A 56,664-nucleotide genomic window follows, 5' to 3' on the forward strand; every position below is an offset into this window, starting at 1 on the left:
GCACGAGTCAGACAGGCGGTGGCAGCCTTGCCGAGCGGCGCATCGTATGACGACGCCGAAATCAAAAAAGAACTGGAAGCCGTCAAGAAGCAACTTTCTGACCTGCCTAAGGGCGGGGGTGCAACATACGACGACAGCGACTTGCGAAAACAGCTTGCCGCCGCTGTGGCGCGTATCGATGAAATTGCCGACACCCGCAAAGAGTATCAGGCGGCGTATGTCGCGCGGGCGGACTTCCTGACAAATCCCGCAAACAATGAATTTATGACGGTCAAGTTCAAAAAACCGTTCAGCAAAAAGCCGTTTGTTAAAGTGACTTTGGATTTAGTGACTGCACAAGCGAGAATTTCGTATCAGGGCAATGCAACAGAAACAGGCTTTGATATTGCAACCAACTACGCAGGCTCTTTGCTTGGCTTGTGGTACGAGGCGCATTTAGTAGATTGATATTTAGAGGTTTTCTATGGGCGGTAAATCATCAACCATTACATCGGCAGAAGAACGGATTTTATCGTTACAGGTACAACAGTCGTCGCAAGGGCTTACCCTGCCTGTCATCTACGGCAGAACCCGTGTAGCCGGAAACCTGATTTGGTACGGCGACTTTGTTACCATAGAAAACAAAACCACAACACAGCAAGGCGGCAAAGGCGGCGGCGGTGTGAAGCAAGTCGATATTGCTTACACCTACGAAGCCGCCGTCATGCTTGCTCTATGTGAGGGCGAAATTCAAGGCGTCGGTCGTATTTGGCGCGATAAGGAAAAGTTCGACTCGCTGGCACAGTTGCGTCTGACGCTTATGCGCGGCGGCGACGAGCAGCCATTATGGACGCATTTGGCGCAGGCGAAGCACCAAAACCAAGCCTTGAACTATTCCGGCACCGCCTACCTATGCAGCCCAAACTACGAACTGACGAAATCCGCGCAGATTTATCAGCATAATTTCGAGGTCATCGGCAAGCTGGGCTACTCAGGCAACATCCCTGACGCAAACCCGCGCGATATTATCCGAGACCTGCTGACGAACCAACGCTATGGCTGCGGATTCCCCGTTGACAGCATTGGCGACACCGACCGATACAGCAATTATTGCCGCGCGGTCGGTATTTTTCTAAGCCCCGCCTACACGGAACAGGGCGAGGCGCAACGGAACATTTCCGAACTGCTGGAACAGACCAACAGCGCAGCGGTGTTTTCGCAAGGTCGTCTGAAAATCGTCCCTTACGGCGACGGCAATTATTCAGGTAACGGCGCGGCATATGTTGCCGATAACAAGGCATTATACGACCTGACAGATGACGATTTTATCGTTTCAGGCGCGGAAGACCCTGTAAGCGTCGAGCGCAAAACCAATGCCGATGCGTTTAACCAAGTCCAAGTCGAGTATCTCGACCGCGATAATGACTACAACGTCGCCATCGCCGAAGTGAAAGACCAGGCAAATATCGAGCAGTACGGATTGCGCCCAAAAGAAGCCGTCAAAATGCACGGCATTTGCGACGGCAAGGTAGCGCAAAAGGTAGCCCAACAACTGCTGCAACGCGCCCTGTACGTCCGCAACGAATATGAGTTTAAGCTGGGTTGGAAATATTGCCTGCTTGAGCCGATGGATATCGTAACGCTGACTGACGCAGGGCTTGGCTTGAATAAAACGCCCGTCCGAATCACGGAAATTGAAGAGGATGAAGAGGGTGTCCTCTCTATCAAGGCAGAAGACTACCCTGTCGGCGTTCACACTGTATCTGAATACCCGACGCAGCCGTCTTTGGGTTATTCGGCTGACTACAATGTTTCGCCGGGTAACGCCCATGCGCCCGTTATTTTTGAAGCACCGTTGCAACTGACAGGCGGCGAGCCGCAAATTTGGATGGCGACGGCGGGCGGCGATATGTGGGGCGGTGCTGAAGTGTGGGTGTCAACCGACGGCGACAGCTACACGCGCGTCGGCGCAGTCAATCACAAAGCGCGTTTCGGCTCTTTGACTGCTGCTTTGCCGAATGGTGCGGTTTTCGACCGTACCAACACTCTGAACGTGGAAATATCCGCAGGTCAAATGACAGGCGGTACGGAGCAGGACAGCCGCGATTTGCTGACATTGTGCTACGTTGACGGCGAATTTCTGGCATACGCCAATGCCGAACTGAAAGGCGTGGGTCGTTACACACTGGGCAACCTGACACGCGGCGCGTATGGCTCTGCTATTGACAGCCATGCGGCGGGTAGTAGGTTCGCGCGTATTGACGAAGCATTGTTCAAGTATGCCGTTCCGCGTAACTGGATTGGTCGCACGGTTTGGGTCAAACTGGTTTCGTACAACGTTTTCAGCGGCGGCATACAGGATTTGTCATCTGTTCCTGCGTATTCCTACACCATCAAGGGCGCACCGCTGGGGCAGATTCAAAACCTACGCCTGACATCATCTTGGGCATACGGCAAAGAAGCCGTTATCGCTTGGGATAAGTTGGATGGGGCAGACACCTACGACGTGGAAATCTACGCAGGCAACAGCCAACGCCGTTTGCGCCAAGTCAGCGGTATTGTGGACAACAGCTACACCTACACTCAGGCGGATATGAGAGCCGACGGCGGGCAGGTGCGTGATGTTGTTTTCAAGGTTCGAGGACGTGCCGTTACCGGCAAAACAGGCAACTGGGCGCAAATCGCGGCGCAAAATCCGCAACTGCAAGAATTGCAAGGCATTTCCGTTGACAGCGGTTTGAAGCAGGCGTTTTTTACCTGTCAAAAACCTGCCGAAGAGGATTTCGCAGGCATTATCGTTTGGGTGTCTGAAAACGCAGCCGTACCGACCATAGAAGCAAACAAAGTCTATGACGGCGCGGAAACGTTTGTAACCATCGCCAAATGCAACGGTAATCCGCTTGAGAAAGGGAAGACCTATCATCTACGCGCGGCAGGCTATGACAGCTTCGGCAAAGACGCCTTGAAAATCAGCAACAGCGTGTCTTTTACCGTCTATGACGTAAATACGACCGACCTGTCAGAAAGCAATCTGAACAAGGCTTTGCGCGACAAAATCGCCCTGATAGACGGCAACGGCGCGGGAAGTGTAAACGCACGAATCGCAGCCGAAGCACAGGCACGGGCAGCGGTCGCCCGCACGGCAGAAGACGCAAAAGCCGCAGCGAAAAAAGCTGCAGACGACCTGACTGCAAAAGCCGCTGAACTTGGAAACAAGGTAGCAGCAGTCGAGCGAGTGAATAACGAACAGGCGCAGCAAATCAGGACGGTTACAGCAGCGCAAGGCACGACCGCCGCAGGCTTGGAGGCTGAAAAGAAAGCACGGGCAGACGGCGACAGGGCAGAAGCTGCGGCGCGTGAAACGTTGGCGGGTCGTGTATCTACGGCTGAGGGCAACATCACACGCGAGACACAGGCGCGGGTTACAGCAATTAACGCCCAAACCGCCGCAACGGAAGCCCTGAAAACACGGGTCGGCAATACTGAAAGCAGTATCACAGCATTGCGCGAAACCGTTAATCAGAAAGACAGTGCGAGGTCGTCTGAAATCCAAACGCTGACCGCGAAGATTGACGGCGTTTCGGTTGGTGGACGCAACTACGCCCTATCAACAGGAACGCCCGGCAAAGTGCTGACAGTGAGCGGGAATAATCAGACCAAGAACGTCACCATCGACGTTTCGTCTGCTTTGGAACTGAAGCAAGGCGACAATCTGATTATCTCGTGTGACATCGAACTAACAAACGCTACATCGCCATACGGCAAACCATATCCACGAATCGGCGCGGAATTTTCCGTGACCTATGCCGACAACTCAATCGGTTATTTTGCTGCATGGTACGAAGAGGCGATAAACGGCACGACCAAAACACTGAAGCAGCGGCTTGTTGCCAAGCACACGGTCGCTAAAGAGGTTAAGGCACTGCGCAACATCATCGTTCAAGCACGATACCAAACATCGGAATCCATCAAGGTTTCCAATGTGAAGCTGGAGCGCGGAACGGTGGCAACCGATTGGACGCCCGCCCCTGAAGACAACGACGGTTTACAGGAAATCCGCAGCACGGTTCAGGTAGTTCAGACGACCTTAACCAAAGCGACAGGCGACATCAAATCGCTTGGCGAACGTATCACGACGGTACAGTCAACCGCTGACGGTAATAAGGCGACGGTACAAGCCCACGCGAAAAGCATCAACGGCTTGGAAGCGCAGTACACGGTCAAGGTTGACGTTAACGGTAAGGTGGCGGGCTACGGCTTGGCAACCACGCCGAAAAACGGCACGCCTGAAAGTAAGTTTATTGTGAATGCCGACCGTTTCGGTATCGGCGCACCGGGCAAAGCCGACGTTTTCCCGTTTACGGTTGATACGCGTCAAAACCGCGTCGGCGTGAACGGCGAGCTGGTGGTAAACGGCAAGGCGATTGTCGATAAGCTGAACGCCGGGGATATTCACGGCGACAAAATCACGGCAAACACGTTGAACGCAAACCGCCTGAAAGCTGGAAGCATCACGGCGCGGGAAATCGGCGTTGATAAGTTGTCGGCAATATCCGCCAATATGGGTGATATTCGTGGTGGGCGGATGGATTTGGGCAATGGTCGTTTTGTCGTGGAAAATAACGGCGATGTCTCCTTGTCATCATCTAGCGGGCAGGTTGGGATGAAGCTGAAAAACGAACGGCTTACCGTATATGATACAAGGGGTTATTTACGGGTGATTGTGGGATATAAAGGAAATTCCTGATGGATTATGGCTTGTTTTGCTTTGACAAAGATGGCAACCCCATTGATGTAAACTTGGACGCCAGCTTGATTGTGGAGGGGGTTTTGTTTTTGGGAAACGCCCCATCGGGGTTAATTGCTTTGGATATGTTGTTTCCACGCCGCAATTTTTTCAAAGGGATTTTCCTGATGCCCCAATCTCACGCGATCGGTAACTGGGAAACCGAATATTTGAGTATATCAAAGTTGCAAAACGGCACATTGCAATGGGTACATTCTTTTTATCATAAACGCCTTTTCGGCGATAGGTTTATTACCCATTGCGGTGCTTTTGCGGGTAGGAGTTTGTTATATGGTTACTTCAACTGACGACAAAGATTGGGGATTTGCAATTTATAACGAAGCCGGCGTGGATTTGGTTAATTTTGGCTTATTCACGCCAAAATATATCGGTAAATTGCATTTATCCCTGCCAGAAGGGGGCAGCGGGTTGAATAATCTCCGAGTAGTTTCAAATAGTGGGCGCGAAGTGTCTATAACTGACGGTAGTCTTAATGTGCCTTTTGAAACGCTGATTGCAAAAGGAAATTACCCCGAGCGAAGCAGTGGCGCATTATCTTCAGGCTATCTGTTTGCCGCCCCAAATAACGGCATACGCATGATTCTGCCTTTATATGGGTCATCGGGGATTGGTTTACGGACAAGGGGTTTAATTCCTGCTGTTATACATGGCTGGGGCAGCGGTTACGACCAAGAAAAATTCGAGATGGCGACCTTGATGTGCAACTCCTTGAAATCAGGGTCAGATATTATGCACGCATCGCTTGAGATGAAGCATATAGACGGCCAACTATCTGCTGATGATAAGTCAAATTATGCAACAGGGTTGCCATACGCAGGCAATAGGGCTGAAAACTACAATCCTACCGGGCTGCCCATTACCGCATCGTTTCGAAGCACGAGCATCGGGACAAGCGAAGTGGCAGGGTTTTCGGCGGTAAGTCTCGGATGTGGCTATATGGTTGTCGATATGGCAGGCGGTACGGACTTGGAAATTTACTTTTACGAAACGGCAGGCTTGCCATACGAGTATCTTAATAAATGCTCCACTGCTATTGACTACAACCCTTACGGACTTGCAAGTTATGACTATTCCCCTCAGCAAATCAATTATGTGATGCCTAAAAAAGGGAGTATTGCCGAAGTAAATGACGGCTTTAATAGGTCGGTTACGTTTTCGGATTTGGTTGCGGGGAAGATGGATCGGTCAAGATGGTTTTTTACCCACGAATCGCCAAACAGAAGATTCTACCCTGAAACAGTCCCCGCAATAATTGATGCCCTGCGAAATGGGGAAAATAAGGAAAAACGCAAAAAGCTAACCCGCTTTTTAGAGGGAGATGAAAATGCTCCTTTGAAATACGAGCAGTATGACAGTTCGTCTTTGCCGCTTAAACTCATGGGGGCAGTAACTCAAAACGGTGGGACGGTAAAGCGGAGGGTGTCGGGTGTTGGATTGTTTTACGAGGTGTCGGGAATAGACCTTTCCAAAGCCGCCCAGCCTGTCGGGATGCTTGGATGGGACAATGCTGCACTTTACAAGGCGGGGCTGCCTGATGGTTTTGGGGCTGGCGTTCACAGCCTTTTCCAAAGTAAATCGGCTGGCTCTCCTTATTTTCCGATGCTGCCAAATCCACGAGACACGTTTAAATGGGAATTGGATAAAATTAATCCATATCAACCGATTTTAAACTATCGGTACTCAAATGTGATTGCAGATAAAAGCATCAATGACAGTCAATTTGACTTGACCGGATGGCAAAAGGTAAAGGTTGGATTTGCAAACGCATTTAATAGCCGTATGGCGGCAAACCTGACTAACAGCTATCGTCAATTTAATAAGGCTCAAGCCGTTGCCCACGTCCCACGCAATAAAGATATTGTGGTGGCAAGTTATAAAAACCCGCTATCGGAATCGGCTTATTATGAAAAAGAGATTCGTGATGCTGAGTACCGTGCGGCGCAGCTAACCGCGCAAACGGAGGCGCGCTTGGAAGAAGTGGGAAGAGCGTGGGAAGAGAAAATAGATGCTGAGTTACTAGATTCGGAAATCAACGCCTTTAAATCCAAAATGGGACTGTTAGAGCAGTTGTCAAAAATCGCAAACGAGAACTCTTCAAAAAGTTGGCAAGACCCATTTTGGGGAGCGTGGGCTTATCGGCATAGTGATAAATTGGAGTTGTACTGTGCCGCGCGGGAGGCGTTGCCCGAAACGACAACCCCGCTCCCTGAAAATTGGCTTTGCTGCATGAAGCCTAATGTTTAAACTCTTATTAATGATTGGAAAGTTATGACAAAGCAAATTATCGCAATTTCGCATGAAATCGAAGATGAAAGCACCGGCGCAGTGGCGAACTATCATGTAATCGAATATGTGAATATCGATTATAAGTACAACACGGTTACGGCAACAATGAACGGCTATGTGTCTAAAAATGCGCATGAAGCGGGTCGAAACCCGCTCTGTTCGCATACTGTTTCCGTCAACGGATTACCGGAGGGCGAGGAAGTTTCCCGCGCTTGGCTGTACGGTAAGGCGGTTGAGCAGGATAACGAACAAAGCGTCTTTTCAGGCGCGGAACTGGTCGAAGCCTAATCTAAATTTGAAACCATGCCCGTGATGATTCACGGGCTTTTTTATGGGCGGTCGCATGAACGATTTAGAAACAAAAATCAAGATAACCGTCGAGAACGGCACGGCTGCGGGTTTTAATCAGGCAGCAAACTCTGCGGCGAATGCTTCCAAGCAGATTGAAAACGCTATCGGGCAGGTGCGATCAGAATTGACGCGCAGCTTTTCCGAAATGCAGAAATCGATGGAAAAGGCGTTCGATATTGATATGTCCGATTTTGTCGGGGGCGTCAGCGACGGCAAGGAAAAGGTCAGTGAACTGAACGCCGAACTTGCCAAGACAGGCGATAAGGCAGAAGAGGCGGCAGGCGGGCTGGGTAAAATTGGCACGCTTTTAGCCGGATTTGCATCGGTGTCATTTGCGAAATCCCTGCTTGATACTGCCGATGCCATGCAGTCGATAAACAGCCAAGTAAGGCAGGTGGTGTCGTCTGAAAGCGAGTATCTGGCAGTACAGCGTCAGCTTTTGGATGTAGCGAACAATACCCGCGCATCGCTTGAATCAACGTCGAGCCTGTATGTGTCCACAAGCCGCGCACTGAAAGACTACGGCTACACGCAACAGGAAATCTTGCAATTTACCGAAGCAACAAACAACGCCATGACAATCGGCGGTGTGGCAGCGCAACAGCAAGCCGCCGCGCTGATGCAGTTGTCGCAGGCTTTGGGCAGCGGTGTATTGCAGGGCGACGAATTTAAATCTATCGCCGAAGCAGCCCCTATCCTGCTTGATACTATTGCGGAATATATGGGTAAATCCCGCGCTGAAATTAAAAAGCTGGGCAGCGAGGGCGAACTGACGGCGAATGTGCTGTTTAAAGCTATATCAGGCGCGTCGGAAAAATTCGGCGAGCAGGCAGCAAAAATGCCCATGACGATGGGTCAGGCATTGACGGTTTTCCAAAACAACTGGCAAAGCATGATTTCTAGGCTGCTGAACGACAGCGGCGCGATGTCCGGCATCGCCTCCATTATCAAACTGATTGCGGATAACCTTAACTTGGTTGTCCCTATCATGGCGGGATTCGCGGTTGCTGTTACCGCTGCGACGGCACAGGTCATCGGCTTAAATGTTGCCATGCTTGCAAACCCATTCGGATTGATTGCAGTCGCCATCGGTGCGGTTATCGGCTTGATTGCCCAATTCGGCGACCAAATCGACATTTTCGGCGGTGGCTGGTCAAACCTGCTTGATGTGATTCAGGCGGTTTGGCAGACAATCACGGAAACCATCGGCGCGGCGATTGAAGAGATAAAGGCTTGGTTTGGCGGCGTAACAGACTGGCTAAATGAAAATGTCGGCGGCTGGTCGGCATTGTTTAGCCGTGTTATGTCGACGATTGCAACGGTTGTCGGCGCATATGTCAACGCCTATATCAACACGTTTGCGACCGGCTGGATGCTGATTAAAGAAGCCGCCAACAATATGCCGCAATTCTTTGCCAATCTTGGCAAGGCTATCGGCAACGTGTTTATCTCCGCGATTGAGTGGATGGTTAACCGAGCGGTCGGCATGATTAACAGCATGATTGACTATGCCAACAAAGCCGCGTCGATGGTCGGTGTGTCGGGCATTGATAAACTAAACAATGTTCAAATCGGGCGCATGGACGACGGCGGGCTTGGCGGCCGAATCTCTGACAGCATGTCGAAAGACCGCGTCGGAAATGCAGTTGACAACATCAAAGCCCGCGCTGCTCTGATTCACGAACAAAAAGCCATGCGCGGCGGTGGTGGCGGAGGTGGGAGCATACCGAAATCCCGCGTCCCGTCAGGTGGTGGTGGTAGTGGAGGTGGTGGAAGTGGTCGCAAAGGCGGCGGGCGTAAGGGCAGAAGCGGCGGCGGTCATGCCGGCGCAGCCAAAGACCCGATGCAGGCATGGGAAGAAGAAATCAAAGCCCAAAAGCTGGCACACCGTGAAATGCAGCGAGACACGCTGAATCATCAAGAATGGGATTTGGCGCGGGAAGCCGCTTACTGGCGCGCGAAACTGGCAACGGTTGACGCGGGCAGTAAAACAGGTTTGAAACTGCGTGAAAAAATCCTGACCCTTGAAGACCAGTTATCCAAGCAATCAACAGAAGCCAAAATCAATCAGGTGGCGGCATGGGAGAAGCTGGATAAGCACAAGCTAGATATGGAAAAGGACGCGGCAGACCAAGCCCTAGCCGCTGGACGCATTTCTCAACTCGAGCGCCTAGACTTGGAAATCGAGTTTGAAAATCGCCGGTACCAAATCGCCTATGACGCCTTGCAAGAACGGATCGCACTTGCCGAACAAGACCCGACATACAGCCAATCAGCCATAGACAAGCTGAAACAGCAAATGGCGGAACTTGGGCAAGGTCACGAACGCGAGCAAACCAAGAATCAGGGCAAGCGCGAAAACCAACGCCGGAAAGACACGCCCAACGTTATGGAAATGTTGCAAGACGGCGGCAAGAACGTTTGGCAAGAAGCGCAGCAACAGATGGGGCAGGCTTTCTCCGCCATGTTGTCACGAACGCAGAATTTCCGAACGGCGATGAATAACTTTTTCAAAAGTATGGGGCAAACCTTTATCCAAGAAATGGTTACCAAACCGCTTGCAGGCATGATGCAGCGCATGGTTCAGGAATCAGCGATTTACAAGATGATTTTCGGGACTAAAGAGACGTTGGAAACGGCGGCTGCGGCTAAGACTGCGGCGACCAAAGCGACGGAAACGACGGCGGTCGTCGGTAGTAATGCCGTTCAAGCGGCGTCAGGTGCGGCGGCTTCTCAAGCGTCTATTCCGTATGTCGGTCCTATTCTTGCCGTTGCAGCGATGGCGGCAATGATGGCGGCTGTAATGGGTTTGATGGGCGGTGGCGGCTCTTCAACAACCACGACCACTACGCGGATTCCATCGGCGGCTGGCGGCTGGGATATCCCAGCAGGCATCAACCCACTGACGCAACTGCACGAAAACGAGATGGTCTTGCCTGCGGAGCACGCGCAGACAATCCGTGAAATGGCAGGTCAGTCAGGTGGCGACAACAGCACGATTATCATCAACACAACGGGCGGCGACTTTGTTCACAAAAAGGACATTGCGAAGCTGTTGAAACAGATGAATCGTGATTTTAAATTGGTGTAAGTGGTTAGGTCGTCTGAAAGGGCGACCTTTTTTCTATGGAGGTTTTTAAATGAGCAAGTCTATTCAATGGCTTAAATATGCCTTTGAACTTCGGTTTCTCCCTGTGCGGTTCCAACGTTGGTTATTCAGCACGGGGACGCGGGCGGTTGAGTTTGTCAGCGGGTGTTCGATGATTGGTTACGCGCTGGTCTTCGCGTTCTCGCCGAACGATATCTACAACTGGCCCATCTACTACAAGTTCAAAGACATTTCGGAACTGACGCTGATACTGGTATTTGGCGGCGTCGGTGTATTGCAGCTGGCGGCGATGTACTGGCAGACATTCAAAGGGGAGGTTCTGTCAGGCTATATGTTGTTGATATCAGCTTTTATTTGGTATTTGACGGCATATGCTTTCTGGGCTGCCTATCCGCCTGCTCATACAGGCATGGTTATTCCGCCCGTCTTGGCTTTTCTGTGTTTACTCGCTGGAAATAACTCACTTAAATTCTTGTTTTCGGAGAATAAATTTAAACGAAAACAAAAGGGGGAATGATGCACGATTTTTTTCAATTCGGCTATCTGTTCGCCATAGGGGGCGGCATCGTCGGTAGCGTGTGGTCGAGCATGAAAGACCATGACAAACCAGTATCAAGCCTGTTCGAAGCCTTGATTTCGGCGGTTGCAGCGGCGGCAGTAGCAGAGCGGTTTTTGATGGTAAATCAAGTGTGGACTTGCGCGGTAGCCGGTGCTTTTGTCGGCATCCTGACAGGGCATGCGATGGATACCGTCAAAAGCCTAGCCCCAAGCATTATGACTAAATGGGTCAAAAAAACGGCGGGTAAATTCGTCGATAAAGATTAATTCAACAACAGGTCGTCTGAATTTCAGACGACCTTTTTATTTGGAGATAAGAAATGCAAATCACTGAACACTTTAGCTTAAAAGAACTGACACGAAGCGAAACAGCGCGTCGTTTAGGTCTTCAAAATACGCCCTCCTCTGCTGAAATGGCAAACATCCAATACACGGCGGAGCAGCTTGAAAAAATTCGCGCCTATGTTGGGCGCGGAATCGTCGTAACTTCATGCTTTCGCAGCGAGCGTGTGAACAAGGCGGTCGGCGGATCGCCAACATCTGCCCACCGTTTCGGCTTGGCTGCTGACTGCGATGCCATCGGTTTGACTTCTTTGGCGTTTGCGAAAGAAATCATCAAAATGCGTGACGAAGGGAAAATCACGTTCGACCAGTTGATTCTCGAATTTCCCGAACGTGGCGATGGTGCATGGGTTCATGTCGGTTTCCGCCGCAACAGCCCTATGCGTAACCAAATCATGACCGCAACCAAAAAAGGCGGGAAAACCGTGTATTTACCGGGTCTGCACGTTTAAAGGGCGTATATGAATCCCGTTGATTTTGCAAAACAGAAAATCACGGAATGGCAAGAAAAAAGCCGTGTGGCGAGCGAAAACGCAGACCTAGCGGCTTTTGAGTTTGCCGAACGTGAGATTAAAACCTATAAGGATATGCTGGAATTATGGTTGAAACGCTGCTCAAAAATTGGAAATTGATTGCGGTTTTAGTTGTGATCGCAATCTGCATCGGTGCCTGGCAAGCCGACCGCAAAGCGGAATATCGGCGCGGGCGTGATGAAATGGCCGCTGAAATTTCAGGTCGTCTGAAAGATGCCGCGATTGAGAAAGCTAAAGAAGACCGCGAAACGTCTGCCGTGTATCAGACCGGCAAGGCGGTGCGGGAAAAGAAAGAAAGGATTCGCTATGTTCAAGTTCCGAAACTTGTTGAACGCGTTGTCTATCGCAATGTGTGCATCGATTCTGACGGCGTGTCAGTCATCAACGCCGCCATTGCCGACGGCGATTAAACCGCCCGCCGATTTGGTGCAGCCATGCCCCAAACTGCCGAAACTTGAGGGCGGTACAGGCGCGGACGTATTGCCGTGGTCGTTGCAAGTCATCGGCTTGTACAATGACTGCAAGGCGCGGCACAAGGCGTTGACTGACACTATTAAATAAAGCAAAAGCCGTCTGAATTTCGGACGGCTTTTTAAAAGATTTTATAGATTCAATTCAAAGTGAATCTACAAAGTCCGCCCAATCTTGCAGCATTTGGCGGCGTTGATTGATGAATTTGGCGTGAAAATATGCCGCGTCGGTCTGATTGTCTTTGGCGTGGGCAAGCTGCGCCTTGATGTACTCATGCTCGTAGCCCATCTCTGACAGGTTGGTTGCAAGCGTCGCCCTGAAATCATGCCCTGATATTGTCAGCCCCATGTACTCCAATGCTCTATTAATGGTTGTGGCTGACAGCATATCGTCTGGTCGTTTGCTGTTCGGGAACAGTAGCCGCCCGTTACCCGTAACCGCGTGTAGCTCTGTGAGTAACTCGACGACCTGAGACGATAACGGCACGACGTGCATTCTTGATTTTTTCATTTTGTTTGCAGGGATACGCCAAATCGCGGCGGACAGGTCAATATCAGCCCATTCAGCCCGCCTTGCCTCTATTGTTCGGACGGCTGTGTATAGCAATAACTGCGCGGCTTTTTTGACGACAAACGAGCCATTATAGTTTGCAAGGCTTGTTTTAAATGCCCTGATTTGTTCGGCGGTCATGGCTTTGGCGTGGGTTATTTCGGGGCGTTTGAGATACCCGGCAAAAGCTAACGTCGGGTCATTTGTCGCCCGCATTGTTCGGATCGCATATAGAAAAACTGCGCTCATGTGTTGGCGGGTGTATATGCCTGATACGATAACGCCTTTGTCTTTGCAAATATCCAAACATTCCATGATTTGGCGCGGGGTCACTTTCGTGATTGGTGTGTCTCCGATGATTGGATAGGCGTATTTTTTAAGCATACGATGTATGGCTTTAATGCCGCCATCGCTGATTGTCTTGGATGCCAGGTACTCTTCGGCGATGGCTTCAAATGTGTTTCTGTTTTGGCGCGCGTTTTGCCGTTTTTTCTCGGCCCTGTATTTGGCTGGGTTAACCCCCTGCTGAACAAGTAACCGCGCTTCCTTGCGTTTCTCACGCGCTTCGGCAAGCGAGACATCAGGATATGCCCCGATAGCAAAAACGGATTCTTTGCCGTCAAGCCTGAAACGATACCGCCATAATTTTGAACCGTTCGGATTGATGACGATATGTAGCCCGTTGCTGTCTGTCAGTTTGTACGGCTTGTCTTGTGGCTTTGCCTTGCGGATTTGGGTATCGGTAAGCATAAAAAAGAGGGTATGAATGAGTTGATACCCAAAATCATACCCTCTTTTTTAACGGATTGCTACGAACAAATATAAACCAAAATGAACAGAAAACATCGATAAATACTAAGCTTATCAAAATGATATGAACTAAATCGAACCGTTACGGACGAGAATAACAGTTATCGAGAAATAAAAGCATGAGTGTGCGGCCTTTTAGGGTTGTTTGACGGCGGCGATGTTTTCAGGCGAATTGATAAACGCCCACATCTGCTCTTCGGTTCGGAAAACGCCGTTACGGACGATATAATGCAGCGGATGCTTAATCAGCGCGTCCGCTTTACGGACAAAAACACGCATATTGCAGCTATTTGCCGCCATTTCCAAAACTTTGGCGGCAAAAGCCGGGCGGTGCAGCTTGTCGTGCATCAGCGGATGACGGGCAATGTATTCGTTCAGAGGCTTGCCGCTGCTGTGGAAGTCGGTGTGCAGCGGGTCGAGGAATACAATAAAAAAAGGCATCTTGCCCAAATAATCGTCTGCATCGTTCATAAGCGTTTCGGACGGAATATTTATATCGCCATAATATCACAACCACGATTTTTGATTCGCATCAGGTCGTCTGAAACATCGCTTGCCACCTTCCGAAATATTCACTTAAAATCAGCCTTACATTCCAAAAAGAGATTTGCTTATGGGTTTCAAACTTACTCCGATTGATGTTGTAGAAAACATCAGCCGCGAAGATTTTTATCAAAACTATCTCAAGCCCCGCCGTCCTGTCGTGATCAAAGGACTGAGCCGCAACTGGCTCGCCCGCGACAAATGGTCACTGGACTATATGAAAGAAACCGTCGGCGATATCGTCGTTCCCTTGTACGACAGCGCCAAAGCCGACCCTTCCGCGCCGATTAACGCCGCCAGTACGGAAATGCGCTTCAGCGATTATATCGATCTGATCAAACGCGAGCCGACGGATTTGCGGATTTTCTTATTTGACCCCATCAAACACGCTCCCGCCTTGCTGAACGATTACGTTTTCCCCAAAGAGCTGATGGGCGGATTCTTAGACCGTTACCCTACCCTGTTTTTCGGCGGTGCAGGTTCGGAAACCTTCCTGCACTACGACATCGATATGGCGCACATCTTCCATACGCATTTCGGCAAGAAACACATCATCTTGTTCGATTACAAATGGAAAGAGCGCCTGTTCCGCATTCCTTTCGCCACTTACGCGCTGGAAGACTACCACGTTGACAACCCCGATACGGAACGTTTCCCCGAGCTTGAGGGCGTCGAGGGCATCGAATGTTTCTTGGAATACGGCGACACCCTGTTCATGCCGACCGGCTGGTGGCATTGGATGAAATATCTTGACGGCTCATTCTCCATCTCCCTGCGCGCATGGGATGAAAGCTGGGCGGTTAAGGCACACAGCCTGTGGAACCTGACCGTACAGCGCAAGTTCGATGACTTCATGAAAGCCCGCTTCAAAGCACGCTACATGAATTGGAAAGAACAGCTTGCCTGCAAACGCGCCCGTCGCGCATGGGAACGCGGCATGCCTCGTTAAAACAAACCTAAAGGTCGTCTGAAAACGGTATTTCAGACGACCTTTATCCGCAAATTGCCCCGTATCCAGCGCAAAACTTGAAGCAATGGATGGCATTGTTTCCTCAATACGGACACGGTACATAGGGCGAAAATGCAACAAACATTAAATACGAAGCGCATATTTTTTAAACAACGACGATAGCTGAAACCAATCTGTCGAAGCAGGCGGGCTGACCTTGCTCCTGCCTGCTTTGCCTCATTTCTTTAACTGGAGTGCATCATGCAAACACCTCTAAAATTTTTAACCGCCCTTGTTTTAACGGCATCGGCATTCTCAGCATCCGCTCACGGCATGCATAAACATAAGCCGCTGACTTTTGAAGAACTGCCCAAAATCTGCCAGCAATACTTCACACGCGCGGAAACCTGTTACAAAAAGGCGGGCGCAAAATCTGATTTTCAGCGCAACAACACAAAATTCCTGTTCCAAGCCCTGCCTGCCGCCGATTTATCACAGCGCGAAACCATGTGCAAAATCGCCATGGATTCGTTTGCCGAAAAAACGCGCTCGCTTCATTGCGAATAAGATTTTTGCCGGTAAGATGTATAGTGGATTAAATTTGAATCAGGACAAGGCGACGAAGCCGCAGACAGTACAGATAGTACGGAACCGATTCACTTGGTGCTTCAGCACCTTAGAGAATCGTTCTCTTTGAGCTAAGGCGAGGCAACGCCGTACTGGTTTAAAGTTAATCCACTATAACAAAGGTCGTCTGAAAACGCATTTTAGTTTTCAGACGACCTTTTTTCAGACGACCTTAAAAGAAGTAATTCGCCAGCAGCAAACCGAATGCCAAGCTAAACGCCATGCTCAAGAGACCGGGGATCATGAAGCTGTGGTTGAAAATGAATTTGCCGATTTTGGTCGAACCCGTGCTGTCAAAATCAATCGCTGCGATAATCGGACCGTAGTTCGGAATGAAGAAATAGCCGTTCACCGCTACAAACGTGCCGATAATAATCGGAGCAGGAATGCCCAACGAGATACCGATGGGGAACAGTGTTGCGACGGTCGCCCCCTGACTGTTGACCAAGACGGACAAAACGAACAGGGCAAACGCAAAGGTCCACGGCGCGGTTTCGACCAAATGCGATACGGTTTCTTTGACTTCTTCCAGATGACCGTGCATCAACGTGTCGCCCAGCCATGCCACGCCGAATACGGCAATGACGGCGCGCATCCCCGCGTGGAACACCGAGCCTTTGGTAATCGCGTTACCATCCGGTTTACACAGCAGGATAATTAGCGCGGCGGCAGAAAGCATGACGATTTCGATGGCATGCGCCATGCCCATCAGTTTAGCTCCTTCTTCCGTTTGGAAGGTCGGGCGTAACTCCGGTACGGCACCCATAACGACCACCAGCAATGCAGCGGCAAGGAAAATACCGACCGAGAGTTTCGCCTCTTTGCTGACGGGCGCGTTGGAAACTTCAGTCGAATCTTTTTCGTTGGCTTTTACATATTCCGGGTCTTTCAGCAACGCCTGATAATGCGGGTCATCTTTCAACTCTTTGCCGAGCTTGTTGACGAATACGCAGGCGAGACCGATACCGAGAATGGTTGAAGGAACAGTCACTTTCAACACATGAGCCATGGTGATGTGTTGCGGCTCAAGGTAGGTCACGCAGGCAACGACCGCTGCCGCAATCGGGCTGGCAACGATGGCAAATTGCGACGCGATAACCGCCATCGTCAACGGGCGTGACGGGCGGATACCGTTGCGGCGGCTGACTTCGGCAATAACGGGCAATACCGAATAGGCAACATGTCCCGTGCCTGCCAATACGGTAAACAGGTATGTGACCGCAGGCGCGATGAAGGTGATGTATTTCGGATTGCGGTGTAAAACGCGGGTGGCGATTTTAATCATGTAGTCCAAACCGCCGCTTGCCTGCATCGATGCGGCAGCGGAAACGACCGCCATAATCATCAGCATCACGTCAATCGGCGGACTGGTCGGCTCAAGATGAAAACCAAAAGCCAAAACCGCCAGCCCGACACCGCCGAGCACGCCCAAGCCGATACCGCCGACCCGTGCACCGATTAAGATACACACCAGTACGATGGCGAACTGGATAAAAAACATTGTGGACATGGACACTCCATTGTTTGTAAAAAAATCTTGAAGAGGAAACGGATTAAAGCGGATATCGGCGGAAGCTGCTGTTGCATTTCTGATATCCATATTTTTGTTTTTATTTTAAATACCAACACTTTATCCGATTAAATCGGGCGTGATTATAGAGTAAGCACTCGTTATTAACAATGTTTTACTGAAATTAAGACAACAAAGGTCGTCTGAAAACGCCGAAACTCATTTTTCAGACGACCTTTTTCAAGAGAATCTGTGCAACACGAGAATGCCTAGCTTAGTTTGCAGACAAGGCTTTATGTTCATACAAAGATCTATTTGAAGTCTCTTAAACCGACTTTCAATGAAATATCCCGCAATGCTCAATTCCCTATCTCAAGCTGCAACATCCTGATATATAGTGGATTAAATTTAAATCAGGACAAGGCGACGAAGCCGCAGACAGTACAGATAGTACGGAACCGATTCACTTGGTGCCTCAGCACCTTAGAGAATCGTTCTCTTTGAGCTAAGGCGAGGCAACGCCGTACTGGTTTAAAGTTAATCCACTATAAATTTTCATTTTCTTGCATCCGGCCTTATCGAAATCAGCCGAAACATCCCCATAATACAGCCGTTATACCACTTCACATTTGAAAGAAAGCGATGACTACTCTCCTGATTATCCTCGGTCTGATTGCCATAGTAGTCGGCATTTTTGGCACGATTTACCCTGCCTTGCCCGGACTGGGCCTGATGTTTGGCGGCGCATGGCTGTTGGGCTATGCCGGCGATTATCAGATTTTCGGTTCCGGCACGCTCATCTTCCTTGCCGTTGTCGCCATTATCGGCACGGCAATGGATTATGTCGCGGGCGCGCTGGGGGCGAAATATACGGGGGCAAGTAAAACAGCCATCTGGGGAGCGTTTATCGGCGGTATCGTGGGCGCATTCTTCGCCATTCCCGGCTTGCTGTTAGGCCCTTTGATTGGCGCTGCCATCGGCGAATTTATTGCCCGTAAAGACACTTGGCAGGCAGGCAAAGTCGGCATCGGTACGTTTATCGGCTTTATTATCGGCACGGTTGCCAAAATCGGCTGCGCGCTGACCATTGCGCTGACTGTCCTATTTGTGTGGCTGGGTTCGTTTTTCTAAGCCATCCCTTCAAAACCAAAGGTCGTCTGAAATTCAGACGACCTTTGGTTTTTGAACGCTTATTTGTTACAACAGGCTTTGTATTTCTTACCGCTACCGCAAGGACAAGGATCGTTGCGTCCGGTTTTATCGCCTTCACGGCGTACGGTTTGCGGTTTGTTGATGATCGCCTGCCAGTACCAGTAAATATCCAGCAACACATGCGGGAGCTCGGATTCGAGTTGTGCCAGCTCTTTTTCGGTCAGGTGCAGGATGACTTCACCGTTTCGTTCTTCATCGTAAATCCCGCCCAAAGCCATAATCGGATAGAACAAATCTTCAAATTCTTCCTGATCAACCGCCTCAAACCAATCAGTCGGAACGATATCCAAAGCATAGAGATACGCGTTACACCAAGTATAAATATCGGGATTGGAGGCGGCATCTTCGTATAACCACAAATCGGGCAGCATTTTTTTACTGAGTTTGATGCGCAAATCCGCCGCCAAACCGATGACCAAACGTTCGATTTCGGTGCGCTCTTTGGCATCAAACAAGGATTCGTCGCCCAAAACTTCAGGCAGCCAGTCATTCGGGTTCAGCGCATCGGGACCGCTCAACAAAGCCATCATGAACGCCTGCACTTCATCGCAGCGCATGGTGTTGTGGTGTTCCGATTTGGCATCGAGCAGCTCCATCAGGCGTAAGCGCGATGCTTCATCAAATGCTTGCAATTGCATGTTTTTTCCTTATTTTTAAATGATATGTTTGTTATCCGAGGGGTCGTCTGAAAACGGTCTAGGCGATGCGTTGGCGCATTTGCTCGAAAAGGCATACGGTTGCCGCCATGGCGACGTTTAACGACTCGGTCTGTCCCAGCATCGGGATTCTGACGCTGCCGTCGACTTTTTCCAAAATTTCCCGACTCACGCCGCTGCCTTCATTACCGAAAACCCAAGCGCAAGGGGCATTTAAATCCAGTTGATACAAGTCGGAAGGATTGCGCCCGTCCAAAGCGGTCGCCCATATTTTGTCCTGATAAGCATCCAGCCAATGCGGTAGAAAAACGCGGCTGTATATATTCAGCAGAAAATGCGCCCCCATACCCGCACGCAATACTTTGGGCGACCAAATATCGACGCAGTCATTACCCAACACAATCTGCCTGACTCCCGAAGCTGCCGCGCTGCGTAAAACCGTACCAACATTACCGGGGTCTTGCAGCCTATCCAACACCATGCAGTCGCCGCTTAAAGGCAAATCACCTTGTGGCGGAATTTCTATCCAAGTCATCACATCATCGGCGTCATTCAGACTGGTGATTTTAGACAAAGCTTCGTTTCCGACCCAAGTAATACAATCTTCGTCCAAGCTGCTGATTAAATTTAGGATTTCAGGATGCGTGTTTTTACTTTCGGGCAAATACACTTGTTTGGGCGTGTACCCCGCCTTTAAATAGACCTGCAAAAGATGCACGCCTTCTAACACGGTTTGCCCGTATTCCCGGCGTACTTTAGATTGTGAAAGCAGCTTGGACAAATGCTTGAGCTGCTCGTTTTGCACGGAGGTAATTGATTTCATGGGGCGCATTATATAGCGGATTCCAATAAAAAGGATACAGAAAGGCAGCCGCACGATACCGTCCGACTTTGTTCAACCCGCTTTTTCAGACGACCTCTTGACGCATACAATCAAAAATAAAATCCCTGCCCGAATAGCCCGGGAAGGGATTTCTCTACTTGATGGAAATCTGTATCTCTATGCAGCTTAATGAACGACGGAATCCTGTTGAACCTGCGTTTCAGTTCGAACCGTAGTCTGACTCACACCTTTGTCATTCTTTGCGGATTCAGGCATTACCACAGCGTCCGAAGCATTTTTAGCTGTCGGATTGGCGGCTACGGGTACGATATTTTCCTGCTGGTTTTTGGTTTCAACAGCTTTTTCCGCAACCATACCTGCAGAGTCGCCTTTCGCTTGCGGACCGAATTGCCATACGGCGACGGCAACCGCTGCAACGCTGGCGGCGACGGCGAAAGATTTGAAGAAAGAGTTGTTCGCAGCTTGCGCTTCCTTAGCAGGCATCGCAGCAGCAACTTCGGCTTCATGACGTTGCTTGTGTTCTTCGCTGATTTCAGCAAGCGTAGCGGTAAATGCCGCGCTTTGCATGAAATCGGCATCACGTCCCGTACCTGCTTTGTAACGCATGCAATCGCCCAACAGATGGTACTCGTACCACGCTTCGGCAGCGGCATCGTCGGACAACAGACGGTCAAGCATCTCTTCGCTTACTTGGTCTCCATCCATCAGCATGGAAACATATTCTCTTGTTGTATCCATAGTTGTTACCATTTTTTTACCACCTTTGATTTTCAGAGGTTTCCAGCAGCGGCCTCAAATCTTTTGCTATCACTTCCCGCGCCCTGAAAATACGGGAGCGGACCGTTCCTATCGGACAATCCATAATTTTGGCTATTTCCTCGTAAGACAAACCGTCCATTTCCCTCAAGGTAATGGCTTTGCGTAAGTCTTCGGGCAAATGCGAAATCGTTGATTCGACTGTTTGGAGGATTTCCCGATTGATCATTTCAGCTTCCGGCGTATGGTAATCCGCAATCTGATCCGATAAATCCAGAATATCCCCGTCTTCGTTAGCAGCCTCTGCACTGACGAACGGCTGCTTTCCTGATGTTACTAAGAAGTTCTTGGCGGTATTGATGGCAATCCGGTACAACCAAGTATAAAAAGCACTCTCGCCTCGGAAGTTCGGCAAGGCCCGATAAGCCCTAATCATTGCCTCTTGCGCCACATCGTTGACTTCGTGTTCGTCTTTGACAAAACGGGAAATCAATCGGATGAGCCGACGCTGATATTTGGACATCAGCATCTCGAATGCTTTTTGTTCGCCCTTCTGTGCGCGCTCTACCAAGGCCTGATCAATCTGGCGATCATTCATATCTTACCTTTTGTAATAACTGCATTATAAGCTATAAAGTAGTAAAGCGTGCTGTGCCAGTTAAAGACAGCTTCCGCCGTATTTAGTTCCATTTATATCTCAAAAATTTTCCATAAACCGGTAAAAAGCCGTCAAACCCTTGAAAATCGTGGCTTACCGTAAGGTTAACAATAGCAATGCAGTTTCCGTCAGTATTTGTGATAATCGGCCAGCATTTTCTGACGAACGGTACGATATGGTTTTCTTGCAACACTTTCTTAACATTTTTGAACAAAAACCCTACATTCATCATATCATCGCTGCCCGCCGTCCGAATGATTCCTTCTTCTTCCAAGGCTGATTGCGGCAATCCATTGCGGTGTGGCACCAGAAAAAAGCCGTTTTCTTGGAGAATATCTTTCAGACGACCTCTGACTTCTTTTCCCTTTATCCAATCTGCGTCTGCAAACTGGTTTTGTTTCAATATGAATAAAAAATCACGGTATAAACATACCGATGTTTCGCCAAACTGCCATTGTGCAGTTTCCGCTTCCAACAGTATCCGCGCGAAATCCGCCAGCTTTCTCGGAGAACTTTCCACAATCTCATTCTCCTTAAAAAACCGCCAAAGAATCCGGCTGCGGCGTGCTTCGTTGAATGTCTGCCAACGGCTGACTTGGAAGCGTCCGCTTTCGCAAACCGTTTGATAATCCGCATCGACAACTTCGTCCAAAATCGCCAAATCGGTTTGCAAAGAACGGATGTTGGCACAAACATGACGGTCAAAATTCGGAATGCGCTCCCGCCAAACCGGCAACGCCTCGTAGCGCATCCAATTCCTTAAAAAAGCTGTATCGGCGTTACTTTCGTCTTCGATGTTCGGCAGGTTGCAGGCAGCGGCGTAGCTTTCTAATTCTTTTCGGGAAAACGTCAACAGCGGCCGCCAAATTTGCGTTTCCTCATTCAATTTGCGCCATTGCGGCATGGCGGCAAGTGCTTTGATACCACCGCCGCGAACCGCCGCGAGCATGAATGTTTCAATTTGATCATCCTGATGGTGCGCCAACGCGATGACACCGGAAGGGTCGTCTGAAAATGCCTGATAACGTGCTTTCCGTGCGGCAGCTTCGATTCCCAACCCATCTTTTTTGACTTCAACTTTTGCGCTTCTGAACGGCACATTCCATTCTTGGCATAAACGTGTGCAAAACACCAGCCAGTCATCCGCATTGCGGCTCAATCCATGATGAACATGTAAAGCGTGTACGTCCAATCTAAGCTCTTCCCGCAAACACGCGAGCATATGCAGCAACACTACCGAATCCAAACCACCGCTTAGTCCAACCGTTACCATGCAACCATCCGGAAACGAACGCGCCGAAAGACGCAGGATTTCCAACAAACTGCGGCATTGAGGCGGAAGGTTTTCAGACGACGTCGGGTTCATATGGCGTAATCTATATTGTGTCGGCAAGGCAAGTTCTTAGAAATGAAAAAGCAGGCAGGGGGGGCTTCTGCCTGCTTTTCTGCACATTAACTGTTTACTTATCCGTAAACTTGCCGTACGCCATAATCCGGTCGAAACGGCGCGACAGCAAGTCCGCCATCGGCATATTTTGCGCCTCGTGTAACTGGGTTTCCAGCACCGTTTTGACGTTTTTCATGGTCGTTTCAAAGTCTCGGTGCGCGCCGCCCAAAGGTTCGCTGATCACGCTGTCAATCAAATCCAATTCTTGCAGGCGTTTGGCGGTAATGCCCAAGGCTTGCGCGGCATCTGCCGCTTTTTCAGCGGTTTTCCACAGAATAGACGCGCAGCCTTCCGGAGAAATAACCGAGTAAGTCGAATATTGCAGCATATTGACGTAATCGCCGACCGCAATCGCCAGCGCGCCGCCGGAACCGCCCTCGCCGATGATGGTACACAAAACCGGCACACGCAGGCGGGTCAATTCGTACAGGTTGCGTCCGATGGCTTCAGATTGACCGCGCTCTTCCGCGCCGATGCCCGGATACGCACCCGGTGTATCGACAAAAGTCATCACAGGAATATTGAATTTCTCGGCAGTCTGCATCAGGCGCAGTGCTTTGCGGTAGCCTTCAGGGCGCGGCATACCGAAATTACGGCGGATTTTTTCTTTGGTATCTCGACCTTTTTGATGGCCGATAACCATCACACTTTGTCCGTTGAAGCGCGCCAAACCACCGACGATGGCATGGTCGTCTGAATAATGGCGGTCGCCGTGCAACTCTTCAAAATCGGTAAAAATGGCTTGGATGTAATCTAAGGTGTAAGGACGTTGGGGATGGCGTGAAACCTGCGAAATCTGAGCGGGCGTCAGCTTGTTGAAAATCGATTTGGTCAGGTCGTTGCTTTTCTTTTGCAATCTGGCGATTTCATCGGAAATATCGACGGCGGATTCGCCCTGCACAAAGCGCAACTCTTCGATTTTATTGGTTAATTCGGCGATGGGTTGTTCAAAATCCAAAAAAACTGGTTTCATAGGGTGAAGCTCTCGGTAGGGACGCTGCCGCTATCATACGCCAATCAGGCATATTTGGCAGCATTTCTCATTGAGGATATGCCGTGCAAAACGGCAGATAATCGGGCGGATGCCTTTTCAGACGACCTTTTACAACGATATAGTATATCTGCACTAAACAAATGAAGTGCCGTATCTTATGATAAACTTCCATTCAGTTCAATCATTTCAAACAGGCTATGAAAAACGACCACGACAATACGGCGATGCGGCTCGACAAATGGCTCTGGGCTGCGCGCTTTTTCAAAACCCGCGCGCTGGCTCAAAAACATATCGAATTGGGCAGGGTTCAGGTCAACGGCACCAAAGTCAAAAACAGCAAAAACATCAGCGCGGGCGACATCATCGACCTGACGCTCAATTCACTGCCTTACAAAATCAAAGTATTGGCACTCAACCACCAGCGCCGCCCCGCCCCCGAAGCGCGTCAGCTTTACGAAGAAGACATGAAAACCGCCGCCGAACGCGAAGCGCAAAAACAGCTCGACCAAGCAAGCCGCATCAGCGCGGCGTACCCCGACGGCAGACCGACCAAACGCGACCGCCGCCAATTAGACCGCATGAAGCGCGACAGCTGGTAAGGTTTAAACCGATCCATCTTGTTAATAAACTGCCTGAAACCGCCCTCTCCCATAAAGTGAAAACACATTGGAATCAGGTATAATCCATCCCTATTTCATTTCAGACGACCTTGAGCCATTAAGGATATCCCCATGAGCAAGAAACGCGTTCTCACAGGCGTAACCACCACCGGCATCCCGCATCTGGGCAACTACGTCGGCGCCATCCGCCCTGCCGTCCGCGCGGCGCAAAACCCCGATACCGAATCCTTCCTCTTCCTCGCCGACTACCACGGCATCATCAAATGCCACGAGCCGGAGATGATTCACCAATCCACCCAAGCCGTTGCAGCCACTTGGCTTGCCTGCGGACTCGATCCCGAGCGCACCACCTTCTACCGCCAAAGCGACATTCCCGAAGTGATGGAATTAAACTGGATTCTGACCTGCATCACCGCCAAAGGCCTGATGAACCGCGCCCACGCTTACAAAGCCGCCGTGCAGGCAAACGCTGAAAACAATCAGGAAGACCCCGACCACGGCGTAGAAATGGGTCTGTACAGCTACCCCATCCTGATGACCGCCGACATTCTCATGTTCAACGCCAACGAAGTGCCCGTCGGCCGCGACCAAATCCAACACGTCGAAATGGCGCGCGACATCGCCGGCCGCTTCAACCACCGCTTCAAAGAAGTTTTCACCCTGCCCGAAGTGAAAATCGACGAAAACGTCGAACTCTTGGTCGGCTTGGACGGACGAAAAATGTCCAAATCCTACGGCAACACCATTCCGCTTTGGGAAAACGACAAGAAAACCCAAAAATCGGTCAACAAAATCATCACCAACATGAAAGAGCCGGGCGAGCCGAAACAGCCCGACGAAAGCCCCTTGTTTGAAATCTACAAAGCCTTCTCCACGCCGTCTGAAACCGCAGTGTTCACACAAATGCTTGCCGAAGGTCTGGCATGGGGTGAAGCCAAAAAACTCTTGGCCGCCAAAATCAACGCCGAGCTGGCAGAACCGCGCGAACGCTACAACAAGCTGACCACCAATCCTTCGCAAATCGAAGACATCTTGCAGGCAGGCGCAGCCAAAGCGCGCAAAGAAGCGCGCGAACTGCTGGACAAAGTACGCGACGCCGTCGGCATCCGTCCATTGAAGTAAATCTCAAAAGGTCATCTGAAAAAGCAGCCCGCTATTTTCAGACGACCTTTTCCTGTTTAAAACAAGGAATATCCGATGAAAGCCTTTCCGATTCTCTTATCCGCCCTTTTGCTTGCCGCCTGCGGCAAATCCGACGCCCCAGCCGAACCTGCACAAAATGCCGCCGAAGCCGCGCCCAAACCCGTATTTAAAGTCAAATACATCGACAACAACGCCATCGCAGGTTTGGACTTAGGACAAAGCAGCGAAGGCAAAACCAACGATGACAAAAAACAAATCAGCTATCCGATTAACGGCTTGTCCGAACAAAACGTCATCCAACTGATCGGCAACCACCCCAACGATTTGGAAGTCATCAGCGGCAAATGTATGGAAACCGGCGGCAAAGGTGAGCCTTTGGGCTGGACTGAAAACGGCAAATGCCATGCCTTGTTTGCCAAACTGGTCGGCAACATCGCTGAAGACGGCGGCAAACTGACCGGCTACCTCCTCTCCCACGCCGCCCTGCAACCCTATCAGGCAGGCAAAAGCGGTTATGCTGCCGTTCAAAACGGCCGCTACATCCTCGAACTCGACAGCGAAGGAATGTTCTACTTCCGCCGCCGCCACTATTGACCGAGCGGGTGCTGCCCATGACCGTACACACCTTAATCCGCGCCCTGCCTAAAGCCGAATTGCACGTCCATATCGAAGGCACGTTCGAGCCGGAATTGATGTTCGCCATCGCAGGGCGCAACGGCGTTTCCGTCCCCTATGCGGATGTGGAAGCCGTGCGCCGCGCTTACGATTTTCACAACCTGCAATCCTTCCTCGATATTTACTACGCAGCGGCGGCGGTCTTGCTCCACGAGCAGGATTTTTACGAGCTGACCACCGCCTATTTCGCCCACTGCCGCGAGGACAACGTCGTCCACACCGAAATCTTCTTCGACCCGCAAACCCATACCGCGCGCGGCGTACCGTTTGAAACCGTCATCAACGGCATTACCCGCGCCCGCCTGGATGCGCAGGAAAAATGGGGCATTTCCAGCAGGCTGATTATGTGTTTCCTGCGGCATTTGAGCGAAGAATCCGCGTTTGAAACACTTGCCCAAGCACAGCCTTTCAGACGACATATCGACGGCATCGGACTGGATTCGGGCGAACTCGGCAACCCACCTTCAAAATTCGAGCGCGTCTTCGCCCAAGCCCGTGCGCAAGGTTTTCCCGCCGTCGCCCATGCCGGTGAAGAAGGTCCGCCCGAATACGTGAGGGAAGCATTGGATTTACTGAAAGTCGTCCGCATTGACCACGGCGTGCGCTCCGAAGAAGACGAACCCCTTATGCAGCGCCTGATTGCCGAACAAATGCCCCTGACCGTCTGCCCCTTGAGCAACCTCAAACTCAAAGTCGTCGACGACCTGTCCCGACACAACCTGCGCCGTATGCTTGAGCGCAGCGTATTGGTTACCGTCAATTCAGACGACCCCGCCTATTTCGGCGGCTATATCAACCAAAATTTCATCGAACTTGCCGACGCATTGGGTTTGAATGAAGCAGACATCCGCGCCTTGTGCAAAAACTCGTTCAAAGCCTCGTTTTTAAGTAAGGAAAAAAAAAGCAAAGCGGTACGCCGAAATCGACGACATCCATGTTTAAACACGAAGCCGACCTGAAAAAGCAATCCGGTCGGCTATTTTCTTAACCGAAATACAAATGGTACCAACCATAAACCACAGTCAATTCCCTACCAATCCACTCAACTATCTGCCCGAAATCTGTTAAAATACCGACCTATCCTAATAAATACAGCATCAAAAGGCACACAATCATGGCTCTTTTGCAGATTTCCGAACCCGGCATGTCCGCCGCTCCGCATCAACACCGCCTCGCCGTCGGCATCGACTTGGGTACGACCAACAGCCTGGTTGCCACCGTCCGCAGCGGCAGCCCGGTTTGTCTGACCGATATGGACGGGCGCACCACCCTGCCCTCCGTCGTCCGCTACGGCGAAGACGATGCCGTCGAAGTCGGCAAAACCGCTCTCTCCGCCCAAAAAACCGACCCACTGAACACCATCAGCTCCGCCAAACGCCTGATTGGCCGCACGCTTGCCGACCTCGCGCAGGACGCGCAATACCTGCCCTACCGGTTTACACCCAACGAGCGCGTGGTTGAGTTGAACACCCGTCAAGGTGCCAAAACGCCTATCGAAGTGTCATCTGAAATCCTCAAAGCCCTCAAATTGCGCGCCGAAGAAACTTTAGGCGGCGATTTGGTCGGCGCCGTCATTACCGTTCCCGCCTATTTCGACGATGCCCAACGCCAAGCCACCAAAGATGCCGCGCGTTTGGCGGGCTTGAACGTATTGCGTCTGCTCAACGAGCCGACCGCCGCCGCGATTGCCTACGGTCTGGACAACGCCTCGGAAGGCACGTTTGTCGTTTACGACTTGGGCGGCGGTACATTCGACGTATCCGTATTGCAACTGACCAAAGGGCTGTTTGAAGTCAAAGCCACCGGCGGCAACAGCGCATTGGGCGGCGACGATTTCGACCACCGCCTGTTCTGCCACCTGCTTGAGCAAAACGACCTTTCCAAACTCAACGAGCGCGACAGCCAGCTTCTGCTTTCCCTTGTCCGCACCGCCAAAGAACAACTGACCAACCAAACCGAAGCCGTCGTCGAAGCCACGCTTTCAGACGGCCGCAAAATCCATACCGTCATTACCCGCCAAGAATTTCACCACCTGACGCAAAATCTGGTGCAAAAAACCATAGAGCCGGTGAAACAAGCCTTGAAAGACGCGGGCGTGACCAAAGCCGACATCAAAGGCGTGATTATGGTCGGCGGCTCCACCCGTATGCTGCATGTCCAACAAGCGGTCGCCACCTTCTTCGGACAAACCCCGCTGAACAACCTCAACCCCGACGAAGTCGTCGCGCTCGGCGCCGCCATACAGGCAAACGTCCTCGCCGGCAACAAAACCGACGGCGAATGGCTGCTGCTGGACGTTACCCCCTTGTCGCTCGGTTTGGAAACCTACGGCGGACTCGCCGAAAAAATCATCCCGCGCAATTCCACCATCCCCACCGCGCGCGCGCAGGACTTTACCACCTTCAAAGACGGTCAGACCGCCATGACGATACACGTCGTACAAGGCGAGCGCGAACTCGTTTCCGACTGCCGCAGCCTTGCCAAATTCACCCTGCGCGGCATTCCGCCCATGGCCGCAGGCGCGGCGCGTATCCGCGTTACCTTCCAAGTTGACGCCGACGGCTTGCTGTCCGTTTCCGCACAAGAACAAAGCACCGGCGTACAGGCGCAAATCGAAGTCAAACCTTCCTACGGCTTGGACGACGACACCATCACCCAAATGCTCAAAGACAGCATGAGTAACGCCGCTGAAGACATGGCGGCACGCGCCCGCGCCGAAGCCGTGGTCGAAGCAGAAAGCCTGACCGACGCCGTCAACGCCGCCCTTGAGTTGGATAGCGATTTGCTGGATGCCGAAGAATTGCAACAAATCCAGCAAGACATCGCCGATTTGCAAGGTCGTCTGAAAAACGGCAACGCCGAAGACATCCGCGCCGCCGTCGCCAAACTCAGCCGCAGCACCGACAACTTCGCCGCCAAACGCATGAACCGCAACATCCAACGAGCGCTGACAGGGCAAAGTGTGGACGATATTTGACGGCAAACAGTTTCAGACGACCTCGAAAGACACAAAGGTCGTCTGAAAAAATTCAAACACTATTTTTCAGACGACCCCATCCCATGCAAAACCCTTCCATCCCCCAAGACTGGAACGTTTATTTCAGCCGCATTGGCGACGCACCCGCCGCCTTACGCATCAACCTTGCCTTAATCGAAGTCGCGCCGCTGGCAGAGTATCCGCAGCATGTGCGCATCAGCATGAAATTGGAACAAACCAACGAACACGGCTTCCCGACGCCTGAAGAAAGCGAAGCGGTTTACGACATCGAAGACCAAATCGACCGACTGGCGGGCAACAACAACATTCCCGCAGGCATAGTCACCACAAACGGCGCGGCAAATTGGCATTTTTACAGCCGCGATGCCGAAACCTTCGCCCAAGCCTGCCGTAACTTGCTGACACAAAACGACCGCGTTTGCGACATCACAATCAGCGAAGATGCCGAATGGTCGTTTTATCAAGAATTCCTGTATCCGGACAGCTACGAGTTGCAAGCCATCCGCAACGAACAGGTTTTACGCCGTTTCCGACAAGACGGCGACCGCCTCGATAAGCCCCGCCCCATCGACCACTGGCTGTTTTTCCACACCGAAGCAGACCTGAACGCCGCAGCCGCCAAAGTCGGCACATTAGGCTATACCGTCAGCGACAGCGGCCGCATCGAGCAGGAAGAAGACTACCCGAGCTACCGCCTGCAACTTTCCAAAAACGCCCCGCTCACCGACATCGACAACGACACATGGGAGTTGATCGATATCGCCCACGAAAACAACGGCGACTACGACGGCTGGGGCAGCATATTAGTCCAATAAAACATCAGGACGTCTGAAAACACACCGGCAGCCCCGTTCAGACGACCCGCATCCACTTTGACCTTAGGAGAATCCCATGAGCGAATCCATTGTTTACGGTATCGATCAGGAAAATGAACTCATGAACCGCGCCTTCGAACAGGCACGTTCCACATTCAAATATTTCTGGCGCGAGCTGTATTGGGAAAACCGCCGCATCATACCCGCCTTGGATTTTGCCATGGTCAAAGTACCTTTTTTCCAAGACAGCGAAGACGGCGAAATTTGCGAACATATGTGGATAAACGACATCTACTTCGACGGCCTCCACATTTTCGGCACGCTGGTCAACGAACCCAACGACCTGACCAATGTAGAACAAGGCGAAAGCGTTTGCGTTCCGGTTGACGATATCAGCGACTGGATGTTCCTGTGTAACGGCATCCCCTACGGCGGCTTCACCGTACAGGCAGTCCGCATCCAAATGACGCCGCAAGAGCGCGCAGAACACGATGCTGCATGGGGAATCGACTTTGGCGATCCCGAAGAAGTCTTGCTGGTTTACGAAGAAAAAGAACACCCCGAAAATCTGGACGAACATCCGATGTGCCGAAACTGTCTGGACGACTTCCGCCAACAGCTGGCACAAAACCCGGATTACCTGCGCGAGCAAGACGAAGACGGCTACACACCGCTCCATCACGAAGCCATCGCAGGCAACGCGCCCCTGGTCAAAGCCATGCTCGAATTGGGTGCAGACCCGGCCGCCACCACGCAAGAAGGACTGACCGCCCTAGACTTTGCCCGCCTTATGGACTGGCAAAACGTCATCGAGATACTCGAACCACGCCACTAAACCATAGGTCGTCTGAAAAAAGAAAAGAAAAATGTCCGATCGATTTCGACTAATCATACCGACAATACTGAAATTCATTTGGGCCCTTGTTTGGCGGCTGACCGTCTCTATTTCGCTCGGAAAGACCGTATCTCATTTTTTACCACACGAACACGAAACTTACACCCAAGGCAGCAAAATAAACGCCTTGTTTCAAATCGCCGTTCGCCCAACTGATGACAGTAGTTGTGCAGTGAAACCATGGAATGAGTTCAATGCCGAGCAGGATAAAGTGTGTACGTACCGCCTTGATCAAAATGATTGCTACGTAAATTCGAAAATTACTTGCAATGTAAAACGTATCAGTACTGAAGAATACGAACTCATTTATACTGACCCCTTCTTCACAGAGGAAAGAACCAGTCATTACCGTATAACTGAAGGTCGTGTAGAACCCTTGTCTTTTACCTTCGACTCATCCTCACGCAGATTTGAAGCAGGACTACTAGCCGGCATCTTCACCCTTCTTCTGACTTTAGTACCGCTACTTTACTGTACGTGGCGACGCCGTAGAAAAATTCAGGCGGCAGCCAAGAAAGCAAGAATGACCGAACAACATAAAGACTGACCATACTCAATGCCGCACACCTTCTTGACCGACAAACAGTCATCAAGATATTTGAACCACCCGACTAAACAAAAGGTCGTCTGAAAACCAAGATACAATTTCAGACGACCTCCAACCCACCAAACATGAGACTTTGGCACCAAACCCTTATCCCGCTACTTCCCCGCGCCCAGCTTCTAGGGCAACACCGCGAATGCGCCGCGCTTCGCGGAGCAGGCTGGGGCAGGCCGCATGCGACGGTGAATTACGTTTTCACCCATTCGCCTGACAAACTCTATCTGTATCACGTGCTGATTATGGAAGAAATGGAAAAACGCGGCTACAAACCCGACCCGCTGTGGAAAGACCCGCTGTATCGCGGCAAAGCGGTTGCCCCTTATGCCGCACACGATACCGAAGCCGCCGATTCGCCGATTTACCCCGAACACGATGATGCTTATCTGGACGAATGTCTGGAAAATTTAAAAAGCAAGGGCATCGTGTTATAGTGGATTAACTTTAAATCAGGACAAGGCGACGAAGCCGCAGACAGTACAGATAGTACGGAACCGATTCACTTGGTGCTTCAGCACCTTAGAGAATCGTTCTCTTTGAGCTAAGGCGAGGCAACGCCGTACTGGTTTAAAGTTAATCCACTATATAAACGGTTTCAGACGACCCCTTCATTACAAAAGGTCGTCTGAAAATTACCCACAAACCCTACCTACTCATTACAAGAGACAATAAAAATGCCCAAAATTACCGTACTCCCACACGCCGTATTATGTCCCGAAGGCGCAGTCATTGAAGACGCACCCGAAGGCAAAACTGTCCTTGACGTACTGCTCGACCACGACATCGAAGTCGATCACGCCTGCGAAAAATCTTGCGCCTGTACCACCTGCCACGTCATCATCCGCAAAGGCTTCGACAGCTTGGAAGAGCCGACCGAATTGGAAGAAGACCTGCTCGACCAGGCATGGGGCTTGGAAGCCGACTCGCGCCTGAGCTGTCAGGCAGTGGTCGCCGAAGAAGATTTGGTGGTGGAAATCCCCAAATACACCATCAACCACGCGCGCGAAGAGCATTGATGCAAAAAGGTCGTCTGAAACGGATCAAGCAATTTTCAGACGACCTCTGCCAAGTTTTGACCAAACAAAAGGTTGTCTGAAAACTGCCTTACCGACCGTTTTCAGACGACCTTCCGTCAAATCGCCATCAAATCATTATTTGGAACGGGGAACAATAAACCTTAAGCGAGATACTTTCATCGAAGCGGTGGTTTGGGCGACGGGATAGCTTTCCACTCTGCCTTTGGCGTTGAGCATACTGAGGCTGCTGCCGCGGCGGGTAATAATGCTCTTAGGCTCGGGCTTCAGCGCAGGCTCGTTTTGTTCGGCCGTTACGGATTTTGGCGGCTCGGGTACATAGCCCGCCAAGCCGAAGCGTTTGATGATTTCGTTTGCAGCATCTGTATAACGCTGTTTCGCTTCTTCGTTTGTCGCCACCATATCGTCAAGCGCGACAGACAAGTCGTTGCCGCAGCCGACGATGCGTTCCGCAATACGCGAATACACCATCCAGCGTTTCAAACGCAAAGCGCCCGCGTCTTCGCCCGGCGCGGCGGCATCCAAAGCAATCATGCCGTAACGCTTGCCATAGCGGAGGCGCAGCGAGAGCCGATTCAGCCCTTCGCTATCATCCAGCATCTGATAAAGCTCGCGGATGAGCAGCAGCAGGCGGTCGAACACGCCCGCTTTGGCAAGATAATTGGGGTCATCGGAAGCGAGCGCGTAAATAAGTTTGGATAATTTGGCATTGAGTGTGTTATTCATCAATTTCCTCTTATTCATACTGTAATGGATTACTTTAAGAACCATTCCATATGATTTGGTTGCATGACAAAATGTAAATTTTTCTAAGTGAAAGTCAGCAAAATGTTTTAAGCGTCTGAAATGAAAATATTACATGGGAAAATACCATGTGCGATTTCGGAAGCATTTGGCATTGCAGACAAGCGCTTACCCAAGCCGCCCATTGCCCTGTATGCCTTACCATTGCGTCAAACAGTTGCACAAAAGGCTGCCGCTCGGTTTATAGAAGCATTAAAATACCCGTACCACTGAACCCGAATCAAAAATTCGGACACTCCCAAAGGAACGACATCATGAAATGGACAGACACCCAACGCATCGCCGAAGAACTCTACGACCTGCACGGAGACAGCATCGACCCGAAAACCGTTCGCTTCACCCAGTTGCGCGACCTGATTATGGCGCTTCCTGACTTCGACGACGATCCCGCACGCTGCGGCGAGCGCATCCTCGAAGCCGTGCAACAGGCATGGATTGAAGAGACTGAGTGAAGCTGTATCATTTGCAAGCTAAAGACAAAGACGTCGTCTGAAAACTTTTCAGACGACGTTTTAACGGACTTAGAGCCAGTTCGAATGCAAAACATCTTGTCTTTGCCGCTGTTCAAGTGAAATACCGGACATTGAAAGTTATTTAATTTCAAAACATTCCCACATCTCTGACTAGGCATTCTCTCTCCAACCTATCCTCATATAAATTTGAATAGAGACAACAGCATCTATATTAAAATAATTCATAAACTTTCTGAAAATTTTGAATTTGACTCATACACAAGGCAAATTTATCATACCAGCCTGAAAACGTTTAAAAAAGACAACCGAGGTACACAGCCAATGAGTTACGCAAAAGAAATCAATGCGTTAAACAACAGCCTTTCCGACTTGAAAGGCGACATCAACGTTTCGTTCGAATTTTTCCCGCCGAAAAACGAACAAATGGAAACCATGCTGTGGGACTCCATCCATCGCCTGCAAACCCTGCATCCCAAGTTCGTATCCGTAACCTACGGCGCAAACTCCGGCGAACGCGACCGTACGCATAGCATCGTCAAACGCATCCAACAGGAAACCGGCTTGGAAGCCGCGCCGCACCTGACCGGCATCGACGCTTCTCCCGACGAATTGCGCCAAATCGCCAAAGACTATTGGGACAGCGGCATCCGCCGTATTGTCGCCCTGCGCGGCGACGAGCCGCCCGGTTATGAGAAAAAACCGTTTTACGCCGAAGACTTGGTCAAGCTCCTGCGCTCCGTCGCCGACTTCGACATCTCCGTAGCGGCATACCCCGAAGTGCATCCCGAAGCGAAATCCGCACAAGCCGACCTGATCAATCTGAAGCGCAAAATCGATGCGGGTGCAAACCACGTCATCACCCAATTCTTCTTTGACGTAGAACGCTACCTGCGCTTCCGCGACCGCTGCGTGATGCTGGGCATCGACGTCGAAATCGTTCCCGGCATCCTGCCTGTGACCAACTTCAAGCAGCTCGGCAAAATGGCGCAAGTGACCAACGTCAAAATCCCGAAATGGCTGTCGCAAATGTATGAAGGCTTGGACGACGACCAAGCTACGCGCAATCTGGTTGCGGCAAGTATCGCCATCGACATGGTCAAAGTCCTGTCCCGCGAAGGCGTGAAAGATTTCCACTTCTACACGCTCAACCGCAGCGAGCTGACTTACGCCATCTGCCATATTTTAGGCGTGCGTCCCTAAAGCCGTATAAAACGGTTTCAGACGACCCCAAAGGTCGTCTGAAAAACAAAACGCCGCCCCATCCGCCCTATTCTGATTTACAATACCGACCGATTCGGATTGAACCGGTCCTTACAAAATCCAACTGGAGAGTTCAACATGACAACATTACATTTCTCAGGCTTCCCGCGTGTCGGTGCCTTCCGTGAATTGAAATTCGCCCAAGAAAAATACTGGCGCAAAGAAATCAGCGAACAAGAGCTGCTCGACGTTGCCAAAGACTTGCGCGAGAAGAACTGGAAACACCAAGCTGCCGCCAACGCCGATTTCGTTGCCGTAGGCGATTTCACTTTCTACGACCACATCCTCGACCTGCAAGTCGCTACCGGCGCAATTCCCGCCCGTTTCGGCTTCGACAGCCAAAACCTGTCTTTGGAACAATTCTTCCAACTGGCTCGTGGTAACAAAGACCAATTCGCCATCGAAATGACCAAATGGTTCGACACCAACTATCACTACTTGGTGCCTGAATTCCACGCCGATACCGAATTCAAAGCGAACGCCAAACACTACGTTCAACAGCTGAAAGAAGCCCAAGCACTCGGTCTGAAAGCCAAACCGACCATCGTCGGCCCGCTGACTTTCCTGTGGGTAGGTAAAGAAAAAGGCGCAGTCGAATTCGACCGCCTGAGCCTGTTGCAAAAACTGCTGCCCGTTTACGTTGAAATCCTGAACGCTTTGGTTGAAGCCGGCGCCGAATGGATTCAAATCGACGAGCCTGCATTGGCTGTTGACCTGCCTAAAGAATGGGTAGAAGCCTACAAAGACGTTTACGCCACTTTGAGTAAAGTAAACGCCAAAATCCTGTTGAGCACTTACTTCGGTTCTGTTGCCGAACACGCCGCATTGCTGAAAGCCCTGTCCGTTGACGGTCTGCACATCGACTTGGTACGCGCTCCCGAGCAACTGGACGCATTTGCCGACTACGACAAAGTCCTGTCTGCAGGCGTCATTGACGGCCGCAACATCTGGCGCGCCAACCTGAACAAAGTTTTGGAAACTGTCGAGCCTCTGAAAGCCAAACTGGGCGACCGCTTGTGGATTTCCAGCTCTTGCTCGCTGTTGCACACCCCATTTGACTTGTCAGTTGAAGAAAAACTGAAAGCCAACAAACCTGACCTGTACTCTTGGTTGGCATTTACCCTGCAAAAAACCCAAGAATTGCGCGTTCTGAAAGCCGCATTGAACGAAGGTCGTGATTCCGTTGCCGAAGAACTCGCTGCCAGCCAAGCTGCCGCCGATTCACGCGCCAACAGCAGCGAAATCCACCGCGCAGACGTTGCCAAACGCCTGACCGATCTGCCTGCCAACGCAGACCAACGCAAATCACCGTTTGCCGACCGTATCAAAGCGCAACAAGCATGGTTGAACCTGCCTCTGCTGCCGACGACCAACATCGGTTCTTTCCCGCAAACCACCGAAATCCGTCAAGCACGCGCAGCCTTCAAAAAAGGCGAACTGTCTGCCGCCGATTACGAAGCCGCGATGAAAAAAGAAATCGCCTTGGTGGTTGAAGAGCAAGAAAAACTGGACTTGGACGTATTGGTACACGGCGAAGCCGAGCGTAACGACATGGTCGAATACTTCGGCGAATTGTTGAGCGGTTTCGCGTTCACCCAATACGGCTGGGTACAAAGCTACGGCTCACGCTGCGTGAAACCACCGATCATCTTCGGTGACGTAAGCCGTCCTGAAGCCATGACTGTCGCTTGGTCCACTTACGCACAAAGCCTGACCAAACGCCCGATGAAAGGCATGTTGACCGGTCCTGTCACCATTCTGCAATGGTCTTTCGTCCGCAACGACATTCCACGCTCTACCGTGTGCAAACAAATCGCACTGGCTCTGAACGACGAAGTATTGGATTTGGAAAAAGCAGGCATCAAAGTCATCCAAATCGACGAACCTGCCATCCGTGAAGGTCTGCCTTTGAAACGCGCCGATTGGGATGCCTACCTGAACTGGGCAGGCGAATCCTTCCGCCTGTCCTCTACCGGTTGCGAAGACAGCACACAAATCCACACCCATATGTGTTACTCCGAGTTCAACGACATCCTGCCTGCTATCGCAGCTATGGACGCCGACGTGATTACCATCGAGACTTCACGTTCCGACATGGAACTGTTGACCGCGTTCGGCGAATTCAAATACCCGAACGACATCGGTCCGGGCGTTTACGACATCCACAGCCCGCGCGTACCGACAGAAGCCGAAGTGGAACACCTGTTGCGCAAAGCCATCGAAGTCGTACCGGTTGAACGCCTGTGGGTTAACCCGGACTGCGGCCTGAAAACCCGCGGTTGGAAAGAAACTCTGGAACAACTCCAAGTGATGATGAACGTTACCCACAAACTGCGTGCCGAATTGGCAAAATAAGTTTGAAATAGCGTAATCAAAAGGTCGTCTGAAAATTTTCAGACGACCTTTTTACCAACTTAATATTTCATTTTCCTATCGAACTGAACCGCCATAACCTATCCTCCCTATTGTTTTCCCCAATAATCTTTTATGACCAATGGGCAAAATAATTTATTTGGGGTATAATTACTCGCAACTAAATTAAAAACAGCGGCTAACTGTATCTACTACAAACAGCAAAATCCGCATATATTAAACAACACATTACTGCAACAAACAATAAGGATGCACACTATGGGAATCATCAGTCTTATCTTCATCGCCGTAATACTGACCGTTTTACTGCTCAACTTCAAACAAAAATTAGACCGTTGCAAAAAAGATTATCAAGAATCTTTTGTTGCGCTCCGTATCGCCCTAGCATGCCGCCATCAGGCAGTCAGACATGTTTTGGATGCTTCAAAAATTTACCTTGGACGCGAAGATGACAATGTCGACAGCAATTTATTGTCCTCATGTGGCGATGCCGAAGCCGTATTGACCCAAGCATCCAAATCATTTTCACCGGAATCTCTTTCTCGCTTGTGCAACGCAGAAGCAAGCTTGAACAACTCGCTCCGCGCCCTGCAAGAAGTTTTAGAAAAAAGCCTGAAACAACGTCCCGACCAAGGTCTTAAAAGCCAGCTTGAAATGCTGGACGCCGCCGAAACCGATGTTGTATCTGCGCGACGCGCCTACAATCGATCTGCAGAACGCTACAACCGCATGCTGAGAAAAACCATGAGCGGACTTGTTGCCAAAGTATTGGGTTATCACGCAAAAGCCAGCCTGATTAAATTTGAGGACAACAGCGTTCCGCAAATGAGCAAACACTTGATGGCTTGATAAGCGTGGCGCAAATAGATCAGGGTGTGGCATTGTAATCTGATTGTTATTCGAGCGTCACAAACCATAGCAATAGCACAGAATCCATCCATTCTGTGCTTTACTATATTCAAAAATCATTTCCCTTGAACCAACTTGCAGTAGTATAGTGGATTAAATTTAAATCAGGACAAGGCGACGAAGCCGCAGACACTACAGATAGTACGGCAAGGCGAGGCAACGCCGCACTGGTTTAAAGTTAATCCACTATAAAGTAGCAGGAAGTAAACCAACTCCACTACAACCATGATTCAGAATAAACAAAAGGTCGTCTGAACTTTAAAAGTTTTCAGACGACCTTTTTGTTTGTCAAATCCCATAAGTTTCAAATGAATGCAAGACCGTTCATTTTTAACCTGTTGGTTTTCAATATCTCCTATCCTCAAATGGGAAAGCTATCCCAATCCTTCTCTTGAGAAAACACGAAAATTATCAATCAAATTATTGCTTTTTCAAACCCTTGGCTTTAACCGTGGCAATTGTACCGTCGATACCTTTTTGCTTAATCAATTCATTGAATTGATTGCGGTACACCGTTACTAAACTTGTGCCATCCAAACGGAAATTGTAGATTTTATAAGCAGAACCTACCCGATAAAGCTGATACGCCACTTCGTATTTCTTACCACTTTTCGTTTGAATCTCCGAGAACACATCAAATTTATTGCCATTCTCAGTCATTTTAGGCAGCAATTTAACCTTCGCATCGGCAGCGCCAACCAAAGCGGAATGGGAATACATTGAAACCACCATCTCTTTGAATGCCTGAATAAAATCTGTTTTCTGCTGTGCTGAGAAATTGCGCCAAGGCGCGCCGACTGCCAAAGCGGAAATGCGTTCATAATCCAAATAACGGTCGGCATACTGCTGTATTTGTTTGACACGTTGCGGCTCGCTCAGGGAAGTATTGCGCGCAATTTTCAAAACAGTATCGATATTTTGCTGCATCTGCTCTTGTGCAGGATGTGCAGCGGCAACATACGGGGCGGCAAGCACCATAGGTGCAGCCAGTACAAAAGCGGATAAATAGGATGCCATATACGTACCTATTTCTAAAATTTTTAAAGGTCTATTGTAAAACTTTATATTTTAGAAATATTTAACGTAATGTAAAACCGAGAAAGGCAGATAAAAAGGCAGGAACGACCTACATTCGGCTCAATTCCCTTTGCAGGGCTTGGATGTTTTGCTGGCGATCGAGTACCGCGCTTTGCAGGCTGTTGATTTCCTGTTGGTTGACATGACCGCCTTTGGCTACGCGGGCTTGAGCCAGAGATTTTTGCGCTTCACCCAACGCTTTACGTTCGTTGCTCAATTCCGTTTCCAAAATCGAACGGCGGCTAGTGCTGCCGGAGGATTTGGGCGCAGGAGTTGCTGCAACTTCAGGAGCAGGACGGATGGGCGCAGGTGCAGGATTCGCCTTAGCGGTATTTTTAGGGGCAGGTTTTGCGTTACCGGCTCGTTTTGACGGAGCTTCGGCAGCAGCAGACTCGGGCATTTCTAAAGCGGGAGCATCGTAGCGCGTGCTGCTGTATTTGCCGATGGTCGGTAAATCTGCCGAATGGCAGTTTCCAGATGGGCGTGAAGTATAGACAACTTCGCCGTTGACTGTGCAGGTATAGATTTTAGAGGAAGCTTGTGCGCCTGATGCGGCGGCAAACATCAGCAATGAAGCTGCCAATGCGTGAAGTGATTGTTTCATGGTAAGGTCGTAATGTGAAATAAGTAATTGTTCGATAGATATTGCATTCAGCTGTAATAGTATAACAATACCAGCATATTCTCTCAAATAGGACGGCTGACTTTTTTAATTTCAAATCAAACCGCCTTATTTGTTATAGCGAAAATTGCCTCATTCGTTTTCAGACGACGTTTTTGCGGCTTTATCTGATTTTTTGGCGCGTGATTTGGCGTTTTTGCTCTTTGTCTCTTGCTCTTGCGCCTTTTCCCGCGATTTTTCTTTTGAACGCGCCTTCTTGGGCTTGGCTGCCTTTTCTTCGGTATCACTGCTTAATTTGTTGATTTTCAGACGGTATGCACCGCCTTGATGGCTGCTGATTTTGGGCAGGTCTGCGCCTGTGCAGTTTCCCGAAGGTTCGGATGTGTAGGTTTTGCTGTTGCCTGAATGGCAACTGAAGACGGCTGCTGCAGTGTGAAGGGATAAGCCCAAAATGAGGGAGGATGCGACGATAAGTGCCCCTTGCTTGATTCGTGAACGCATGTGTTTTCCGTAGTTTGAGTTTTCAGACGACCTATTTTTGTTTTTATGCAGTTCGACGGTCTGAAATGACCATGCCGAACTGTATTTTTGGCGGCTTCTGAAGGCAGATACGGAAACTCGGGCAACGGGATATTTATAGTTGTGTAAATTCTGCGTCGATTTCCGTCAGGATTTGCTCCAGCTCTTCCTGCCACAAAAGCCAGTTTTCTTCTATTTGTGTTAATTTTACTTTAATTTCTGTTAATTGTGTGAGTGCTTGTTGTAATTTTGTTTTATTTTCGTCCGAATAGGCTTCTTCTTGTGCCAAAAATGCTTCACATGCCGTTTGAATTTCAGAAAGCTGCGCCATTTCTTTTTCGGCTTTGTCGATTTTATGCTGTATCGGTTTGCCTCGTCGGGCTTTTTCTTGACGGATTTGCGCTTCGATACGCTTGGTGTCCTTGCGGTTTTGGCTTTGTGCGGAAGCGGCAGGTGCGGCTGTGGCGTTTTCCTGCGCCAACCGCCATTGACGATAGTCGTTTAAATCGCCGTCAAAGTTTTTCAGACGACCTTTGTCAATCAGGAGGAAACTGTCGGTAGTCGCTTCAAGCAGGCTGCGGTCATGCGACACGACGATTAATGCGCCTTGAAAACTTTGCAACGCAAGTGTCAGGGCGTGGCGCATATCCAAATCCAAATGGTTGGTCGGTTCGTCAAGCAGCAGCAGATTTGGCTTTTGCCAGATAATCATAGCAAGGGCGAGACGGGCTTTTTCTCCGCCGGAAAAAGGTTCGGTTTTCTGCAACGCCATGTCGCCGACAAAGTTGAAGCCGCCGAGGAAATTTCGGATTTCTTGCTCGCGCACTTCGGGAGAAAGCTGCTGAATATGCCAAACAGGGCTTTGGTCGGCGCGGATGGTGTCGAGCTGGTGTTGGGCAAAATAGCCAATATTGAGTTTTTCGGAACGGACGATGCTGCCGGAGAGCAAATCGATTTTGCCTGCCAAGGCTTTGATAAACGTGGATTTACCGCTGCCGTTGACACCCAATAGCCCGTAACGTGCGCCGCTTTCCAGCGACAGGGTAATGTCGTGCAAGACGGTTTTGCCTTCGTAACCCAAATCAGCGTGCTCCAGCTTCAGCAAAGGATTGGGCAGATGGTCGGGATTGTAAAACTCAAAGGAAAACTCGCTGTCCAGATGCGCGGGAGCGATGCGCTCGAGCTTCGCCAACGCCTTCATGCGGCTTTGCGCTTGAACGGCTTTGGTGGCTTTGGCTTTGAAGCGGTCGATAAACGATTGCAGATGTTTGATTTGCGCCTGCTGTTTGACATAGGCGGCTTGTTGCTGCGCGAGACGCTGCGCACGTTCGTTTTGGTAAAAATCGTAATTGCCGCCGTATTGCGTGAGTTTTTGCTGCGACAATTCAATGGTTTGGGTAGTTGCCGCGTTGAGAAAATCGCGGTCGTGGGAAATGATGATTTGCGTGCAGGGTAAAGAAGCAAGGTGGTTTTCCAGCCACAAGACGGTTTCCAAATCCAAGTGGTTGGTCGGTTCGTCAAGCAAGAGCAAATCGGCGCGGCAAATCAGGGCTTGCGCAAGATTCAGGCGCATACGCCAGCCGCCGGAAAAGGATTTGACGGGACGGCTGTGTTCTTCTTGCGAAAAACCCAGTCCGTTCAACAATTTTGCTGCGCGGGCCGGCGCGGTATACGCGTCGATTTCTTCCAATTTAGCATGATATTCCGCCTGCTTCATGCCGTCATTTTGCGCTTCCGCCTGCGCCAAGGTCGTCTGAAAAGCCTGCAACTCGGCATCGCCCTGCAAAACGTAGTCCAACGCGGAGATGTCTAAGTCGGGCGTTTCTTGGGAAACGGAAGCCATCCGCCAATTTTTCGGAATTGAGATATCGCCGCCATCCTGCGTGATTTCACCCTTGATTAAGGCAAACAGGCTGGATTTTCCTGTCCCGTTTTTACCGATCAAACCGACGCGCTGACCGGGATTGACGGTGGCGTTGGCTTTGTCGAGCAGGACTTTCAAACCGCGTTGCAGGGTGAGATTCTTGATTTCAATCATGATGGTAATGGACGGGCGGAAAATGGGAAAGGCGGTATTTTATAGCGAAAACAGCATTATAGTGGATTAAATTTAAACCAGTACGGCGTTGCCTCGCCTTGCCGTACTATTTGTACTGTCTGCGGCTTCGTCGCCTTGTCCTGATTTAAATTTAATCCACTATAATCCACTATATGTCGCCGTCCGTTGATGCCGTAGCGCTTCAACGTAAATCCATGATGAAAAAAGGTCGTCTGAAAACGGCGAATAGTGTTAACGAAACTCACTATGCCTGTTTTCAGACGACCTTTGATGTAACGAAACGGCTTAATGTCGATAATCCGCCGAATCTTTACGGATTTGCCGCAGGAATTTCTGCGTGCGTTCGTGTTTGGGGTGTTCGAACAATTCTCTCGGACTGCCCTGCTCTACGATGACGCCGCCGTCCATGACGACGACCGTAGTCGCCACCTCCAGCGCGAACTTGATTTCGTGGGTCACGACAACCATCGTCCAGCCTTCCTGCGCCAATTCCTTCATGGCGTTCAACACGTCTTGCACCAATTCGGGATCCAGCGCGGAAGTGGGTTCGTCAAACAACATAAGCTCGGGCTGAATCGCCAATGCGCGGGCGATGCCGACGCGTTGTTGCTGACCGCCGGAGAGCTGGTAGGGATAAAGGTTAACCTTATCGCCTAAGCCGACTTTTTCCAGCAATTTCAAAGCTTCTTCGCGCGCTTGGGCGGCAGATTTGCCTTGTACGGCAACCGGACCTTCCATTACGTTTTCCAACGCGGTTTTGTGCGGGAAGAGGTTGTATTGCTGGAACACCATGCCGGATTTGCGGCGCAGCGCCAAGATGTCGTGCTTTGTCGTTTTTTTGGAAAAATCGATTTTCAGCGGTCGCTCGTTGTCGAACTCGATTTGTCCGTCTTCGGGCATTTCCAGCGCATTCAAGCAGCGCAAAAACGTTGTTTTACCCGAGCCGGAAGGTCCGAGGATGACGACCACCTGCCCTTTGCCCACATACAAATCGATGCCGCGCAAAATGGTGTTTTCGCCGAAGGTTTTGCGGATATTGCGGATTTTAATCATGGCTTCCCCTTATTTGGCGACATAGCGGTCAAAGCGTTTTTCCAAGCGCGCCTGAATCAGGAACAGTACTTTGCAGAAACACCAGTAAACCAAAGCGGCTTCGATATAGACGGGTAGGAAGTCGTAGGTACGGTTTGCCGTTTCCTGCGCGACGCGGAACAATTCAGTTACCGTTACCACCGCTGCGAGCGAGGTGTTTTTGAACAAGCCGATAAACTCGTTGCTCAAAGGCGGCACGGCGACGCGGAATGCCTGCGGCGCGACGATGCGGCGGAAAGTCTGCATATAGGTCATGCCGATGGAGAAACCCGCCTCCCACTGCCCTTTCGGCACGGACAAAATCGCCGCGCGTATGGTTTCGGAAGCGTATGCGCCGACATTGAGCGAGAAGCCGATGATGGCGGCGGGAATCGGATCGATGAAAATACCGACGGACGGCAGCCCGTAAAACACAATCACAAGCTGCACCAACAGCGGCGTCCCCCTGATGATGGAAATATAAGTTTCCACCAGCTTCAGCAGGATTTTCCGCACGATGCCGCCCGAAGGCATAATCCGCACCAAAGCCACAGCGATGGCAATCACCATCCCGATCAGGAACGACGCCACCGCCAGCGGCAGCGAGACCATAAAACCGGCTTTGACCATAGGCAAAAACGCGCTGACAATCATATCGGCGCGTGTTTCCGTCATAAACGGCAGCGAAGCAAGAAAATTATTTAACACTGATGTCTTTTCCGAAGAATTGTTCGCCCAGTTTTTTCAGCGTGCCGTCGGCTTTCAGCTCGTTGATTGCCGTGCTGAATTTCGCCACGACTTCGTCATTGCCTTTATTGACAATCAAGCCGGAACCGACTTTTTCATCTGCAGGCGCAGACCAAACGATTTTCACGCCGGCATTCGGGTTTTTCTTCAGATAGTCCAAAACAGCCAATTCATCGTTCAAAGTCGCATCGGCGCGTTTTTGTTCAATCAGGGTCAGCGATTGCGCCAAACCGTCCACTGCCACAAGTTCCGCACCCGCAGCTTTGGCTTTTTCGCCGTAGTTACTGGTCAGGGATTGCGCGGTTTTCACGCCTTTGATGTCGTCAATGGATTTGATGTTGCTGTCGTTACGCGCCACCAAAACCGCACCGCTCCAGCTGTAAGGTTCGGATTTGTCGAATGTCGCTTGGCGTTCGGGGCTGGTCAGACCGACTTGGTTTGCCACCACATCGAAACGTCCCGCCTTCAAACCCGCCATCATCGAATCCCATTGCGTTTCTTTAAACTCGACTTTTACGCCTAATTTTTCCGCAACGGCGCGGGTAACTTCCACATCGTAGCCGGTCAGCTTGCCGTCTTTGTCGTGGTAGGTAAACGGCGCGTAAGTACCTTCGGTACCGACGGTAATCGTACCTTTATTGTTGATGCGCTCGATTAAAGAACCGGAAGCGTTGGCAGATTGAGCGGGAGCAGAAGAAGACGCGCTGCCGCCCTCTCCGCCGCAGGCCGCCAAAACCAATGCGGTCATGCCGCCGAGTACGAATTTTTTCAACATAATCTTCTCCTGAAGAAAAAGTGTGCGAGGGCAGCATTCTAAGTGAAATTACGGCAAACACAAAGAATACTTTCTTATAACGCTTATTCCGAAACGGATGAATGAATCCAAAAAACCTGCATTTTTCAAGCAAAGGTCGTCTGAAAAGGGGGATAAGCTCCTCTTTTCTGCTTTCAGACGACCTTCTTATCGTTCGCGCCATGATTCGGCTTGATATTCGCAACAATGGTGCTGCGCACAGATTCAAAGGGAGCGCCAAACTGTTTTGCCTGCGGTTTGGAGTCTTAAATGAAAGCACAGAAATAATCCGACATAACAAAAGGTCGTCTGAAAATTTTCAGACGACCTTTTATCTTGAACCGCAGCTGATGCTTAAGCGCGTTTGCGGAATTCGCCGGTACGGGTATCGATTTCGACTTTGTCGCCGTTTTCGATGTAAGACATCACTTGGATTTCAGTGCCGCCGACCAGACGCGCGGTTTTCATTACTTTACCGGAGGTATCGCCTTTAACGGCAGGCTCGGTGTATTCAACTTCGCGTACGATGATGGTAGGCAGCTCGACAGAAATAGGGTTACCTTCGTAGAAAGTTACTTCGCATTGGTCTTCCATACCGTCAACGATGAATTTCAACGCGTCGCCGATGTTGTCGGCTTCGATTTCGTATTGGTTGAATTCTTCGTCCATGAAGACGTACATAGGATCGGCAAAGTAGCTGTAAGTACAGTTTTTGCGGGACAGGATGACGACGTCGAATTTGTCGTCGGCTTTGTAAATGGTTTCGGAAGCGGCACCGGTCAGCAGGTTTTTCAGTTTCATGCTGACTTTGGCGGAAGAGCGGCCGCCTTTGATGTATTCGGTTTTTTGAACGACCATAGGATCGTTGCCGACCATGAATACGTTGCCGGCGCGCAGTTCTTGTGCTGTTTTCATGTATTGTCCAATCAAATCGGTTGTAAATAAACGCGCTATTTTAGCGTATTTTTTTATACTTTGAAATAAAGGCAGCGAGTTTTTCAGGGGCTGACGGCTGCTCGAAAAGACAACGGCTCCACTCCTCCGCGCCTTGCCGCCAGTTGTTTTGGTGTTGTTGCAGGGTTTGCCAACATTCGAGGCGTTGTGTTGCAGATAAAGCCTCTCCGCCGTTGAGGTCGTCTGAAAGGCGGCAGTGTGCCGATGCGGTTTCAGGCGAGTAGAAACCGTGTGCCTTATCCCAAAAGGCGTGGAGTTTGTCGAGATGGACGTTTTCATCTTGCGGGTAGATGTGCCAAAAAAAGGGTTTGCCCGCAAGCTGGGCGCGCACGAAACTATCTTCGCCGCGTATCACGGCGCAGTCGGCGAGGTGTAGCAGTTTGTCGAAATCATGTTGCGGAACGAAAGGGATTTTGACGAGGCGGACTGAGGTCGTCTGAAAAACATCGCCGTCGTTTTGCAGGGCATTTTGCGGAATGACGCCGCTTTGTTTGAGGCTGTCGATGATTTGCGTCCCAGCCAGCAACAGAGTAAACGCGCTGCCTGCCTGTTGCCACATATCCAGCCACTTTGCCCAAACATCGCTCCGATAGCCGAAAAGCAGCCATTCGGGCGCGTTTTTTTCGGGAAGCATCAGCCGCTGACGCAAGGCTTCGGTATCGAAACGGACGGCGTCGCGATAATCCCGCTCGCGTATCAACCCGCCGCTTTTTTCGCTGAAACCCATAAACCAAAAATATTTTTGAACGCCTTCCTGCGGCGAAGGCATCAGGTGCAGCCTCTCATTGCTTTCTTCCGCGCTCAAATACTCCCAATTCAGCCAAAGCGGTTTATGCTGACGGATGATGTGCAACACATTTTCAGGCAGGTCGCAGGCGAAAGTTTCTATAACGATATCGGGAAAGGGCGCGGTATCAATGTCTGCCGCTTCGGCATGCCAATCGCGGACATGAATATCCTGATGGACACAGGGAACATCAGGCAAATCAGGGCAAAGCGCACGCAAGGCGAACACATCATCCGTCCACAAATGCACCTGCCAACCAAGTTCACGATGCAAAACACGGGCAAGCCGCAGGGAAACGCCGATATCGCCGAAATTGTCGATGACGTTGCAAAAAATCCAACAAACAGGAAAAACGTGTGTATTCATAAAGACTTGAGGTCGTCTGAAATCGGTTTCAGACGACCTTTTCAAAACTAAAACGCGCCGAAATAGTGGAACAAATACACAATCAGCAAAACGATCGGAATAAACAGCAACATGGTTTGACGTTTCAAATCAAACTCTTGCTTAAGATGATGCTTGATGGTTTCGAAGAGGATGAATTTGAAGAGAAACGTCGCTTCGCAGGCAAGGATAATGCCGTTGATTAAGTGTTGCGCCTCGTCTTCGGGCGGATTGACGACGAAAATAGCAAGCGTGATTAAAGGTATCAGGCAGACGATAAGCCAGCGGATGATAAGGATTTTGGGCATGGTGTGACGGATAAAATAAGGATGATGGAAAAAAGCAAGTCGGCAGTTTAGTCTGTTCGGGAAAGGATTTCAAACGGATGGTTAGGTCGTCTGAAATCCTGTTTCAGCAAACCCAAACCCGTTTTCAGACGACCTTTTTATTCAATACCGCCTTTTACAATGCCTGAAACGCCTGTACTGCCGCCCAAATTATTTCGGGCTGCTCCTTAATCGCTTCATGAACGGCAAACGGCACATTCATCAGATGCACATTAGGCAATTCGGTTTTCAGTTCTACCCAATCATCAAAGGCAAGCAGAAAATCAGCTTCTCCGCGTATTGCCAAGACATTAGCTGTGATTTCACGGACGCTTTCGTTGGGATAACCGCTTGCGCTTTCATCCAACCACATGGCTTTCAATGCCGCAATCCATTTTTCGGCATCGGGTTCGGGATTGGCTGCCTGATAAGCGGCAAGCTGTTCCGACAGGTTTTCTTCTACGATATTAAGGTTCAGCGCTTCAAACATCGACCGTACGCGATTCAAGTGTTTTTGATGCCACTCTGCGCCTACCGTGATGATTTTCTCAACATTTTCATCTTCAGCACCAAGACGGTAAGCAGTTATTCCTCCGTCGCTGAAACCGAACAGACTGTAATTTTCCACGCTTTCACTGCGCAGGATTTGGCGCACATCATCGGCTACTTGAGCATAGGTCAATACGGTAGTGCCAAGCGTGGAGCGTCCGTGTCCGCGCGTATCGACGGCAATCATGCGGTAGTGTTGCAACAGGCGCGGCAGCAGCGGTTCAAAATCGCTAATCGAGCCAAAACCGCCGTGAAGCAAGACCATGACGGGAGCGGCTTCCTTACCGCCGATTTGATAGTGCAGGCTTGCGCCTTGATGGTTAAAAAATTTGGACTGCATGGTTTACCTTTTCAATCTATCCGGAGTATCTGTATAGGAAACATCAAAGGGCTTTTGGATTCCAACACAGATATTGAACATTCGCAAAGGGTCGTCTGAAAACGGCTTGGGGCTGTATCTCCGTTTTCAGACGACCTCCTTCCTTCTCAATTTTTTGTTTTATCCGTCATCAGCCGATTCCTCAACCATCGGGCAGCGGGTGCGATTTCGCCTGCCAGCATACCGGCTTCCACGCCCGATGAATGTTTGATGACATCCGCCGCTGCGCCGTGCAGCCATACGCCGGCACAGGCGGCTTGGAATGGGGCAATGCCTTGTGCGAGCAGGCTGCCGATGATGCCGCTTAAAACGTCGCCGCTGCCTGCGGTGGCAAGTCCGGCGTTGCCGCTTGGGTTGGTATAGACCGTGCCGTCGGGTGCGGCGACCAGTGTGCGGTGTCCTTTTAAGACGGTTACGACTTGGAACGTTGCGCTGATGGTTTGGACGGCAGACATTCTGTCCTGCTGGACGGCTTGGGTGGATGTACCGAGCAGGCGGGCGGCTTCGGCGGGGTGCGGGGTCAGAACCAGATTGCTGCGTTTTTGAGCGGCTTCTCGTGTTTCTGAATTCGACCTTGCCAGCAGGGTCAGTGCGTCGGCATCAAGCAGCAGCGGCACGTCCTGATTTTGCGTCAACACGTTATTTAAGATTTGGTTGGCGGTTTCGTCCAAACCCATGCCGCAGCCGACCGCCCATGCGCTGATGTCCTTGCGTTTCAGCAAGTCTTCAGCGGTTGCCAGCATGATTTCGGGGCGTTCGGGGATAACGGCGAAGGGCAAGGCGGTTTGATTAAAGCCTGCCCACACTTTGCCGCTGCCTTGATAAATCGCGGCGGTGGAAGCGAGGACAACCGCTCCGCTCATGCCCGATGCGCCGCCGACGATGGCGAGCGTGCCGTATGTTCCTTTGTGCGACTCCGCTTGGCGCGGGGTGAATACGTCTGGGAACTGCGAGGTCGTCTGAAAAAAATCGGGCGTATCGGGGAGCGTATAGGACGGGTTCATCATCAATCTGCCTGAGTTTGGTAAAATAGCGGTTGCGTGGCGAAAAGAGGTTGGAATCCCTCTTTTATCGACTGTTGTTTTCACGATTCTACCGCCCCGTATAGGAACACTACAACCGCACAACAAGGAATATTAAATGAAACAAAAAGTCAAAGTCTGGGATTTGCCGACGCGCCTGTTTCACTGGCTCTTGGTCTTATCGGTCGGATTTATGTGGTACAGCGCGCAGGCAGGCGGCGGGATGCTGGTTTGGCACTTGCGCTGCGGGCTGCTGATCGTCGGACTGATTATCTTCCGCCTGTGTTGGGGCTTGTGGGGCAGCGATACGGCTCGGTTTGCACAATTCGTGCGCGGCCCATCGTCCATCCGCCGTTACCTGCAAGGCAGCCTGACGGAAAACGAACAGCCCGGACACAACCCTTTGGGCGCGCTGATGGTCATCACGCTGATTGCGGCGGTCTTACTGCAAGTAACGACGGGGTTGTTTGCCGCCGATGAAAACACGTTTACTGACAGCGGCTACCTGAACCATTTGGTCAGTTCGGACACGGGCAGCCTGATGCGCAAAATCCACGTCAATTTCTTCAATCTACTGGCGGCTTTGGCAGGTCTGCACATTTTCACGGTTTTGGCGTATAAATTTTTGAAGAAAAAAGATTTGATCCACCCGATGATCAGCGGCTACAAACATATCGAAGGGCAAACTGTTGCCTTGAAATTTGCTTCCGCTGCCAAACTGATTGCCGCATTGGCGGTCGCGGCAGCGGCGGTGGCTGCGATTTTGATGTTGAAATAACCAAAGTCGGCAGGTTTTCATCATGCCGATGCAAAAGGTCGTCTGAAACGGCAATTCCGTTTTCAGACGACCTTTTCTTTATGCCCTATCTTACAAATGCGGGTTCATCAGGTTTTCGGGCGACAGGATGCGGTCGAGTTCGGCTTCACTCAAGAGGCCGCGTTCGAGTACGACTTCGCGCACGCCTTTGCCGGTTTGGGCACAGATTTTGCCGACCAAATCGCCATTGCCATGTCCGATATACGGGTTCAGATAAGTAACCAGACCAATGGAGTTGAACACATAACGTTCGCAGATTTCGCGGTTGACGGTAATGCCTTTGACGCATTTTTCGGCGAGATTTACGGCGGCGTTGCCCAACAAGGAAATGGTTTCAAACATACATTGCGCGATAACCGGCTCCATCACGTTTAATTGCAACTGCCCCGCTTCGGCGGCGAAGGTGATGGTGGTGTCGTTGCCGATGACTTTGAAGCAGACTTGGTTGACCACTTCGGGAATCACGGGATTGACTTTGGCAGGCATAATCGACGAGCCTGCCTGCATTTCCGGCAGGTTAATCTCTTTCAAACCGGCGCGCGGGCCGGACGACAAGAGGCGCAAGTCGTTACAGATTTTCGATAATTTCACCGCCGTGCGCTTCAATGCACCGTGTACCATCACATACGCGCCGCAGTCGGAAGTCGCTTCAATCAGGTTTTCGGTCAATTTGCAATCCAAGCCGCTGACTTCGGACAATTTTTTCACCGCCAAAGCCGCGTAGCCTTTGGGCGTGTTCACACCCGTGCCGATGGCGGTTGCGCCCAAGTTGACTTCCAACAACAAGGCGCGCGTGCGGTCCAGATTCAAAATCTCTTCTTCCAGCAACACTTGGAAAGACTGAAACTCCTGCCCCGCCGTCATCGGCACGGCATCTTGAAGCTGGGTGCGCCCCATTTTCAAAACATCTTTAAACTCATCGGCTTTGGCGGCAAACGCGTCTTTCAGCAACGCCAATTTTTCCAGCAGTTCGCCGACACTGTAATACACCGCCAGCCTGAAGCCGGTCGGATACGCATCGTTGGTGGACTGGCTGGCGTTCACATGGTCCATCGGATTAACGATGTCGTAGCGGCCTTTTTCGTAACCCAACACTTCCAAAGCAAGGTTGGCAATCACTTCGTTGGTGTTCATGTTGACCGAAGTCCCCGCGCCGCCCTGATACACATCGGACGGGAATTGGTCGAGACAGCGGCCTTTAAGCAACACTTCGTCGCAAGCCTTTTCAATGGCAGCGGCAATTTCAGGTTTTACCGCGCCCAGTTCACCGTTTGCCTGCGCGGTCGCTTTTTTCACCATCACCATGCTGCGGACAAACTGCGGCACGTCGGAAATTTTTTGATTGGAAATTTTAAAGTTTTCCACCGCGCGCAAAGTATGGATGCCCCAATACGCCTCGGCGGGGATTTCGCGGTCGCCCAGCAAATCGTGTTCGATACGGACAGTCATTTCTCTTACCTTCTCATTCGTTGGTTTATCAAGTAATGTGCATATGCAGGCGGAACATTAGACCGTTTTGCATGGGTTGTCTAGCTGCAAATGCACCGTTGTTATCAAAGCAGGAAAAACACTCCCACCCGAAAGACAAAAGGTCGTCTGAAACCTTTTCAGACGACCTTTTACATGCTTACATACCGACCAGCCCCCGTATCTGCGGCCAGTAAAACAAACAGGCAATGGCGCAGACGGCGACGCTGATGCCTGCGGCGTTGATGCTGCTGATTTTTTCTTTAAACGCCATCGCGCCGACCAACGTTCCCAAGACGATGACGCCGATGTTCATGCCTGCGAAGACCAGCGTCGGATTGTCTTTCATCATTTGGTGGGCGGTGATGTAGGTAACGATGTTGGCAAAGTTCAAACCGCCCAAAACGATGCCGCCGAGAATGCCTTCTTTCGTCCATTTGGTCGATTGGGAGAAAAGGTAGCCGAACATCAAAATACCGGCGAGGCTGAAGGCGACCAAGAGGTTGCCGGAAAACGCCGTACCGCTTTTGGCAAGCTGTTTGAAGAGGATGTCGATGATGCCGTAGCCCGCCCAAACGCCCGCAAGCAGCGTGATTTGCGTACCCAATCCGCCCGATTTCTTGCCGCCGTCGGCTTTCCACAACAGGCAGAACAGAGCCACAAACGCCAAAACGATGCCTATCAGCCTGCCTTCGGTCAACGCTTCGCCAAAAATCACGAACGCAGAAATAATCGGCAATATCAAAGACAAACGCTGCGCCGCATCAGACTTGACGATACCCGCCGCATCAACCGCCTTGCCCATAATCACAAACACCGAAGGCAGCAACACGCCCAGCGCGCCAAACAACCACCACGTCGGCAAAAAGGCTTTCGGATTGCTCAAATCGGGTTTCAACACCCAAGCCGTCAACGCGACCGCGACGATGTAGTTCACCGCCACCGCCTGCGCAACGTCGATTTTGTTCTTACGCGCCAATTTGAGCAATACCGACACAGACACGCTGCACAATATGCTTGCCAATAAATAAATCATGTTTTTCCTTTGATTAAGTGTGTCGGATGCACCGGACAGATTTCAGACGACCTTCTTTGTGTCCTGTTTTTCTATTTAGTTTCCCGCCAACGACCCCTATAAAAATTTCAGACGACCCCGGAATGCAAAGGTCGTCTGAAAACAAGGCGGGCTGTCGCGCTTAGAACCAAGTATCCAAAGACATGCGCTTGTTGTCCGTCAACTTGATGAATCCGGCTGCCAGACGGTAAACAAACCAAACCGATACCAAAAACAGTACCACGGCGCCGAGTCCGATCAACGCAGTGAGTTTACTCAATATAAACCCCGCGAGACCGCCCCAGAAGGTTTTAATCAGATAATCTGCATGGTTATTATAAACCGAGTCGCTCATATCGCCACGTTTCACATACGCCAAGATGATGCCGGCAACCGGCATGACGAAGGTAAGCAATCCCAAAGCCAACAAGGCATACATCGCCATAACGTAAGTACGGTCGCCGTCTCGGCGCAACACTTCCGCCGTATTACCTGCCTGTTGGCTGTTGGCCTGTTGGTTGGCGGTCTGCCCGTTTCTGCCGCTGAATTCACGGAGCGACTCGTCGTACCATGCCCGACGTTCAGGATCGACCAGCGTATCATAAGCCTGACGGATTTCCTTGAAACGCTCTTCCGCATCAGGATTGCCGGGATTACGATCGGGATGGTATTTCATTGCCGAATCGCGATAGGCTTTTCTGATTTCTGCAATGTCCGCATCCGCCGAAATGCCGAGAATTTCATAAAAATTACGGTTTTCCATATTAGGGTGTGCCTCTTTGGTTTGTGTTTGCCAAAGCCCGATACCGTGAAATCACGATAACAGGCTGTTTGACAGAATAAAAACAGATATAAAATCAGGCATTGTGTTCTTTTTATAAAACCTTCAAATTTGCCCGAATCTGCGTTTCCCGACTTAAAAACCGTTTTGCATCCCTTTAAACGGCGACCTGTACATCTTGCGGATTCAAAGCCCGCAAAGCCTGCGGGCTGATACCGATGATAAATCCGCGCTTGCCGCCGTTGATATAAATCTTGTCCAAATCCCAAATACTTTTTTCAACATAAACAGGCAACTGGGTTTTCATACCGAAAGGCGTCGTCCCGCCCACCAGATAGCCCGTCCATTTGTTTGCCTGTTTCGGTTCGGCAGGCTCGATGTGTTTCATGCCCAAATCGCGCGCCAGATTGCGGGTCGAAATCTGCCTATCGCCGTGCATCACTACGACCAACCCTTTCTTCGCTTCGTTTTGCAGCACGATGGTTTTGACCACCCGATGCTCGTCCACGCCGAACAACTGTGCAAACTGCCCCGTCCCGCCGTGTTCTTCATAAACATAAATATAAGGCTCAAAATCAATTTGATGTGTACGCAAGAAACGGACGGCAGAAGTAACCGGATAATCGGTATTTTTGCTCATGATGCAGTTCCAATAATATTCAGACGACCTAAACTCAATATGACAATGACGCGTAAAAATAGTTTCCGCATTTTTTCAAAAACAGCCCGCCTGCTGTGGCAGACAATCAAGCTGAATGTTACCATAAGCCCCTGCCCAATACCCGTCATCTTGTTCCGACCCAATCGGAAAACCGAAATCCGATGACAGGACAAAATGCCCCATGCGCCCCAACTTCAAGGAATATCAAATGAATATCCGATACCTCGGTACGACCGAACGTTACTCCGAAGCCGTCTGCGCGGGAGGATTCGTCTTCCTCTCCGGCATGGTTCCCGAAAATCCCGAAGCCGATGCCAAAGCCCAAACCGAAAACGTCTTGGCGCAAATCGACCATTGGCTCGAAGAATGCGGTTCCGACAAGGCACACATCCTCGAAGCCACCATCTTCCTGACCGATATGAACGACTACGCCGCCATGAACGAAGCCTGGGATGCCTGGACAGCCCCCGGCCGCGCCCCAGCCCGCGCCTGTATCGAAGCCAAACTCGCCAAACCGGAATGGGCGGTCGAAATCAAAGTATCCGCCGTGTGCAAGTGATTGGATTGGGCAAGGGGTCGTCTGAAAATCGCAGTCGATTTTTCAGACGACCTCTGTAACCAAAGAATCCGCAACACTGATACTATCAAAAACTAGAAATATTTAATTTTATTAGAAACAGATAGTTATCTGAAAAATATCCAGCAAACCCGCCTATATTCCAAAATAAAAGCGAAATAAACTATACTTTTTCTTAATTTATGAGATAATAGCTAAACAAATTCTTAGCTAACTTCCTTAACATCAACCGAGAACAACACTATGTCAGACGAAAAAAGCAAAGCCCTAGCCGCCGCCCTTGCCCAAATTGAAAAAAACTTCGGCAAAGGTTCCATCATGAAAATGGACGGCAGCCAGCAAGAAGAAAACCTTGACGTCATCTCCACCGGTTCGCTCGGTGTGGACTTGGCGCTCGGCGTCGGCGGTCTGCCGCGCGGCCGCGTCGTCGAAATCTTCGGCCCCGAATCCTCCGGTAAAACCACGCTCTGCCTCGAAGCCATCGCCCAATGCCAGAAAAACGGCGGCATCTGCGCCTTTATCGACGCCGAACACGCCTTCGACCCCGTTTACGCCCGCAAACTCGGCGTTAAAGTAGAAGAACTCTACCTCTCCCAACCCGACACCGGCGAGCAGGCTCTGGAAATCTGCGACACGCTGGTACGTTCCGGCGGCGTGGACATGGTCGTTGTTGACTCCGTAGCCGCCCTCGTACCCAAAGCCGAAATCGAAGGCGAAATGGGCGACAGCCATGTCGGCCTGCAAGCCCGCCTGATGAGCCAAGCCCTGCGCAAACTGACCGGCCACATCAAACGCACCAACACACTGGTCGTCTTCATCAACCAAATCCGTATGAAAATCGGCGTGATGTTCGGCAGCCCCGAAACCACCACCGGCGGTAACGCCCTCAAATTCTACGCCTCCGTCCGCCTCGACATCCGCCGCACCGGACAAATCAAAAAAGGCGACGACGTCATCGGCAACGAAACCAAAGTCAAAGTCATCAAAAACAAAGTAGCGCCCCCGTTCCGCCAAGCCGAATTCGATATCCTGTACGGCGAAGGCGTAAGCTGGGAAGGCGAACTGATCGACCTCGGCGTCAAATACGACATCGTTGAAAAATCAGGCGCATGGTACAGCTACAACGGCGCTAAAATCGGACAAGGCAAAGACAACGTCCGCGTCTGGCTGAAAGAAAACCCCGAAATCGCCAACGAAATCGACGCCAAAATCCGCGCCGCCGTGGGCATCAACATCGATATCACCGAAGGCAAACTGGACGACACCGACGGCGAACGTCCCGAGGAATAAACCCCTCTTGAGTCTTGGTTAAAATGAAAAGAGGTCGTCTGAAATATTTCAGACGACCTCTTCATGATTCCGTATCGGGCAAATCAAGCTTTCAGCAATTCTTGCAGCTCACCTGCTTCGTACATTTCCATCAAAAT

59 protein-coding genes and 1 pseudogene (2 of these 60 cut by a window edge) are annotated in these 56,664 nt (G+C 50.6%); 33 read left to right on the forward strand and 27 right to left on the reverse strand.

Annotation, left to right across the window (positions count from 1 at the left end):
* The 12 genes in view from DBZ16_RS02470 to DBZ16_RS15345 are tightly spaced (at most 53 nt apart) and all read left to right on the forward strand, a layout consistent with a single transcriptional unit that may run on beyond the window.
* Window positions 1-447: the 3' portion of a hypothetical protein gene (locus DBZ16_RS02470; protein WP_159070286.1), read on the forward strand. 105 nt of this gene lie to the left of the window's left edge; only the last 447 of its 552 coding nucleotides appear in the window; its start codon lies off the left edge, out of view; the stop codon is at window positions 445-447.
* 16 nt (window positions 448-463) lie between these two features.
* On the forward strand, window positions 464-4,726 hold the full coding sequence (locus DBZ16_RS02475) for a phage tail protein (protein WP_240600163.1): 4,263 nt from the start codon (window positions 464-466) through the stop codon (window positions 4,724-4,726).
* The gene (locus DBZ16_RS02480) at window positions 4,726-5,073 is read left to right on the forward strand and encodes a hypothetical protein (protein ID WP_107812818.1); all 348 of its coding nucleotides are present in this window, start codon (window positions 4,726-4,728) and stop codon (window positions 5,071-5,073) included. Before DBZ16_RS02475 ends, DBZ16_RS02480 begins: the two co-directional genes overlap by 1 nt.
* Window positions 5,057-7,030: a hypothetical protein gene (locus tag DBZ16_RS02485; RefSeq protein ID WP_107812819.1), complete on the forward strand. Its 1,974-nt coding sequence runs from the start codon at window positions 5,057-5,059 to the stop codon at window positions 7,028-7,030. The genes DBZ16_RS02480 and DBZ16_RS02485 overlap by 17 nt, the downstream gene beginning before the upstream one ends.
* Window positions 7,031-7,054: 24 nt before the next feature.
* Window positions 7,055-7,360 carry a hypothetical protein gene (locus tag DBZ16_RS02490; protein ID WP_107812820.1) on the forward strand — a complete coding sequence of 102 codons (306 nt, stop codon included), beginning with the start codon at window positions 7,055-7,057 and terminating at the stop codon, window positions 7,358-7,360.
* Window positions 7,361-7,403: 43 nt separating this feature from the next.
* Window positions 7,404-10,514, forward strand: a complete 3,111-nt coding sequence (locus DBZ16_RS02495; RefSeq protein ID WP_430914317.1) for a tape measure protein — start codon at window positions 7,404-7,406, stop codon at window positions 10,512-10,514.
* Window positions 10,515-10,563: 49 nt separating this feature from the next.
* Entirely contained in the window at window positions 10,564-11,049 is a 486-nt protein-coding gene (locus tag DBZ16_RS02500; protein WP_107812821.1) for a hypothetical protein, read from the forward strand.
* A complete protein-coding gene (locus DBZ16_RS02505) occupies window positions 11,046-11,357 on the forward strand; it encodes a hypothetical protein (RefSeq protein WP_107812822.1) in 312 nt (103 codons plus the stop codon). The genes DBZ16_RS02500 and DBZ16_RS02505 overlap by 4 nt, the downstream gene beginning before the upstream one ends.
* A 53-nt stretch (window positions 11,358-11,410) precedes the next feature.
* Window positions 11,411-11,884 (forward strand): D-Ala-D-Ala carboxypeptidase family metallohydrolase, encoded by a 474-nt coding sequence (locus DBZ16_RS02510; RefSeq protein WP_016686404.1) that lies wholly within the window; start codon window positions 11,411-11,413, stop codon window positions 11,882-11,884.
* A gap of 9 nt (window positions 11,885-11,893) precedes the next feature.
* Window positions 11,894-12,064, forward strand: coding sequence for a hypothetical protein (locus DBZ16_RS15340; RefSeq protein WP_167390253.1), 171 nt, complete (start codon window positions 11,894-11,896; stop codon window positions 12,062-12,064).
* Window positions 12,031-12,375 (forward strand): hypothetical protein, encoded by a 345-nt coding sequence (locus DBZ16_RS02515; protein WP_107812823.1) that lies wholly within the window; start codon window positions 12,031-12,033, stop codon window positions 12,373-12,375. Before DBZ16_RS15340 ends, DBZ16_RS02515 begins: the two co-directional genes overlap by 34 nt.
* Window positions 12,359-12,526 carry a hypothetical protein gene (locus DBZ16_RS15345; RefSeq protein ID WP_167390254.1) on the forward strand — a complete coding sequence of 56 codons (168 nt, stop codon included), beginning with the start codon at window positions 12,359-12,361 and terminating at the stop codon, window positions 12,524-12,526. Before DBZ16_RS02515 ends, DBZ16_RS15345 begins: the two co-directional genes overlap by 17 nt.
* Before the next feature lie 54 nt (window positions 12,527-12,580).
* Here DBZ16_RS15345 and DBZ16_RS02520 read toward each other — a convergent pair whose 3' ends face one another.
* The gene (locus tag DBZ16_RS02520; protein ID WP_107812824.1) at window positions 12,581-13,735 is read right to left on the reverse strand and encodes a tyrosine-type recombinase/integrase; all 1,155 of its coding nucleotides are present in this window, start codon (window positions 13,733-13,735) and stop codon (window positions 12,581-12,583) included.
* A gap of 195 nt (window positions 13,736-13,930) precedes the next feature.
* A complete protein-coding gene (locus tag DBZ16_RS02525; RefSeq protein ID WP_016686410.1) occupies window positions 13,931-14,266 on the reverse strand; it encodes a hypothetical protein in 336 nt (111 codons plus the stop codon).
* 142 nt (window positions 14,267-14,408) lie between these two features.
* Here DBZ16_RS02525 and DBZ16_RS02530 point away from each other — a divergent pair, with 142 nt between their 5' ends.
* Window positions 14,409-15,287 carry a cupin-like domain-containing protein gene (locus DBZ16_RS02530; protein ID WP_107812825.1) on the forward strand — a complete coding sequence of 293 codons (879 nt, stop codon included), beginning with the start codon at window positions 14,409-14,411 and terminating at the stop codon, window positions 15,285-15,287.
* A gap of 261 nt (window positions 15,288-15,548) precedes the next feature.
* Complete coding sequence (locus tag DBZ16_RS02535; RefSeq protein ID WP_107812826.1) at window positions 15,549-15,854, forward strand: hypothetical protein; 306 nt, start codon at window positions 15,549-15,551, stop codon at window positions 15,852-15,854.
* A 232-nt stretch (window positions 15,855-16,086) separates the two neighbouring features.
* On the opposite strand, the gene DBZ16_RS02540 is transcribed toward DBZ16_RS02535, so the two are convergent.
* Window positions 16,087-17,415: an anaerobic C4-dicarboxylate transporter family protein gene (locus DBZ16_RS02540; protein ID WP_107813100.1), complete on the reverse strand. Its 1,329-nt coding sequence runs from the start codon at window positions 17,413-17,415 to the stop codon at window positions 16,087-16,089.
* Between the two features lie 402 nt (window positions 17,416-17,817).
* On the opposite strand from DBZ16_RS02540, the pseudogene DBZ16_RS16680 reads away from it, so the two are divergent.
* Together DBZ16_RS16680 and DBZ16_RS02550 are read left to right on the forward strand one after the other, a co-directional pair.
* Window positions 17,818-17,880, forward strand: a pseudogene (locus DBZ16_RS16680) (transposase); the annotation flags it as partial.
* A gap of 186 nt (window positions 17,881-18,066) precedes the next feature.
* Window positions 18,067-18,555 carry a DUF456 domain-containing protein gene (locus tag DBZ16_RS02550; protein ID WP_107812827.1) on the forward strand — a complete coding sequence of 163 codons (489 nt, stop codon included), beginning with the start codon at window positions 18,067-18,069 and terminating at the stop codon, window positions 18,553-18,555.
* Between the two features lie 59 nt (window positions 18,556-18,614).
* Here the strand turns inward: DBZ16_RS02550 and DBZ16_RS02555 are convergent, their stop codons facing one another.
* The 6 genes from DBZ16_RS02555 to DBZ16_RS02580 form a co-directional block, all read right to left on the reverse strand.
* Window positions 18,615-19,274, reverse strand: coding sequence for a YecA family protein (locus tag DBZ16_RS02555; protein ID WP_070495735.1), 660 nt, complete (start codon window positions 19,272-19,274; stop codon window positions 18,615-18,617).
* Between the two features lie 58 nt (window positions 19,275-19,332).
* Window positions 19,333-20,115, reverse strand: a complete 783-nt coding sequence (locus tag DBZ16_RS02560) for a TrmH family RNA methyltransferase (protein ID WP_107813101.1) — start codon at window positions 20,113-20,115, stop codon at window positions 19,333-19,335.
* A 186-nt stretch (window positions 20,116-20,301) separates the two neighbouring features.
* Window positions 20,302-20,874: a sigma-E factor negative regulatory protein gene (locus DBZ16_RS02565; RefSeq protein ID WP_240600169.1), complete on the reverse strand. Its 573-nt coding sequence runs from the start codon at window positions 20,872-20,874 to the stop codon at window positions 20,302-20,304.
* Window positions 20,875-20,890: 16 nt separating this feature from the next.
* A complete protein-coding gene (gene rpoE / locus DBZ16_RS02570) occupies window positions 20,891-21,490 on the reverse strand; it encodes an RNA polymerase sigma factor RpoE (RefSeq protein WP_049229611.1) in 600 nt (199 codons plus the stop codon).
* An 82-nt stretch (window positions 21,491-21,572) separates the two neighbouring features.
* Window positions 21,573-22,916, reverse strand: a complete 1,344-nt coding sequence (tilS, locus tag DBZ16_RS02575; protein ID WP_107812829.1) for a tRNA lysidine(34) synthetase TilS — start codon at window positions 22,914-22,916, stop codon at window positions 21,573-21,575.
* A 94-nt stretch (window positions 22,917-23,010) separates the two neighbouring features.
* Window positions 23,011-23,970, reverse strand: a complete 960-nt coding sequence (locus tag DBZ16_RS02580; RefSeq protein WP_003742332.1) for an acetyl-CoA carboxylase carboxyltransferase subunit alpha — start codon at window positions 23,968-23,970, stop codon at window positions 23,011-23,013.
* A gap of 218 nt (window positions 23,971-24,188) precedes the next feature.
* On the opposite strand from DBZ16_RS02580, the gene DBZ16_RS02585 reads away from it, so the two are divergent.
* From DBZ16_RS02585 to fdx, 10 genes are all read left to right on the forward strand, one after another.
* Window positions 24,189-24,590 (forward strand): RNA-binding S4 domain-containing protein, encoded by a 402-nt coding sequence (locus tag DBZ16_RS02585; RefSeq protein ID WP_019271250.1) that lies wholly within the window; start codon window positions 24,189-24,191, stop codon window positions 24,588-24,590.
* Between the two features lie 132 nt (window positions 24,591-24,722).
* Window positions 24,723-25,733: a tryptophan--tRNA ligase gene (gene trpS / locus DBZ16_RS02590; RefSeq protein ID WP_107812830.1), complete on the forward strand. Its 1,011-nt coding sequence runs from the start codon at window positions 24,723-24,725 to the stop codon at window positions 25,731-25,733.
* Window positions 25,734-25,808: 75 nt separating this feature from the next.
* On the forward strand, window positions 25,809-26,348 hold the full coding sequence (locus tag DBZ16_RS02595) for a hypothetical protein (protein WP_107812831.1): 540 nt from the start codon (window positions 25,809-25,811) through the stop codon (window positions 26,346-26,348).
* Between the two features lie 17 nt (window positions 26,349-26,365).
* A complete protein-coding gene (locus DBZ16_RS02600) occupies window positions 26,366-27,388 on the forward strand; it encodes an adenosine deaminase (protein ID WP_107813102.1) in 1,023 nt (340 codons plus the stop codon).
* A 155-nt stretch (window positions 27,389-27,543) separates the two neighbouring features.
* On the forward strand, window positions 27,544-29,406 hold the full coding sequence (gene hscA / locus DBZ16_RS02605; RefSeq protein ID WP_107812832.1) for a Fe-S protein assembly chaperone HscA: 1,863 nt from the start codon (window positions 27,544-27,546) through the stop codon (window positions 29,404-29,406).
* Window positions 29,407-29,489: 83 nt separating this feature from the next.
* On the forward strand, window positions 29,490-30,242 hold the full coding sequence (locus DBZ16_RS02610) for a DUF695 domain-containing protein (protein WP_003777953.1): 753 nt from the start codon (window positions 29,490-29,492) through the stop codon (window positions 30,240-30,242).
* A 76-nt stretch (window positions 30,243-30,318) separates the two neighbouring features.
* Window positions 30,319-31,077 (forward strand): DUF2314 domain-containing protein, encoded by a 759-nt coding sequence (locus DBZ16_RS02615; RefSeq protein ID WP_107812833.1) that lies wholly within the window; start codon window positions 30,319-30,321, stop codon window positions 31,075-31,077.
* Between the two features lie 31 nt (window positions 31,078-31,108).
* Window positions 31,109-31,684 (forward strand): hypothetical protein, encoded by a 576-nt coding sequence (locus DBZ16_RS16285; RefSeq protein ID WP_240600174.1) that lies wholly within the window; start codon window positions 31,109-31,111, stop codon window positions 31,682-31,684.
* 125 nt (window positions 31,685-31,809) lie between these two features.
* Window positions 31,810-32,172, forward strand: coding sequence for a TIGR02328 family protein (locus tag DBZ16_RS02625; RefSeq protein WP_107812834.1), 363 nt, complete (start codon window positions 31,810-31,812; stop codon window positions 32,170-32,172).
* Between the two features lie 240 nt (window positions 32,173-32,412).
* Window positions 32,413-32,754, forward strand: a complete 342-nt coding sequence (gene fdx / locus DBZ16_RS02635; RefSeq protein WP_107812835.1) for an ISC system 2Fe-2S type ferredoxin — start codon at window positions 32,413-32,415, stop codon at window positions 32,752-32,754.
* A gap of 135 nt (window positions 32,755-32,889) precedes the next feature.
* On the opposite strand, the gene DBZ16_RS02640 is transcribed toward fdx, so the two are convergent.
* Window positions 32,890-33,498, reverse strand: a complete 609-nt coding sequence (locus DBZ16_RS02640; protein ID WP_107812836.1) for a hypothetical protein — start codon at window positions 33,496-33,498, stop codon at window positions 32,890-32,892.
* A gap of 332 nt (window positions 33,499-33,830) precedes the next feature.
* Here DBZ16_RS02640 and iscX point away from each other — a divergent pair, with 332 nt between their 5' ends.
* The 4 genes from iscX (at window position 33,831) to DBZ16_RS02660 (ending at window position 38,531) form a co-directional block, all read left to right on the forward strand.
* On the forward strand, window positions 33,831-34,028 hold the full coding sequence (iscX, locus tag DBZ16_RS02645; RefSeq protein ID WP_003770429.1) for a Fe-S cluster assembly protein IscX: 198 nt from the start codon (window positions 33,831-33,833) through the stop codon (window positions 34,026-34,028).
* 342 nt (window positions 34,029-34,370) lie between these two features.
* Complete coding sequence (gene metF / locus DBZ16_RS02650; RefSeq protein WP_045073345.1) at window positions 34,371-35,249, forward strand: methylenetetrahydrofolate reductase; 879 nt, start codon at window positions 34,371-34,373, stop codon at window positions 35,247-35,249.
* A gap of 138 nt (window positions 35,250-35,387) precedes the next feature.
* Entirely contained in the window at window positions 35,388-37,664 is a 2,277-nt protein-coding gene (gene metE / locus DBZ16_RS02655; RefSeq protein ID WP_107812837.1) for a 5-methyltetrahydropteroyltriglutamate--homocysteine S-methyltransferase, read from the forward strand.
* Window positions 37,665-37,931: 267 nt separating this feature from the next.
* Window positions 37,932-38,531, forward strand: a complete 600-nt coding sequence (locus DBZ16_RS02660; RefSeq protein ID WP_049231164.1) for a LemA family protein — start codon at window positions 37,932-37,934, stop codon at window positions 38,529-38,531.
* 480 nt (window positions 38,532-39,011) lie between these two features.
* On the opposite strand, the gene DBZ16_RS02665 is transcribed toward DBZ16_RS02660, so the two are convergent.
* The 12 genes from DBZ16_RS02665 to DBZ16_RS02720 all read right to left on the reverse strand — a co-directional run bounded on the left by DBZ16_RS02665 (window position 39,012) and on the right by DBZ16_RS02720 (window position 49,865).
* Entirely contained in the window at window positions 39,012-39,608 is a 597-nt protein-coding gene (locus tag DBZ16_RS02665; RefSeq protein ID WP_107812838.1) for an MlaC/ttg2D family ABC transporter substrate-binding protein, read from the reverse strand.
* 109 nt (window positions 39,609-39,717) lie between these two features.
* Window positions 39,718-40,272: a hypothetical protein gene (locus DBZ16_RS02670; RefSeq protein ID WP_167390255.1), complete on the reverse strand. Its 555-nt coding sequence runs from the start codon at window positions 40,270-40,272 to the stop codon at window positions 39,718-39,720.
* A 150-nt stretch (window positions 40,273-40,422) separates the two neighbouring features.
* A complete protein-coding gene (locus DBZ16_RS02675; protein ID WP_070601934.1) occupies window positions 40,423-40,791 on the reverse strand; it encodes a nucleolar protein in 369 nt (122 codons plus the stop codon).
* A 133-nt stretch (window positions 40,792-40,924) separates the two neighbouring features.
* Complete coding sequence (locus tag DBZ16_RS02680) at window positions 40,925-42,847, reverse strand: ATP-binding cassette domain-containing protein (RefSeq protein ID WP_107812840.1); 1,923 nt, start codon at window positions 42,845-42,847, stop codon at window positions 40,925-40,927.
* A gap of 306 nt (window positions 42,848-43,153) precedes the next feature.
* Window positions 43,154-43,921 (reverse strand): amino acid ABC transporter ATP-binding protein, encoded by a 768-nt coding sequence (locus DBZ16_RS02685; RefSeq protein ID WP_107812841.1) that lies wholly within the window; start codon window positions 43,919-43,921, stop codon window positions 43,154-43,156.
* Window positions 43,922-43,930: 9 nt separating this feature from the next.
* Complete coding sequence (locus DBZ16_RS02690) at window positions 43,931-44,647, reverse strand: amino acid ABC transporter permease (protein WP_003765700.1); 717 nt, start codon at window positions 44,645-44,647, stop codon at window positions 43,931-43,933.
* On the reverse strand, window positions 44,637-45,461 hold the full coding sequence (locus DBZ16_RS02695) for an amino acid ABC transporter substrate-binding protein (protein ID WP_167390256.1): 825 nt from the start codon (window positions 45,459-45,461) through the stop codon (window positions 44,637-44,639). Before DBZ16_RS02695 ends, DBZ16_RS02690 begins: the two co-directional genes overlap by 11 nt.
* Before the next feature lie 372 nt (window positions 45,462-45,833).
* Window positions 45,834-46,394 carry an elongation factor P gene (gene efp, locus DBZ16_RS02700; RefSeq protein WP_002219406.1) on the reverse strand — a complete coding sequence of 187 codons (561 nt, stop codon included), beginning with the start codon at window positions 46,392-46,394 and terminating at the stop codon, window positions 45,834-45,836.
* Window positions 46,395-46,434: 40 nt separating this feature from the next.
* The gene (gene earP, locus DBZ16_RS02705) at window positions 46,435-47,586 is read right to left on the reverse strand and encodes an elongation factor P maturation arginine rhamnosyltransferase EarP (protein ID WP_107812843.1); all 1,152 of its coding nucleotides are present in this window, start codon (window positions 47,584-47,586) and stop codon (window positions 46,435-46,437) included.
* A 47-nt stretch (window positions 47,587-47,633) separates the two neighbouring features.
* Entirely contained in the window at window positions 47,634-47,912 is a 279-nt protein-coding gene (locus tag DBZ16_RS02710; protein WP_107812844.1) for a hypothetical protein, read from the reverse strand.
* Between the two features lie 154 nt (window positions 47,913-48,066).
* Window positions 48,067-48,819 (reverse strand): alpha/beta fold hydrolase, encoded by a 753-nt coding sequence (locus tag DBZ16_RS02715; protein WP_107812845.1) that lies wholly within the window; start codon window positions 48,817-48,819, stop codon window positions 48,067-48,069.
* 146 nt (window positions 48,820-48,965) lie between these two features.
* Window positions 48,966-49,865, reverse strand: coding sequence for an NAD(P)H-hydrate dehydratase (locus DBZ16_RS02720; protein WP_107812846.1), 900 nt, complete (start codon window positions 49,863-49,865; stop codon window positions 48,966-48,968).
* A 133-nt stretch (window positions 49,866-49,998) separates the two neighbouring features.
* Here DBZ16_RS02720 and DBZ16_RS02725 point away from each other — a divergent pair, with 133 nt between their 5' ends.
* Window positions 49,999-50,658: a cytochrome b/b6 domain-containing protein gene (locus DBZ16_RS02725; protein ID WP_107812847.1), complete on the forward strand. Its 660-nt coding sequence runs from the start codon at window positions 49,999-50,001 to the stop codon at window positions 50,656-50,658.
* Window positions 50,659-50,748: 90 nt separating this feature from the next.
* Here the strand turns inward: DBZ16_RS02725 and aspA are convergent, their stop codons facing one another.
* The 4 genes from aspA to ybaK all read right to left on the reverse strand — a co-directional run bounded on the left by aspA (window position 50,749) and on the right by ybaK (window position 54,639).
* The gene (gene aspA, locus DBZ16_RS02730) at window positions 50,749-52,146 is read right to left on the reverse strand and encodes an aspartate ammonia-lyase (RefSeq protein WP_107812848.1); all 1,398 of its coding nucleotides are present in this window, start codon (window positions 52,144-52,146) and stop codon (window positions 50,749-50,751) included.
* 178 nt (window positions 52,147-52,324) lie between these two features.
* Window positions 52,325-53,200, reverse strand: coding sequence for a DMT family transporter (locus DBZ16_RS02735; protein WP_107812849.1), 876 nt, complete (start codon window positions 53,198-53,200; stop codon window positions 52,325-52,327).
* A 160-nt stretch (window positions 53,201-53,360) separates the two neighbouring features.
* Entirely contained in the window at window positions 53,361-53,981 is a 621-nt protein-coding gene (locus DBZ16_RS02740) for a DnaJ domain-containing protein (protein ID WP_107812850.1), read from the reverse strand.
* Window positions 53,982-54,156: 175 nt separating this feature from the next.
* Window positions 54,157-54,639 (reverse strand): Cys-tRNA(Pro) deacylase, encoded by a 483-nt coding sequence (gene ybaK, locus DBZ16_RS02745; RefSeq protein WP_107812851.1) that lies wholly within the window; start codon window positions 54,637-54,639, stop codon window positions 54,157-54,159.
* A 229-nt stretch (window positions 54,640-54,868) separates the two neighbouring features.
* On the opposite strand from ybaK, the gene DBZ16_RS02755 reads away from it, so the two are divergent.
* Both DBZ16_RS02755 and recA read left to right on the forward strand, forming a co-directional pair.
* A complete protein-coding gene (locus DBZ16_RS02755; protein WP_016687444.1) occupies window positions 54,869-55,219 on the forward strand; it encodes a RidA family protein in 351 nt (116 codons plus the stop codon).
* A 261-nt stretch (window positions 55,220-55,480) separates the two neighbouring features.
* Complete coding sequence (gene recA / locus DBZ16_RS02760) at window positions 55,481-56,527, forward strand: recombinase RecA (protein ID WP_003758619.1); 1,047 nt, start codon at window positions 55,481-55,483, stop codon at window positions 56,525-56,527.
* A gap of 83 nt (window positions 56,528-56,610) precedes the next feature.
* Here the strand turns inward: recA and grxD are convergent, their stop codons facing one another.
* Window positions 56,611-56,664, reverse strand: partial view of a Grx4 family monothiol glutaredoxin gene (grxD, locus tag DBZ16_RS02765; RefSeq protein ID WP_003758621.1) — the final stretch only. Its footprint extends 258 nt past the window's final position; the window shows 54 of its 312 coding nt (coding positions 259-312); the start codon falls outside the window, past its right edge; it ends in the stop codon at window positions 56,611-56,613.

The organism is Neisseria sicca, assembly GCF_003044565.1.
GTDB classification, from domain to species: Bacteria; Pseudomonadota; Gammaproteobacteria; order Burkholderiales; family Neisseriaceae; genus Neisseria; species Neisseria sicca_A.

Excerpts from the sequence above, each read along its gene's own strand:
- DBZ16_RS02475 (WP_240600163.1), top strand. The coding sequence starts at position 464 with ATGGGCGGTAAATCATCAACCATTACATCGGCAGAAGAACGGATTTTA.
- DBZ16_RS02480 (WP_107812818.1), top strand. The coding sequence starts at position 4,726 with ATGGATTATGGCTTGTTTTGCTTTGACAAAGATGGCAACCCCATTGAT.
- DBZ16_RS02485 (WP_107812819.1), top strand. The coding sequence starts at position 5,057 with ATGGTTACTTCAACTGACGACAAAGATTGGGGATTTGCAATTTATAAC.
- DBZ16_RS02490 (WP_107812820.1), top strand. The coding sequence starts at position 7,055 with ATGACAAAGCAAATTATCGCAATTTCGCATGAAATCGAAGATGAAAGC.
- DBZ16_RS02495 (WP_430914317.1), top strand. The coding sequence starts at position 7,404 with ATGGGCGGTCGCATGAACGATTTAGAAACAAAAATCAAGATAACCGTC.
- DBZ16_RS02500 (WP_107812821.1), top strand. The coding sequence starts at position 10,564 with ATGAGCAAGTCTATTCAATGGCTTAAATATGCCTTTGAACTTCGGTTT.
- DBZ16_RS02505 (WP_107812822.1), top strand. The coding sequence starts at position 11,046 with ATGATGCACGATTTTTTTCAATTCGGCTATCTGTTCGCCATAGGGGGC.
- DBZ16_RS02510 (WP_016686404.1), top strand. The coding sequence starts at position 11,411 with ATGCAAATCACTGAACACTTTAGCTTAAAAGAACTGACACGAAGCGAA.
- DBZ16_RS15340 (WP_167390253.1), top strand. The coding sequence starts at position 11,894 with ATGAATCCCGTTGATTTTGCAAAACAGAAAATCACGGAATGGCAAGAA.
- DBZ16_RS02515 (WP_107812823.1), top strand. The coding sequence starts at position 12,031 with ATGGTTGAAACGCTGCTCAAAAATTGGAAATTGATTGCGGTTTTAGTT.
- DBZ16_RS02520 (WP_107812824.1), bottom strand. The coding sequence starts at position 13,735 with ATGCTTACCGATACCCAAATCCGCAAGGCAAAGCCACAAGACAAGCCG.
- DBZ16_RS02525 (WP_016686410.1), bottom strand. The coding sequence starts at position 14,266 with ATGAACGATGCAGACGATTATTTGGGCAAGATGCCTTTTTTTATTGTA.
- DBZ16_RS02530 (WP_107812825.1), top strand. The coding sequence starts at position 14,409 with ATGGGTTTCAAACTTACTCCGATTGATGTTGTAGAAAACATCAGCCGC.
- DBZ16_RS02535 (WP_107812826.1), top strand. The coding sequence starts at position 15,549 with ATGCAAACACCTCTAAAATTTTTAACCGCCCTTGTTTTAACGGCATCG.
- DBZ16_RS02540 (WP_107813100.1), bottom strand. The coding sequence starts at position 17,415 with ATGTTTTTTATCCAGTTCGCCATCGTACTGGTGTGTATCTTAATCGGT.
- DBZ16_RS02550 (WP_107812827.1), top strand. The coding sequence starts at position 18,067 with ATGACTACTCTCCTGATTATCCTCGGTCTGATTGCCATAGTAGTCGGC.
- DBZ16_RS02555 (WP_070495735.1), bottom strand. The coding sequence starts at position 19,274 with ATGCAATTGCAAGCATTTGATGAAGCATCGCGCTTACGCCTGATGGAG.
- DBZ16_RS02560 (WP_107813101.1), bottom strand. The coding sequence starts at position 20,115 with ATGAAATCAATTACCTCCGTGCAAAACGAGCAGCTCAAGCATTTGTCC.
- DBZ16_RS02565 (WP_240600169.1), bottom strand. The coding sequence starts at position 20,874 with ATGGATACAACAAGAGAATATGTTTCCATGCTGATGGATGGAGACCAA.
- rpoE (WP_049229611.1), bottom strand. The coding sequence starts at position 21,490 with ATGAATGATCGCCAGATTGATCAGGCCTTGGTAGAGCGCGCACAGAAG.
- tilS (WP_107812829.1), bottom strand. The coding sequence starts at position 22,916 with ATGAACCCGACGTCGTCTGAAAACCTTCCGCCTCAATGCCGCAGTTTG.
- DBZ16_RS02580 (WP_003742332.1), bottom strand. The coding sequence starts at position 23,970 with ATGAAACCAGTTTTTTTGGATTTTGAACAACCCATCGCCGAATTAACC.
- DBZ16_RS02585 (WP_019271250.1), top strand. The coding sequence starts at position 24,189 with ATGAAAAACGACCACGACAATACGGCGATGCGGCTCGACAAATGGCTC.
- trpS (WP_107812830.1), top strand. The coding sequence starts at position 24,723 with ATGAGCAAGAAACGCGTTCTCACAGGCGTAACCACCACCGGCATCCCG.
- DBZ16_RS02595 (WP_107812831.1), top strand. The coding sequence starts at position 25,809 with ATGAAAGCCTTTCCGATTCTCTTATCCGCCCTTTTGCTTGCCGCCTGC.
- DBZ16_RS02600 (WP_107813102.1), top strand. The coding sequence starts at position 26,366 with ATGACCGTACACACCTTAATCCGCGCCCTGCCTAAAGCCGAATTGCAC.
- hscA (WP_107812832.1), top strand. The coding sequence starts at position 27,544 with ATGGCTCTTTTGCAGATTTCCGAACCCGGCATGTCCGCCGCTCCGCAT.
- DBZ16_RS02610 (WP_003777953.1), top strand. The coding sequence starts at position 29,490 with ATGCAAAACCCTTCCATCCCCCAAGACTGGAACGTTTATTTCAGCCGC.
- DBZ16_RS02615 (WP_107812833.1), top strand. The coding sequence starts at position 30,319 with ATGAGCGAATCCATTGTTTACGGTATCGATCAGGAAAATGAACTCATG.
- DBZ16_RS16285 (WP_240600174.1), top strand. The coding sequence starts at position 31,109 with ATGTCCGATCGATTTCGACTAATCATACCGACAATACTGAAATTCATT.
- DBZ16_RS02625 (WP_107812834.1), top strand. The coding sequence starts at position 31,810 with ATGAGACTTTGGCACCAAACCCTTATCCCGCTACTTCCCCGCGCCCAG.
- fdx (WP_107812835.1), top strand. The coding sequence starts at position 32,413 with ATGCCCAAAATTACCGTACTCCCACACGCCGTATTATGTCCCGAAGGC.
- DBZ16_RS02640 (WP_107812836.1), bottom strand. The coding sequence starts at position 33,498 with ATGAATAACACACTCAATGCCAAATTATCCAAACTTATTTACGCGCTC.
- iscX (WP_003770429.1), top strand. The coding sequence starts at position 33,831 with ATGAAATGGACAGACACCCAACGCATCGCCGAAGAACTCTACGACCTG.
- metF (WP_045073345.1), top strand. The coding sequence starts at position 34,371 with ATGAGTTACGCAAAAGAAATCAATGCGTTAAACAACAGCCTTTCCGAC.
- metE (WP_107812837.1), top strand. The coding sequence starts at position 35,388 with ATGACAACATTACATTTCTCAGGCTTCCCGCGTGTCGGTGCCTTCCGT.
- DBZ16_RS02660 (WP_049231164.1), top strand. The coding sequence starts at position 37,932 with ATGCACACTATGGGAATCATCAGTCTTATCTTCATCGCCGTAATACTG.
- DBZ16_RS02665 (WP_107812838.1), bottom strand. The coding sequence starts at position 39,608 with ATGGCATCCTATTTATCCGCTTTTGTACTGGCTGCACCTATGGTGCTT.
- DBZ16_RS02670 (WP_167390255.1), bottom strand. The coding sequence starts at position 40,272 with ATGAAACAATCACTTCACGCATTGGCAGCTTCATTGCTGATGTTTGCC.
- DBZ16_RS02675 (WP_070601934.1), bottom strand. The coding sequence starts at position 40,791 with ATGCGTTCACGAATCAAGCAAGGGGCACTTATCGTCGCATCCTCCCTC.
- DBZ16_RS02680 (WP_107812840.1), bottom strand. The coding sequence starts at position 42,847 with ATGATTGAAATCAAGAATCTCACCCTGCAACGCGGTTTGAAAGTCCTG.
- DBZ16_RS02685 (WP_107812841.1), bottom strand. The coding sequence starts at position 43,921 with ATGATTAAAATCCGCAATATCCGCAAAACCTTCGGCGAAAACACCATT.
- DBZ16_RS02695 (WP_167390256.1), bottom strand. The coding sequence starts at position 45,461 with ATGTTGAAAAAATTCGTACTCGGCGGCATGACCGCATTGGTTTTGGCG.
- efp (WP_002219406.1), bottom strand. The coding sequence starts at position 46,394 with ATGAAAACAGCACAAGAACTGCGCGCCGGCAACGTATTCATGGTCGGC.
- earP (WP_107812843.1), bottom strand. The coding sequence starts at position 47,586 with ATGAATACACACGTTTTTCCTGTTTGTTGGATTTTTTGCAACGTCATC.
- DBZ16_RS02710 (WP_107812844.1), bottom strand. The coding sequence starts at position 47,912 with ATGCCCAAAATCCTTATCATCCGCTGGCTTATCGTCTGCCTGATACCT.
- DBZ16_RS02715 (WP_107812845.1), bottom strand. The coding sequence starts at position 48,819 with ATGCAGTCCAAATTTTTTAACCATCAAGGCGCAAGCCTGCACTATCAA.
- DBZ16_RS02720 (WP_107812846.1), bottom strand. The coding sequence starts at position 49,865 with ATGATGAACCCGTCCTATACGCTCCCCGATACGCCCGATTTTTTTCAG.
- DBZ16_RS02725 (WP_107812847.1), top strand. The coding sequence starts at position 49,999 with ATGAAACAAAAAGTCAAAGTCTGGGATTTGCCGACGCGCCTGTTTCAC.
- aspA (WP_107812848.1), bottom strand. The coding sequence starts at position 52,146 with ATGACTGTCCGTATCGAACACGATTTGCTGGGCGACCGCGAAATCCCC.
- DBZ16_RS02735 (WP_107812849.1), bottom strand. The coding sequence starts at position 53,200 with ATGATTTATTTATTGGCAAGCATATTGTGCAGCGTGTCTGTGTCGGTA.
- DBZ16_RS02740 (WP_107812850.1), bottom strand. The coding sequence starts at position 53,981 with ATGGAAAACCGTAATTTTTATGAAATTCTCGGCATTTCGGCGGATGCG.
- ybaK (WP_107812851.1), bottom strand. The coding sequence starts at position 54,639 with ATGAGCAAAAATACCGATTATCCGGTTACTTCTGCCGTCCGTTTCTTG.
- DBZ16_RS02755 (WP_016687444.1), top strand. The coding sequence starts at position 54,869 with ATGAATATCCGATACCTCGGTACGACCGAACGTTACTCCGAAGCCGTC.
- recA (WP_003758619.1), top strand. The coding sequence starts at position 55,481 with ATGTCAGACGAAAAAAGCAAAGCCCTAGCCGCCGCCCTTGCCCAAATT.